Raw genomic sequence first — 53,167 nt, 5'->3', positions numbered from 1 at the left:
GTAGCGCATCCCGCTAACTCTGATGCCTACCGCAAGCAGGCTGCGCCAGGGTCAATCTACGCGGAGTTCGATGTGCCGTGTTCCTGCCTGAAGCCTGCTGGTGAACCCGGGTGGGCTCAGATACCCGGACCGCAGCATCCGATTTACGCGAAACTCAATGCCAAGCGTGGACTTCCGCCGCCGGAAATGCCTTCATTCGAGAACCTCAGGATTGTAGACAGAAAATGAATGAAACTCTGCCCGACCTGCTCAGGGTGAGAATCCATGAGTCTCGTCCGCGGTTGGAAGGAGCAGGAATTGCGCTTGAGGTGTTCGATTCCGCAGAACATACGGAGAAGAAGTCCTTCGGGGTCTATGTGGAGAAAGAGGGGAGGGGGTCCTACCTGACGGTCTGGAATTCAGGCGAGGTTCAGGTGTCGACTATCGACTATGAGGTCGACCCTTCTCCCTGCGAGAAGTACTTGTCCGACGTGCATCCCGACCAGTTGAGGGCAGAGTTCGAGAAGCTGGTTGATTGGGTCTCTGGGAGCAGCGGCCAGAGCTGAATCAGTCCGGTTTCGATCACGGTCGAGCGCGTGATGGCATACGTGAAGCCCCGCCCATCTCGGCGGGGCTTCTGCGTGGTGGTGACGGCAGTAGTTGACGGCAACGTCAGCGGACGCGAGCTACGCAGGGTGGCGGTTCATCGCCGTTGGATCGCGCCGTCTCGGTGTCCTCCTGGCTGCCGAGCGCGGTGCTGAGGGGGTCGATGGCGTCTCGTTGGAGTCGGAGTCGGAGTCGGACGTGGGCGTAGACGGTGGCGGTGACGCCGATGTGTGCGTGGCCGAGGAGCTCCTTGATGACGACGAGTTCGACGCCCTGTTCCAGGAGGAGGGTTGCGGTCGAATGGCGGAGGTCGTGGAAGCGGATGCGGCGGAGGCCGGCCTTACGGAGGAGCGTGGTGAAGGTGCGGGTGAGGTTGGTTGGGTCGATCGGCCTGCCCTGCGGCGTGGTGAACACGTGCCCGGCCGATCACGGCCACTGTCAACCATCAGCTGGGACCGAAGTGTCAAGCATCTACCGGGACCGGACAAATGCAGCACAGGGTGAGCTGTTCAGAGTTTCTTTACTTGATCAAGGGCGTCCCGCTGACGCGGGTCGCCGCGCGGCGGCGGTCGGTGACCGCCGCCCGCTCCTGTCTGCCGCCCCGCTGGCGACGGCCGCCGACCACTCGGCGCGCAGAGCTCGTGAGCGTAAGCCGCACCGCCAATCGGGAGCCCCGGTCCGACCGCTCAGCAGCAGACTGGCTGGGCACCTGAGAGGCTGCCCGGCGGGCTTGCGCCGTCCCGGACGCCCATGGTTGCTGCCTGGCTGAGGGTCGTGACGATGGAGACAACGGGGCTGATGCCGGTGCGGGGTTGAGCGAAACACACGTGGCGGGTGATCGGTCGGCGCGCTCGCCGTCGTGGCTGACTTTCTGTGGCTGAGGCCAAAGCCTCATGACCATGGGCCCGGCACGTACGTGAGGGCCCGTCCCTGCCGGGGCTGACGAGGAGGGGGAGCCTCGATCGGCTGCGCCCGGCAGGGACGGGAGTCGGGTGGGTCAGCGCGGTGCGGCGCTTGGGCGAGCGAGGCGGGTCACGTCTGGCGCAAGGTCCGCCACGGGCGGGTGATGATCTCCCGGTAGGTGTGGTGGGAGGGGTTTTGGCCGCAGTGCCGCAGCACCCAGTCCTGCGGTTCGGCGAAGTCCTCGCTTGTCGGTGAGGTCTCTCCGTCCACGGCGCACTGCATCGCGTACAGGACTGGCTCCGCATCCGGCTCGCGGTCGGGCTGGAGAGTCCAGGTTTCGTAGCGCAGGACCGAGCGAGGGGTCACCGTCCCCACCTCCGGTTGGCCACGGCCACCTTCGCGCTCAACTCCTCCGTCGGAGTCGGCGCACGTACGTCCTCGGGAGGCACGTCCCACTCCCGGCCACCGCGCGGTGGCCGAAGCTGCACGTACGGCCCCACATGCTCCATCACCACGCCCACCTTGCCGTTCCGTCGGTCGACCACCAGGGCGCCGACATCGGGCGAGACGGTGTGCCCGTCGGTATCAGGGGGGCCGTCATCGTGACCACCCCGGCGAGGCGGTGCGCGACCGGGCGTCCAGTCGCAGGGCGGGAACACATGGGGTGGTGCTCTTTCGCACGGTGACGCTCCTAGGCGGCGTGGATGCATGTCCCTGGGCCCGTCGGTCCGCAGGGTCGGCACCGATCCTCACGCCGGTCACCGGGACGAAGGAACCTCCACCAAACCCCACTTAGGGACGTCCCGCACCATGTAGAACGTCCCTGGTGCCGTCCTGAGACGAAGGGGGAGACTCATGCCGAACGAGAGACTACGAGCCGTCATGGCAGCCGGAGGCTGGACCTACGCGGCCCTTGCCCAGGAAGTTGAGATCGATCCCAAGTCGGTCGAGCGCTGGGTGAACCTCGGGCGCACCCCACGCCGTACCACAGCCCTCCAGGCGGCCAAGGCCCTGGGAGAAGACGTGCACGCACTCTGGCCGGCACTCCGCCAAGCACGCCCCGCCCGCGCCATCAGCCCCGAACTGGTCGCGCTCTACGAGCAGCGGGCCGACATCCCCGTCTCGGCGTTCAGCGACCTGATGGCCCAGGCCCGGGAACGGATCGACATCCTCGTCTACGCGGCCGTATTCCTCCACGAGGCTTACCCGCGGCTGAACGAACTCCTCACCGAACGCGCCGCCGAAGGCTGCACCGTCCGCATCGCGATCGGAGACGCTGACAGCGACAACGTCCAAGCCCGCGGCAAGGAGGAGCGGTTCGGCCACGGCATCGAATCCCGCTGCCGCCTCGCACTCATGCACTACAGGCCACTCGTCGGCACCCCCGGCATCGACGTCCGCACCCACGGCACCACGCTCTACAACTCCCTCTACCGCGCCGACGACCAGCAACTCGTCAACGCCCACGTCTGGGGCGTCAACGCCTACGCCGCCCCCGTGTGGCATCTTCACCGACACGAGACAGGCGGCATGTTCGACACCTACGCCGAGAGCTTCGACGCGGTGTGGGCGACGGCAACGCCCGTACGAGAGGAAGGCTGACCGTGGCCCGCACCGAGTACTACGACGACCCCACCGCCCCCAAGCCGAACAGCATGGTCGTCGCCGCATCCGCCGTCGTCACCGACGACCACGGCCGCATCCTCCTCCAGCGCCGCCGCGACAACGACCTATGGGCGCTGCCCGGCGGCGGCATGGACCTCACCGACTCCCTGCCCGGCACAGCCGTCCGCGAAGTCAAGGAAGAGACCGGCCTCGACGTCGAGATCACCGACCTGGTCGGCACCTACACCGACCCGAAACACATCATCGCCTACACCGACGGCGAGGTCCGCCGCCAATTCAACGTCTGCTTCACCGCCCGCATCACCGGCGGCCAACTGGAGATCTCCGACGAGTCCACCGAACTCCGATTCGTGCCGCTGGAAGAAATCGAGCAGTTGCCGATGCACCACACCCAACGACTCAGGCTCCAGCACTTCCTGGAACACCGCGAGAAGCCGTACCTGGGCTGAACCGCCTGACGGCAGTAGCGACGGCAACACCCACGGATTCCCCCGCACAGCCACGGACACCAGCGGAACCCGAAACCGCCGCTGATCTGCGAATACGCAGATAGAGAGGGGTCGCGTAGCACACGTATTATGTGCTGGCGGGGGCTGCGCCGGTCCTGGTCCACGATTGCGGCCCCAGTGGTGACGACCTACACAAGAGTGCAACCGAACCGCTCAATGGCAAAAAGAAGGGCCCCTATGGAGCCGAGCGCACATAAATGAAACCCGCCAGGCCCAAGAAGGAAAACCCACGGCCTGACTCAACGCTTATTGACCTCAGTTCCGGTGCGGACATCAAATACATCTCTCACGCCCTGATCGAGGACCTTCTGACGAACTCTCGTTCGGCCGTTCGATCCTACAATCACTCGGACCACGGCGACGTGATCGAATTTCACCTCCCCGACGCGGGGGCCCGGTGGGGGGGGGGGGCATCCGGAAACTTCATCGGGTTCCTCGACCAACCGAATATGAAGCGCGGAAAGTCATGACTCTAGAGGATCCCGAAGAAACGCTAAGACGCCTCGAAAATGAGGTCGGTGGCATGGTCGAAGTTTGGGTTCTTCGTGCCGATTTCGATGCCTGGAATGCAGCCGTGGAGGCCTTGCAGGCTAAGGGGTATCGCATCGAATTCACCCACGGCGGAGCCTCGGTAGGAGGGCCGCTCACGGCGGAAATGTTTAGCGATGGCGGTGAGCAAGGTGACGCGTATGAGATGTACGTAGACGTTGGCACCGGGCGCTGGTGGACGGGAATTTTCTCCACGGAACTGATTGACTTCCAGGGGCGCCCGGAGTGGATCGCGTCGATGCGTGAACTCGCTGAAATTTCCGATTTCATGCAGATTCTAGCCGACGCAACCAAAAAAGAGACGATCTTCATCCCGGAGTCGTTGGATGGGAATGTGAGACGCTACATGATTCGCAATCCGAAGGATTAGTGACTGAAATGTGGCCTGTCTCGGCGCAAAAGCTGCGCGGTGGTAGTCGAAACCGGATGCCACACGGGCGCTCGATCTCCCGTCTCATCACATCAGCAGGTCCGGCATCACTGCGGGAATAGAGCAGTGCCGACCGTCATAGCTTGAAAGCGTCCCAGCGGCCTCCGGATGTGTTTCTGGAGGGGCCGCTGGGGTGTCTGACGGCAGCAGTTGACGGCAACGCGCACGAATCTGGGTGCCTGGAACGACGGTAGGCCGTCGCTGTCCGGCTTGCCTGTGACACGCGTGACGGACTCCTTTCCGCGGTGCACTGAGGGGAGGGCATCTCCGGGTTTGACCTGCTGGCTTGTGTTCCTTGAAGGCATGGAGGCATTCGGTCGGGAGGGCGATGCGGCGTGCGGATGTTGGGGTTTCGGTGGGCAGGTGGGTGAGGCCGCCGCTTCGGGTGCGCTGAAGCGAGCGCCGGATGCTGGCCGTTCCGGTGGTGAGGCCGAGGTCTTCTCAGTGGAGGCCGAGGAGTTCGCCCTTGTGGAGGTCGGTGACGTTGCGGGCCACGTTCCGGAGGCGGGGGAGTCGGTGGTGACGCCGGCGTGACGGCTCGGGCATTCTTCTCCGGCTGTCACGCTTGGTTACTATGCTCACTTCATGCCGGCGGCTGGAAGTAAGGGCCGCAGTGTCATCGACGGACTGCCGGGGAGACGAGGGGACGAGCGTGTCGGTCGGAACTCCCCGAGTTCTCCCCTGCTTTGAGGTCAACGAGCGACGGGACCTTCGGAAATGTTGAAAGAGGTCGTCGCGACCCGCTACATCACGCCCCTGCGTGAGGGCGGTTCGCTGCCGGGACTCGTCGAGGCCGACGACCTCGGGACGTACGTCCTGAAGTTCACCGGCGCGGGGCAGGGCCGCAAGACGCTCGTCGCCGAGGTGGTCTGCGGCGAACTCGCCCGCCGCCTGGGCTTCCGGGTGCCGCGCCTTGCCACGGTCGACCTCGACCCGGTGCTCGGGCTCGGTGAGCCCGACCAGCAGGTGCAGGAACTGCTCAAGGCGAGCGGCGGCACCAACCTCGGCATGGACTTTCTCTCCGGCGCGCTCGGCTTCGACCCGCTCGCCTTCGAGGTGAGCCCCGAGGAGGCGGGCCGGATCGTCTGGTTCGACGCGCTGGTGAACAACGTCGACCGGTCCTGGCGCAACCCCAACCTGCTGCGCTGGCGGGGCGAGGTGTGGCTCATCGACCACGGCGCGACTATGATCTGGCACCACAACTGGCCGGGTGCCGAGGCCTCGGCCGCCCGGCCGTACGACGCCTCCGACCACGCTCTGGCGCGCTTCGCGCCGGACGTCCGTTCCGCCGCCGCCGCGCTCGCGCCCCTGGTCACCGAGGAACTCCTCGCCGAGGTCACCGCCGCGATCCCGGACGTCTGGCTGCTGGACGAACCCGGCTTCGCCACACCGGACGACCTGCGACGCGCCTACGCCGAGCCTCTGCTCGCGCGGGCCGCCACCATCCACGAACGCGTCGAGGGGAACCGGTGAACGACCGCCACGTCTTCGAGTACGCGCTGCTGCGCGTCGTGCCCCGTGTAGAGCGCGGGGAGTGCGTCAACGCCGGGGTGCTCGTGTACTGCCGGGGCAAGTCCTACGTCGGCGCCCGCACTCACCTCGACGAGACCAGGCTCCTCGCCCTCGATCCGGACGTCGACCTGCCCGGCGTACGCGCCGCACTGCGTGCCGTCGAGGCGGTGTGCACCGGCGGGAGCGCGGCGGGGCAGGCGGCCGGTGACGACCCCGGCCGCCGCTTCCGCTGGCTGATCGCCCCCCGCTCCACGATCGTCCAGCCCGGCCCCGTCCACACCGGTCTCACGACCGACCCGGCGGCCGAGGCCGAACGGCTCCTCGACCTGCTGGTGCGGTAGGGCCTGCCCGGCCGGTCGGGTACGTGCCTGGCGAAATCTGCACTCAGGTGTGCCGGCGGCGCCTGATCACCCAGCCCGCGGCGAGCGTGGCGCCGGTCACGAAACTCAGGCCGATGCCGATGTCCCAGTCGCTCGGCCCGGAGCCCGAGGCGCCACCCAGTCCGCCCTGCGTGCCGAGCGTCGGTGTCACGGCGGGGGAGGTCGCGGGCGCCGGGGCCGGCGTCGTGCTTGCCGGACGGCTCAAGGAGGTGGCGGAGATCGTCGGGACCTGCGCCCGCCGCGGTGGCGCCGCGCCTGCCGTGCCGTCGTCCGCGCCGTCGTCCGCCTCCCGCATCCCACCGATCCCGCCCTGGTCGCCCTGGTCGAAATGCCCCTGGTCAAAACGCCCCTGATCGAAACGCTCTTGCTCGGAATGCCCCTGGTAGTCGGATTGGCCCGGGTCGAATCGCCCCTGGTCGAATTGGCCCTGCTCGGGCCCGCCCTGGTCGAATCGCCCCTGGTCGGGCCCCTCCTGGTCGAACTGGCCCTGCTCGGGCCGGCCCTGATCGGGGCGTTCCTGCTCGGGTCGGCCCTCGTCGGGTCGGCCCTCGTCGGGTCGGCCCTGGTCGGACTGCTGCTGGTCCAGTCCGTCCTCGATGGGTGGGCCGTCGTCGAATCGGCCCTCGTCGCGTGGGTCTTCCTGGAGTGCCTCCGGGCAGTACGGGTCCGGGTCGCCCGGCTCGCTGTCCAGTCCGGCCTGGACCGTTTCCTGGTAGGTGTAGCTCCGGCAGTCCAGGTCCGAGTCCAGGTCCTGAGCATGTGCGGGGATGGCCAGCGGCACGATCGCGGCGATCGCGACGGCTATGCCTGCTGCACCGGTGTGACGGCGCATGGACGCCTCCTTTCCGGCCACGAGTGGCTCGCGCTTCGACGCTAGGGCTCCGGCGGTGCGGGGGCCCGCAGCGGTGGGCCGATCGGGCGACCGGAACGGGGGCGTCGGCTCCGGGAGCCAGGTAATGGATCACACCGGCCCGGTGTCCCGTTGACACCGGGTGTCAGGGCTTCTAGCGTCACGTCTGCGGAAGGTACTAAGCGGTCGCTCACCCAGAGCACGCCGCGACGCTCCGCACGGGCCGCATCCCCAGGACGAGGAGAAGCAGCAATGTCCACCACTGAGCAGCGGGTCGCCGTAGTCACCGGAGCCGCGCGCGGCATCGGTGCCGCCACCGCCGTACGACTGGCGGCCGAGGGCCGCGCCGTCGCCGTCCTCGACCTCGACGAGGCCGCCTGCAAGGACACCGTCGAGAAGATCACCGCGGCCGGCGGCACGGCGATCGCGGTCGGTTGCGACGTCTCCGACGAGGCGCAGGTCGAGGCGGCCGTGGCGCGGATCGCGGAGGAGCTGGGCGCGCCGGTGATCCTCGTCAACAACGCGGGCGTGCTGCGCGACAACCTGCTGTTCAAGATGAGTGCCTCCGACTGGGACACCGTCATGAACGTGCACCTGCGCGGCGCCTTCCTGATGTCCAAGGCCTGCCAGAAGCACATGGTGGACGCCGGCTTCGGCCGTATCGTCAACCTGTCCTCCTCCTCCGCGCTCGGCAACCGCGGGCAGGTCAACTACTCCGCTGCCAAGGCCGGTCTGCAGGGCTTCACCAAGACGCTCGCCAAGGAGCTCGGCAAGTTCGGCGTCACCGCCAACTCCGTCGCCCCCGGCTTCATCGCCACCGAGATGACCAAGGCCACCGCCGACCGCGTCGGCATGGGCTTCGACGACTTCAAGGCCGCCGCCGCCACCCAGATCCCGGTGGCGCGCGTCGGCGAGCCCGAGGACATCGCCAACGCCATCGCCTTCTTCACCGGCGAGGCGGCGGGCTTCGTCTCCGGCCAGGTGCTGTACGTGGCCGGCGGACCGCTCGACTAGGGAACACGGAGACCACGGAACACGGAGACTAGGGAACACTGGGACTAGGGATCACTGACATGACTGAACTCCCCGGACTCTCCGGCAAGGTCGCGCTCATCACGGGCGCCAGCCGCGGTATCGGATACGGCGTCGCCGAGGCGCTCGTCGCGCGCGGCGACCGGGTCTGCATCACCGGCCGCAACGAGGACGCCCTGAAGGAGGCCGTCGACAAGCTCGGCCCGGACCGGGTCATCGGCGTCGCCGGAAAGGCGCACGACGAGGCCCACCAGGCCGTCGCCGTCGAGCGCACGATGGAGGCCTTCGGCCGCGTCGACTTCCTGGTCAACAACGCCGGCACCAACCCGGTGTTCGGCCCGATCGCCGACCTCGACCTGAACGTCGCGCGCAAGGTCTTCGAGACCAACGTGATCTCGGCGCTCGGCTTCGCCCAGCGCACCTGGCACGCCTGGCAGAAGGACAACGGCGGCGCGATCGTCAACATCGCCTCCGTCGCGGGCCTGTCGCCCTCGCCCTTCATCGCCGCGTACGGCGTCAGCAAGGCCGCGCTGATCAACCTCACCGCGCAGCTGGCGCACGAGTTCGCGCCCGGGGTGCGGGTCAACGCCATCGCCCCGGCCGTCGTGAAGACCAAGTTCGCCGCCGCCCTGTACGAGGGCCGCGAGGAGGAGGCCGCCGCGGGCTACCCGCTGGGCCGGCTCGGCGTGCCCTCCGACATCGGGGGCGCCGCCGCGTTCCTCACCTCGGAGCAGTCCGGCTGGGTCACCGGTCAGACGCTCGTGGTCGACGGCGGCATCTTCCTGAACGCCGGCGTGGCCTGATACCGGCCGTCGCCGACCCCTCGAGATCGATCCCGGACACGGGCGCCGCTGACGGAAACGGCGCCCGTGTCCGCGTTTCGAGACCACGGGGCGGTGACAACGTAGTCATCGCCAGATGATCAAAACCCCTGTTCAGAAGGGGGTTCAGGTGGCGTGGCGCTGCGGTATGGTCTGCCGACCCTTGGTACGGCGGATCGAGGAGCGTGCGCGTGTTCAACCGGAACCGAGGCCTGCGCCGAGTGGCGGCCATCGTGTCCATGTCGGCGCTGGTCACCGGATGCGGCATCCTGTCGTCCGACAGTTCCGAGGACGAGGGACCGATCGTCGTGGGGACGACCAGTGCCCCCAGCACGCTGGATCCGGCCGCCTCCTGGGACGGTTCGTGGGAGCTGTTCCGCAACATCTACCAGACGCTGCTCAGCTACCCCAACGGTGCGACCGCGCCCGAGCCCGACGCCGCCGAGGAGTGCGCCTTCACCGACTCCACGAACCAGGTGTACCGCTGTGAGCTGCGCGAGGGCCTGACCTTCTCCAACGGGGACCGGCTGGACGCCCGGGCCGTCAAGCACTCGATCGACCGGATCAAGGACATCGACGTCAACGGCGGTCCCGCCGGTCTGCTGGGCAGCCTCGAACGGGTCCAGGCGCCGAGCGAGCGGGAAGTGGTCTTCCACCTCAACAAGCCCGACGCCACCTTCCCGTTCGTGCTCGCCACCCCCGCCATGTCGATCGTCGAACCCGGCGGCTACCCGGCCGACGCCCTGCGCGAGGACGGCAAGGTCGTCGGCTCCGGCCCGTACACACTCGAGTCGTACGAGGAGGGCGAGCGGGCCGAACTCGTCCGCAACGACCGCTACAAGGGGTTCGCCGAGCGCCACAACGACGCGGTGACCGTCCGCTACTTCAAGGACTCCGACGGCATGGTGGAGGCGCTGCGCGGAGGGGAGATCCAGGTCACCTACCGCGGTCTCGCGGCCGACGACGTCATCACGCTGCAGGGCGGGACCGGCAAGGAGGAGGACCTCCAGCTGGTCGAGGGCAGCGGTACGGAGATCCGTTACCTCGTCTTCAACCCCGAGGACCCGTGGGCGGGCCGGAAGGAAGTGCGCCGGGCCGTCGCCCAGGTGATCGACCGGGCGGCCATCGCCCACACGATCTACCAGGACACCGTCGATCCGCTGTACTCGATGGTCCCCAAGGGCCTCACCGGCCACACCACGGGCTTCTTCGACGACTACGGCGACCCCAGCGTCGCCAAGGCCCGGAAGATGCTCACCGACGCCGGCATCACCGAGCCCGTGCCGCTCACCCTCTGGTACACCAGTGACCGCTACGGCTCCGAGACGGCACGGGAGTTCAAGGAGATCAAGCGCCAGCTCGACGCCTCCGGCCTGTTCACGGTCACCCTCGAGAGCCGCCCGTGGAAGACGTACGTCGCGGGCTACCAGGAGGGCCAGTACCCGGTGTTCGGCCGCGGCTGGTCCCCCGACTTCCCGGACGCGGAGAACTTCATCGCGCCCTTCGTCGGCAAGCAGAACGCGCTCGGCACGCCCTATGCCGCACCGGAGATCACCGGTGAGCTGCTGCCGCGCTCACGCCGGGAGAGCGACCGTGCCAACGTGGAGAAGGACTTCGAGCGGGCCCAGCAGATACTCGTGGACGACGCGCGGCTGCTGCCGCTGTGGCAGGGCAAGCAGTACGTGGCCGTCAGCACGGACATCTCGGGCGCGGAGCGGGCCATGGACCCCTCGACGATCATGATGATGTGGCAGCTGCACCGGAAGACGAGCTGGTAGACGCTGGTCGGCGCGCCCGTTGTCAGTGGTCGCCGGTAGGTTCTGGGGAGTGGAAGCGACCGCACAGTGTAAGGAAGTCGACGTGACCGACATCGCCATGCTGCCCGAGTCCTGGCGCGAGGTGCTGGGCGGCGAACTGCAGAAGCCCTACTTCAAGGAGCTGACGGAGTTCGTCGAGGAGGAGCGGGCGAACGGCCCCGTCTACCCCCCGCGCGAGGAGGTCTTCGCAGCGCTGGAGGCCACGCCGTACGACCAGGTGAAGGTGCTGGTCCTCGGGCAGGACCCGTACCACGGCGAGGGCCAGGGCCACGGGCTGTGCTTCTCGGTCCGGCCGGGCGTGAAGGTGCCGCCGTCCCTGCGGAACATCTACAAGGAGATGCACGCGGAGCTGGACACCCCGATCCCGGACAACGGCTACCTGATGCCGTGGGCGAAGCAGGGCGTCCTGCTGCTCAACGCGGTGCTCACGGTCCGGGCCGGCGAGGCGAACTCGCACAAGGCCCGGGGCTGGGAGCTGTTCACCGACGCGGTGATCCGCGCGGTGGCCGGCCGGACCGACCCGGCGGTGTTCGTGCTGTGGGGCAACTACGCGCAGAAGAAGCTGCCGCTGATCGACGAGACGCGGCACGTGGTCGTCAAGGGTGCGCACCCCTCGCCGCTGTCGGCGAAGAAGTTCTTCGGCTCCCGCCCGTTCACGCAGATCAACGAGGCGGTCGCGGGGCAGGGCCACGAGCCCATCGACTGGACCATCCCCGATCTGGGCTGACCCCGCCGGGCGGGCCGGTCCGCCCGCCGGTCCGCCCGCGCGCGTCACGGGCAGCCTGACCGGGAATCGCGGCAGGTGCCGTTAGCGTCGTCGGGGACAGCCGACGACGGGCACGGAGGAAGCGGTGGCCAAGGGACAGGAGCAGGCGGCGCCGGACGCCGTGCTGACGCGGATCGGGCAGGTCGCCATGCTGCACCACGCGGGCGACCGTGAGGAGGCCCGGCACCGCTTCCTCGGCCTGTGGGCGGAGATCGGCGAGCACGGTGATCCGTTGCACCGCTGCACCCTGGCCCACTACCTGGCCGACACCCAGGACGACCCGGGTGACGAACTGGCCTGGGATCTGCGCGCGTTGTCCGCCGCCGAGGAACTGACGGAGAACCGGCTCACCGGCCGGCACCACGACACGCTCGCCGCGCGTGCCCTCTACCCGTCCCTGCACCTGAACCTGGCCGCCGACTACGACCGGCTCGGCCACCGCGAGGCCGCCCGCGTGCACCTGCGACGTGCCCGCGGCGCGGCCGAGTCCCTCGCCCCCGACGGCTACGGCGACGGCGTGCGCGCGGCGATCGACCGGCTGGAGCGACGACTGGACGAGGACGGGCCCACGCCCGATGGGCCCGAACGGCCCGGCGGGCGGTGGGGGCCACCGCGGCAGCGGCCGTAGCCCGCCCCGGCCCGGGCGATCCCCGTGGTCGGGCTCAGTGGCCGTACGCCTGGTCGCAGATGACCGTCTCGGGGCTGCCCGGCCGCCAGCCGCCGTACTGTTTGCCGAGGGAGCAGACGTCCGCGTTCCTGCCGACCGGCGGCGGAACGCCGGGGACCAGGACGCGAGGTCGCTCGGCCCCGTGCGCGCGCTCCGGTGCCTTGGAACGGGCGGGCCGCGGCTGCTGTTCCGGGTGGGCACGGGCGGTCGGCGGTTTGCGCTGCGGCGGGGCCGGCGGGGGCGCCGTGCGGCGGGGTTCGCCGGAGGCGTGGCCGGAGGGCCGGGAAGGGGCCCGGGAGGGGCCGATCATCTCCAGTGCCTCGCGGGCCGGGGCCTGCACGACCCTCGGCTCGGCCGGGCCGTCCGGGTGCGGCGCGGACGAGCGGGCGCCGGCCGCCGACGGGTCGGCCGCGGGCGGGCCCTGGACCGTCGTACAGGCGGTCAGGGCCGAGACAGCCACGGTCACGAGGAGCGTTGCGGTGGTCGTCGTTCGATGCACCCGCGCCACTCTGCTGGGTCGGGCCCCGTCCATGGCGCCGGACAAGCGGAGGATGCCCCGCACGGGTGATGTCCGGCCCCGTACGGAGGCTCCGGGCCCGGTGAAGGTGACGTCATTCGCCCGTGGCGCCGTCGAGGCGCTCGCGGAGCAGGTCGGCGTGCCCGTTGTGGCGGGCGTACTCCTCGATCATGTGGGTGTGGATCCAGCGCAGGGTGTACCGCTCACCGGTGCGCCGGTGCCTGCCGCGGGTCGGTTCGTCGAGGCGGGCACCGGCCGCGTTGCGCCGGGCCGCCTCGATCTCGGCCTGCCAGGTGGCGTGGGCGTCCTGCCAGGTGTCCGCCTCGGTCAGCCGGAACTCGCCGTCCGGGTTCTCGTCGCTGTAGTAGATCGGGTCCGCGTCCTCGTCCGCCAGCACCCTGCGGTACCAGCTCCGCTCCACCTCCGCCATGTGCCGCACCAGCCCCATCAGGGACAACGTCGACGGGGCCACGGCGGGGGTCCTGAGCTGGGCGTCGGTGAGGCCCTCGCACTTCCACGCGAGGGTCTGCCGGTGGTACTCCAGCCAGCCCTCCAGCATGGTGCGTTCGTCGGCGTCGGCGGCGGGTTCACGGCGTTCGGTCGTCATGTCGGCATCCTCGCCGATGAAGACCTACGCCCACCAGGTGTTTTCAGCGGCCCAGCATGCCGTCCAGCACCTCGCGCAGGCTCGCCCGCACCTCCCCGAGGCTCGGAACCTCGGAGTGGAACGTCCCTGCCACGCAGCTGAGCATCAGCCCGTCCGCCCAGGCGACCAGCGACAGCACATGGCGTGCCGGGTCGGCCGAGCCCATCGCCGTGACGAGTGCGCCGAGCTGCTCCCGGAAGCGGACGCCGGCCGCGTCGAAGTGGGCCCGCAGTTCGGGACGGCGCGTGGCCTCCAGGGCCAGTTCGTACCGGGCCAGCGTCAGGTCGCGGTTGCGGGTCAGCGCGCGGTGCGTCGCCAGCGCCAGCGCGTCCACCAGCGGGTCCAGGCCGTGGCGCGGGTCGGGTATCTCGTTCAGCGCCAGCACCCGCGCCTCCCGGTCCGCCAGGCGCCGCACCGCCAGTTCCAGGAGCGCCTGCCGGGTCCGGGCGAGGTTGGACGTGGAGCCCTGGGGGAGTCCGGCCGCCTCGTCGACCGCACGGTGTGTGAGTCCGCGCATGCCGCGCTCGGCGAGCAGGGCGAGAGCGGTGTCGGCGACGAGGCCGGCCCGGGAGGTGCCGGCGGGGGGCACGGGGGATGCGGTGCGTGCGGACATGGAGACCAACCTACCCGCCTCACTACGCCTGTAGTACAGTCGAGGCGGTGGGCGCACTACATCTGTAGTGAGCGTCGGTGAGTCCGAGGAGGAGCCATGACACGGACAAGGCGGGCCGTCGTGATCGGCGGCGGAATCGGCGGTCTGACCGCGGCGGCGGCCCTGCACCGGGCCGGCCTGCGGGTCACCGTCCTGGAGCGCACCCCCTCGCTCCAGCCGATCGGCGCGGCCATCTCCCTGTCGCCCAACGCCCTGCGCGCCCTGGACGTCATCGGCCTCGGCGACGAGATCCGCGGCCTCGCCGCCTGGCAGGGCGACGGAGGCCTGCGCACCCCGGGCGGGCGCTGGCTCTCCCGCTCCAGCGCCGAGGCCGCGGCGGCCCGGTTCGGGGGGCCGCTCGTGCTGCTGCACCGGTCCACCCTCATCGACCGCCTGGCCGCGCAGTTGCCGCCCGGTGCCGTTCGCACCGCCGCCGACGCGGTGCTCGCCGACCCCGGCGACAGCGACCGCCCGGCCCGGGTGCGCACCCCCGACGGCGAGCTGGAGGCCGACCTGGTCGTCGGAGCCGACGGTATCCGCTCCGCCGTACGCGGCGCACTGTTCCCGCACCACCCCGGCCCCGTCTACTCCGGCTTCACCACCTGGCGGGTGGTGATCCCGGTACCCGGCGTCGCGTTCGCTTCGCACGAGACCTGGGGACGAGGCCGCATCTGGGGCACGCATCCGCTCCAGGACGGCCGGGTCTACGCCTACGCCGCCGCCGTCGTCCCGGCCGGCGGCCACGCGGCCGACGAGAAGGCCGAACTGCTGCACCGGTACGGCGACTGGCACGACCCGATCCCCGCCGTCCTCGCCGCCGCCCGGCCCGAGGACGTCCTGCGCCACGACGTCCACCACCTCGCCGAGCCCCTGCCCGCCCACCACCGGGGCAGGACCGCCCTTGTCGGGGACGCCGCGCACGCCATGCCGCCGACCCTCGGCCAAGGCGGCAACCAGGCCATCGAGGACGCGATCGTGCTCGCCCACCACCACGACGACCTCGCCGCCTACACCGCCGCCCGGCTGCCCCGTACGACCGCCGTCGCCCGCCGGGCCGTCAAGGCCGCACGGCTCAACCTGATGACCCACCGCGCCGGGATCGCCGTACGCGACATCACGATCGCCGCGCTGTCCAAGGCCGGACCGGCCCTCTTCCTGCGCGGCTTCGACGGCATCGCCGACTGGCGGCCCCCGCGGCAGCCGTATGCTTCCCCGCAGACCCAGGTCGGCGAGCGTTAGAGGAGTACACCCCGTGAAGGTCGGCGTCATCGGACTCGGCGACATCGCGCAGAAGGCCTATCTGCCGGTGCTCGCCACCCTGCCCGGGGTCGAGTTGCACCTGCAGACCCGCACCCCGGCGACGCTCACCCGGGTCGCCGACGGGCTGCGCCTCCCGGACGGGCAGCGCCACGCCGGCCTCGACGCGCTCCTCGCCGAGGGCCTCGACGCCGCCTTCGTGCACGCGCCGACGACCGTCCACCCGGAGATCGTGACCCGGCTGCTGGAAGCCGGCGTCCCGACCTACGTCGACAAGCCGCTCGCCTACGAACTCGCCGACTCCGAGCGGCTGGTGGCCCTCGCCGAGGAACGGAACACCGGCCTCGCCGTCGGCTTCAACCGGCGCCACGCCCCCGGGTACGCGCAGTGCGCCGAGCACCCGCGCGAGCTGATCCTCATGCAGAAGAACCGCACAGGCCTGCCCGAGGAACCGCGCACCATGATCCTCGACGACTTCATACACGTCGTCGACACGCTGCGCTTCCTGGCGCCGGGGCCTGTCGACGACGTGACCGTCCGCGCCCGCGTCCAGGACGGCCTGCTCCACCACGTCGTGCTCCAGCTCGCCGGGGACGGCTTCACCGCGCTCGGCGTCATGAACCGGCTCAGCGGCTCGGCGGAGGAGATCCTCGAGGTGTCCGGCCAGGACACCAAGCGCCAGGTGGTCAACCTCGCCGAGGTGATCGACCACAAGGGCCGGCCGAGCGTGCAGCGGCGCGGCGACTGGGTCCCGGTGGCCCGCCAGCGCGGCATCGAGCAGGCGGTCCTCACCTTCCTCGACGCCGTGCGCGCCGGACAGGTGCTCAGTGCCCGGGACGCGCTGGAGACCCATGAGCTGTGCGAGCGGGTGGTGCGGGCGGTGGCGGAGCGCTCCGCCTGAGCCGCACCGTCCGTACGCCCTCGGCGGCGGCCCAGACCGCGAGGACCAGCAGCGCGCCCCGCACCGTCCAGTCGCCGTACCGGACGTACGGTGTGCTGCCGTGCGTGACCGGGACCTCGTACACCCGCGACGCGCTCGCGTCGGTGCCGAGCCACGACCCGATCCGCGAGCCGTTCGCGTCGTAGACGGCGGAGACGCCGGTCAGGGTCGCGTGCACCATCGGGCGGCCGGTCTCGGCGGCGCGCAGCGCGGCGAGCGAGGCGTGCTGCGCGGGCGCCCAGGTGTGCTGGAACGTCGACGTCGACGACTGGGCGAGCAGCACGTCCGCGCCGTCGGCGGCGAGCCGGCGGCTCATGTCGGGAAACGCGCTCTCGAAGCACACCATCGGCCCGATCCGCAGCCCGTCCCCGACGTCCATCACCACCTGCTCGGTTCCCCGCCGGCGGTCCTCGCCCGCCGCCTCGCCGACGGAGGTGGCCCAGCCGAGCAGGGAGCGGGCCGGGACGTACTCCCCGAACGGGACGAGCCGCATCTTGTCGTACCGGTCGCCGGTCGGGCCGTCGGGGCCGACGAGCACCGAGCTCTTGTAGATGCCCGGCTTGTCGGAGCGCCGCGCGTCCACGTTGACCAGGATGTCCGCGCCGGTCTCCCGCGACAGCGCCGCGAGCCGGCGCGCCAGGTCGGGCCGGTCGTCCAGGTCGAAGCCGACGCTGCTCTCGCCCCAGACGATCAGGTCGAGGTCCCGGTCGGCGAGCCGGCGGGTCAGCTCCTCCTCGCGGTCGAAGCGCCGGTCGGCACTGTCCCGGCCGGCGACGATGCCGGGCTGTACGACGGCGATCGCGACGCGGTTGTCGGCGTCGGGGCGCGGGGACCAGACCAAGGCCGCGGAGGTCGCGGCGGCGGTGGCGACGAGCCCGGCCAGGGCCGGCACCCGGGCCCGGCGGACGGCGACGAGCACGGCGACGGCGACATTGACGGCCACCACCAGGAAGCTCAGCAGCCACACCCCGCCCACCGAGGCGAGCCGCAGCGCCGGCGCCACCTGCCACTGACTCGCGCCGAGGACACCCCAGGGGCCGCCGAGCCCCTCCCAGGAACGGACCAGTTCCACCGCCAGCCAGCCCGACGGCAACACCACGAGCGCCGCCGCTGCCCGGCCGGCCGAGGGCGCCCCGCCCAGCAGCCGGCGCACCTGCCAGCCCCAGGGCGCCCACAGGGCGCCGAGCAGCGCGGCGATGACGAACGTGAACACGTGCAGGTTGGGCATCAGCCAGTGGTGCATGGCCAGCATGAATCCGAACCCGCCGCACCACCCGTCGTACGCCGCCCGCTTCCCGGTCGGCGCCGTCCGGGCCAGCAGCAGCCAGGGCACCAGCGCGACCCAGGCCCACCACCACAGGGCCGGACCCGGGAAGGCGAGCACGGGCAGCGCCCCGGCGACCGCGGCGGTACCCGAGCGCCGCCACGGAGAGGCGAGCCAGTGGTCGAGCGTCTTCATAGGCGCCTCCCTACCCCGTGGTCCCTTCAGTGTGCGCTCTCGGCGAGGCGGATTCAGTTGATCACATCGGACGTCCCGCGCCGGGGACGCCGACCAGTGGTTCATGAGCCGGGCGTCGGCACCTGTGCGGGCGGAGGGATCTCCTCTAGGATGATCGATGATCGATCAAAATTCGGACCTTTCGGTCTCGCGATCTGCTCACTCGACCTTCTGTCTCTTCCTTCTCTTCCCTCTCGGTCTCTTCCCTCTCGGTCTTCTTGTCCGATCTTCTGCTGGAGGTACTCATGAAGCGTCCCGTCACGGTGGTCACCGGTGGCAGCCGGGGAATCGGCGCCGCCGCCTGTCTGCGGCTCGCGGCGGACGGGCACGACGTCGTCGTGGGCTATGTGCGGGACTCGGCGGCCGCGGAGGGAGTCGTGGCGGGGGTGCGAGCGGCGGGGGGCCGCGGTGTCGCGGTACGGGTGGACACGTCGGTCGAGGCCGACGTCGACCGGCTCTTCGAGGTGGCGGAGGAGCGGCTCGGCCCGGTGACGGGACTGGTGAACAACGCGGCGGTGACCGGGCCGCTGGGACGGCTCGCCGACAGCGACACCGCCGACCTGCGCCGGGTCCTCGACGTCAACCTGCTGGGCGTGTTGCTGTGCGCCCGCCGCGCAGCGCGGCTGATGACCGAGCGGGGGAGCGGCGTGATCGTGAACGTGTCGTCGGGCGCCGCGACCATCGGCAGCCCGGGGGAGTACGTCCACTACGCCGCGACCAAGGCGGGCGTCGACGCCCTGACCCTGGGACTGGCCAAGGAACTCGGACCGGACGGTGTCCGCGTCAACGCCGTCGCGCCCGGGGTCGTGGACACCGAGATGCACGCGTCGATGGGCGACCCCGACCGGGCGCGGCGGATGGGGTCGGCCGTGCCGCTGGGCCGGGCGGGCCGGGCGGAGGAGATCGCCGCGGCGGTCTCCTGGCTGATGTCGCCGGACGCGTCGTACACCACGGGGACGGTACTGCGGGTGGCGGGCGGGCGCTGACGCCCAGGCGGTGCTGTGGACGGCCCGGCGGACGCCGGGCCGAGCGGACGGGCGCCCCGCGGGGCCCGCGGCGCATGTGCGGCGGTGGGCCCCTCGGGGCGCCGCGCGGCCACGGCCCTCAGGCCGCCTCGATGACCTCGCCGCGGATCGCGGTCGCCCACTCGACCACCAACAACTCGTACTCCACACGCTCCTGAGCCGACAGGGACCCGCCCGCGCGCCGCCACAGGGCACGGATCTCGTCGTTCAGCTCCGCGGCGGACCGCACGGAACCAGGGGTCACGGATTCGGGGGACATGCGGACAAGCCTAGGGGCAAGCACTGACAGAGCGCTACCGGACGGCTACACGAGCGGGCGCGGTCAGCCGGACGACTCCGCGGCGTGCGGGCTGAGTACACCCGTCGCGACCAGGGCGATGATGACGATCCCGAGCGCGATGCGGTACCAGACGAACGGCATGAAGCTCTTGGTCGAGATGAACTTCATGAACCGGTTCATGCGTCGAGGTCCTGAGCGGCTTTGACCTGCTGTTTTCCGCCACTCTTCAAGATCGAATAGGGGGCGGTGGGAGATGGCACTTTCCAGTGCTCTCCCTCGCTGGCCGCGAAACGCAGCCACCGGGTTTGCAGCGGGAATCAATCATGGAGATGCAGCACGCGCTTGAAGGCAGCATGGCGGCGAACGAGCTGCCCGCCCGGGGTCAGGATGAGTGAGCAATTCCGGGCAGCGGCAACGGAATCCGCATTGCACCTCCGTGCCCACATTGCGCGACTCGAAGACCGCGAACTGGCCGCCAGCGTGTTGGAGTGGCTGGAGCCACACCGAAGCGCGGTAGCAGCCCGGACGGCGCTCGACACCCTTCAGGACCGCCTGAGCCGCCATCTCCGAGGGCTCTACGCGGATCGGTAGGCAGTACCATTGCCACGATCAGACAAGCAACAAGCGCCCGTAGTCGGTGAGTACTTCGCGCACCTCGGGCACGTCCTCCGTGCGATCAGGGGAGAGGTCCCCGGATGCGGCGATGACGTTCCTGGTCAGGGGCGATGCGTTCTCAGGCTGTGAGTCGGAGCATGGCGGTAGCGTGATGAGGTCGTGACCGATAGTGATCAGCTGCGGCGGCGATGTTGGTCCAGCCTGCTTGGCGCATGAGTCCGATGGTGAGGTTGCGCAGGGTGGCCATGGCGCGGGGTGCGGTGCCGGTGCGTACTCGCGAGGCGTCCTCGCCGAACGTCACGTCTCTGACGTGGTGAAGGGCCTCAACTGACCAGTGATTCTGGATAAGTTCGGCGAATTGCGTCGGGCTGGCCTGTTCTGGTGGGCGACTGGTGATCGCGTAGACGGTTTTCGTCTCGGTCTTGCCGGTCTTGCGGTTGGTGCGGCGGCGCTTGATCTCCAGGACCTGGACGGCGTGCGGGAAGAGCAGGCCGGGGCGGACGGTGCAGACTTTCAGGCGGCGGACCGCGCGGCGGCCGTGCCCGGCTCCAGTGGTGCGGGCCTGCAGCGGGATCTGCTTCCAGGGCAGGTGCCGCAGCTGCTTGCGCAACTTCTTCTGGTTCCCGTTGACCACGAGGAGGTAGCGGCCGCCGGCGGCGATGATGTGCTCGGCGTGGGCGCGCTGGGTGTGCATCGCGTCGGCGGTGACGACGACGCCGCGCAGGTCGATCCGGGCCAGCAGTGGGGCGAAGGCGGGTATTTCGTTGCTCTTCGCGGCGATCTGACGCTGGGCGATCACGGTCTGGCAGGCGTGGAGCGCGGCGGCGAGCAGGTAGACGGCCTGGCCGTCGGTGCGGGATCCGCGCACGGTCTTGCCATCGACGGCCAGACCGACCAGCGTGTCGCCGGGTTCGTCGACCGGGTCAGCGGCGTACCGGGCGAGCCAGGCGCCCACGGCGTCGTCCAGGGCGTCGCCGTCCAGGCGGGCGAGGACTCGTCCCAGGGTGGAGGCGTTTGGCGTGCTGGCGGGCAGTCCAAGTTGTTCACGCAGCTCGGAGTCGGTGTCGGCGGCGAAGCGGGCGATGGCGGCCAGGGACGTGGCTCCGCCGAGGACGGCGACCAGGCACAGCGCGAGCAGGGAGCCCAGGCGGTAGCGGCGGCCCCGGGTCCGGCGCGGATCGGGTAGCCGGCCCAACACGTCCGCCAGGCAGGCGAGCTGTGATGGTTCCGGTTCCGGGCATGCGGAGTCGATGTCCGCGCAGTGGTACTGCAGGACACCGATCAGGGAGGATGACACGCGAACGCGACCCCTGTTCATGATCGAAGGCTTCGACAAGCTTGATCATCAGGGGTCGCGTCTCTCGTTGCAGAACTGGGTTGACGGTCCACGCCTGCGCGTACTTCTCCCGTCATACTCAGCGTGTTGAGCCGCGCCGGCCAGCGTCTCGGTCGCGCCGAAGGCGGGGCCCGCACCGGGCTCTCGGAGAGGAACCCACCGGGTTTTGGCTCTGCGCATCGGACGTGGCCATCTTCGCAGGCCATGTGTTACCGACCTTGTGGGCCGGTGCGGTGACCAACCAAGAAGGGGGCGGTACCGCTTGCTGTGGCGTCGAGAGGTCAGACGTGGAGCAGGTCGGTCGAGACCGTCCAGAGGCGCTTGGCGGTGGCGGGATCGAGCGCCCACTCCTTGACACCGTGCGGGTGCTGCGCGAGGTCGGCGTCGTTCGTCACGGTGTAGGCCTCTTGTGCATCGTCGAGGTAGTGGCCTCCGGAGTGCGCGAACTCCGGGGCGACGGCTGCGACGATGCTGGTGGCAGCGCCCTGCTCGACCGTTTTGTACGTGAAGACTCCTGCGGCTTCGGCCGCGTCGAGCGACTCCTTCTGTTGCGTTGTGAAGTTCCGCTGCAGTCCCGTCGCGACACCGCCGGGGTTCACCGCATTGGCGATGATGCCGTCGGATGCCCAGAGGCGACTTGCCTCGACGGCGAAGAGTGAGTTCGCTGTCTTCGACTGGGCGTAGGCAATCTGCGGATCGTAGCTGCGACGCTCGAAGTGGAGGTCGTCGAAGTCGATGCCAGCACGCATGTGCGCCGTCGAACTGACCGAGACGATCCGTGCTCCGTCACGGTCGGCCGCTCCCAGGGCCAAGGCGTCATGAAGGCCGATGGCGAGGGCGACGTGGCCAAGATGGTTCGTCGCGAATTGCAGCTCCCAGCCTTCACGTGTGCGTTCGAGGCCCCCGGTGACCACGCCCGCGTTGTTGATCAGCAGGTGCAGCGGGCCGTCCCACACGTCAACGAACCGCGTGACGGTGGTCCTGTCGGCAAGGTCCAGCCGGAGGGCTCGGGGTCGTATTCCCCTGGTCGACTTCTCGATCGTCTCAGCGACGGCACCCCCCGCCGTCGTGTTCCGGACAGCGAGCGTCACCTCGGCCCCGGCAGCGGTCAACGCGCGAGCCGTCTCGATCCCGATTCCGGAGGAAGCTCCCGTCACGATCGCGCGGACCCCGGTGAGGTCGACACCCCGCAATACCTCGTCCGCGGTGCTGGAGGCGGTGAAGGGCGTGGAGATGGGTTCGCGAGTAGCCATGGCAGTGACTATACGCACTAGCCTTGATTCGTATAGTACGACTCTCACTCGTATGCTCGGTCCATGAACAGGCTCACCCCCAGCCCCCCGCCGTCGACGGTCGCTGACACCGACCGTCGGACCATGGTTCTGGACTCCGCCATGGTCACGTTCGCGCGATTCGGTTACCGGAAGACCTCGATGGAGGAGGTGGCGCGGGCGGCGGACATCTCCCGGCCCGGGCTGTACTTCCTCTTCTCCTCGAAGGAGAGCCTGTTCCGCGCCGCCGTCACCCAGGCATTGGAGCGCGACCTCGCAGCGGTCGAACACGTCCTGGCCGACACCGGCCGACCCCTTGCGGAGCGCCTCCTCGATGCGTTCGACCAGTGGGCGGGCCGCTACATCGGCCCGCTGACACGGGATGTGGCGGTGGTCATCGAGGACAACCCCGGCCTCCTGGGGGAGATCGTCGAGACCACGCCGCAACGTTTCGAGCAACTGATCACAAACGCGATCGCCGTCGAGGCAGAACAAGCGGCGGCCCGCCAAGTCGCCCAGACGATGATCAGCGCATCGACCGGCCTCAAGCACCAGGCCGCATCGCGGGACTTCTACCTCGAACGACTGGAGGTCGCCATCAATCTCCTGGTGCGCTGAAGACGCTCACCGAAGCCGCGGGAGAGAGCCCGGCCGAACAGCCAGGTCCACCCGCCCGGCCAGATCTGGCACCGACCCCCCGCCACCGGACGATCCTCTGGCGCCCGGAACGTACGCCAACCCGGCAGGCTTCCACCCTGTTCGGCCTGCTTCAACACGTCTAACCAACAGGGAAGATGACGTACGCGATCAGCTCATCTCGCTGGCTGAGAACGCATCAGCCTTGCGTTCCTGGTCTCTTCGGCGGCCTGCTCGGGCTCGTTCGTGTCGGCCAGGGCCAACCGCGAGCCGCGACCGGTACGGAGCGACCTTCCGGGCGTGCGTGGCGCCGTAGCGTCCCAGCACGTCCGCGCTTGAGGTGAAGGACGCCTGGCTGAAGAAGGACGAAGACTCTAGTGACGGCGCTGAGGCACCGGATGAGGAACCGCTCGCTCCGGAAGAGGGCCAGGGGTAGTACCGAGTATGGGGAAGCAGACGCTCTGGGGCGTCCGCCGGGAGGCGGACGACCCAGAGTCACTCAGGGGTTAGGTGTTTCTCACGGAGCGAGGTCGAGCACCCGGACGCCGACCCCGTCCCAGGCCTTGGGCTGGACAGTGGCGACGCGTGCCCCATCCAGGCGCTCGGGGCCGGGCATGGCCACATGGTGGGTGTGGCACCAGCCCAGAGACCGCTCGTGGCCCGAGACGGCCAAGACGGCGGCGAGATCGAGCGGATGAAAAACCACCTGGTCGAGCATTCCGAGGTGGCCGGCGAGCCCGGTGCGTACCCGGTCCGCTTCGGCGAGTGTGGCCAGCGCGACGTGGACGCGCCAGGCCCCGGTCTCGGCGGCCTGATACAGAAGGCGGGAGGCCAGGGCATTGCCTGAGCCCAGAGCGAGCAGCGCGCTGTCGTCGAGGACTACATCGACAGGGGCGACAGGATTCACGTGGCGCTGCCGAGCCGGCGCGTGAGCTCATCGTCCGCTGCGCGGTCCTGCTCGGGATCCGGGGCGTAGCCGGAGAGCGCGTGCAGGACTTCGAGGGTCTTCGCGACCTGCTCGTCCCGCTCGCTCTGCGTGAGGGTGTGCGTGGCGAATTCGCCGACGAGCCCCGCGATCGTTGTGTCCTTCTCAGCGGCCAGGATCGCCAGCCGGTCCCGGACACTGCTCTCGACCTTGATCGTTGTGTGTGCCATGCCTGACAGAATACATCGGGTATACCCACCCGGGGAGGCGATTGAGGTAGCTGCTTGCGCCTCCCTCGGCCAGGGGCCGAGGGAGGCTCGGTAGGTGTGATTTCGCAAGCGAGAGCTCTACCGCATGCTCTGGCGGAACCGGCGCGAACGGGCTGAGGGAATCGAGATTCTCCGCAAGCACGAGGCGTCCGTGCTATGCGTCAAGGGCCCCGAGTTGGACCTCAGGACGGCCGCTGGCCGCCTCCTCGCCGGCCTCCTCGGCGAGGTCGAGCAGATGCCGAAGCGGGAGCGGCGGGAGATGCGCCAGCGCGTCGAGCGCGGTCTGCCGCCGGCCGGGCCGCGCTGCTTCGGTTACACCGCAGACGGCGCGGAGCTCATCGAAGACGAGGCCGCCGAGGTCAAGGACTGCTTTCACGCGCTGCTCGCCGGAGCGACCCTCTCCGGCATGGGCGCCGACCCCAACGCGCGCGGTGCCATCCTCGACCGCAACGGCAGCTGCAGCTTGGCCCGCGCTTCGAGCACGGCGGGGTAGAGGCTGCCGGTGGTCGACATGCCGAGATGATGTCGTCAAAGTCGCTGCTGGCGTCTGCCGTAGTGGTGGGGTTCGTTTTGGGCCTTGGGTCAATGCCCCAGCACCACCCGCCCCGGGCAGTGGAACCCGGTGCCCAGCCGACGCGACAGCCGGGCCGCCGGCCTGCCCGCCGTCAGCTCCGGAAGTGAAAAGGCCCACCGCCTCCGTCAGCGGACCCTCGCGAAAGATCGAGGCTAATAAGAGCCTTCGCCGTTCAAGGCGGCGACCGTCCCGTACCTCGCCGGTCGACAGGAGCGCGGCCCATGAATGGTCTCGACCATGAACCGTGACCACTCACAGTCCAAGATCTACTTTCCCACAGGGCCTAAAAGACGTCGCGCAGGGTCTCCAGGAGGCAGGCTATGTTCTCTTCGTCGCGGCGGTAGTAGGTCCACTTGCCTCGCCGGGTGGCGACCACCAGCCCGGCCTGCCGCAGCGTCGTGAGGTACTGCGAGGTGGTCGGCTGACTGAGACCGGCGCGCCGCTGGATGTCGCTCACACAAACACCGATCTCGACATCGCCGGGCTTCTGGCCAGGGAAGCTCATCGGCTCCTTGAGCCACACCAGCATCTGGCGGCGGGCTGGATTGGACAGGGCCCGGAACACAGCCAACAACTCCGCCTCCGAGAACACGCACTCATCCTAACGCAGAAATGCAATGTATTGCCGATTTGCAATGTGTCGATTTATATTGGCCGCATGTCTACTTCGATGCGTGTGATGGAACTCGTCAGCTTCGGTGGCGCGGACACCGCGTTCGCCGCCCGAGAGCTGCCGCGGCCTGCTCCGGGACCCGGTCAGGTACTGGTGCAGGTGATGGCCACGTCCGTGAATCCCCTTGATCTGCAGACCCGGCGCGGCGACTACCGCGACCAGGTCGCGTTGCCCGCGGTGATCGGCAACGACGTGTCCGGAGTGGTGGTCGAGACCGGCCCCGGGGCGGACGATTTCCAGCCGGGTGACGAGGTCTGGTACCTGGCGCCGGTGTTCGCGGGGCAGGGAACCTATGCCGAGTTCCACGTGGTAGACCAGGCACTGGTCGCCCGCAAGCCCACGCGCCTCTCGCACGTCGAGGCCGCCGGTCTCGTGCTCGTGGGCGTGACGATGTGGGAAGCGCTGGTCGAACGCGCCGCGGTGCGGGCCGGGGAAAGGGTCCTGGTGCACGGCGGAGCGGGCGGGGTCGGTTCGGTCGCCATTCAGATCGCCAAGGCGCTCGGAGCCGAGGTGGTCACCACCGCGCGGGCCAGGGACCACGAGTTCGTCACCGAACTGGGCGCAGACACCGCGATCGACTTCTCGGCCGGTGACTACGCGCCGCAGGTCCGCGCGATGGGCGGGGCGGACGTCGTCCTGGACACCGTAGGCCGGGACACCCTCACCCGCAGCCCGGAGATCCTCGCCGACCGTGGCCGTGTGGTGTCCATCGTGGACACCCCCGAACCCCAGAACCTGCTCGCCGCGTGGGGCGTGAACGCGACCTACCACTTCATCTTCGTCAGCCCCGGCCGGGCGAAGCTCGAGGCCCTCGGCCGACTGGTCGACCAGGGCAAACTCCGACCGGTGATCGGTGCTGTGCACCCGCTGGCCGACATCGCGCAGGCACACGCACTGCTGGAAGGCGGCTCTACCGCCGAGGGCCGTAGCCGCCCCCGCGGCAAGATCGCCATCGCCGTGCACCCCCTGACTTAGCACTCAAGCCGTTGACCAGCGGTAATGGAGAAGTCCGGCTGGAGTACTAGTAGTCCACAAACTTGGCCCCGGCCTCTACGCCGCCACTGCATGGGCCCTAACACCCCCTGCGTGACCTGCGAAAACGTTAACTACCCGGCCTTGGGTCAGGGCCCGTCGCCGGTCGGCCGAGGGTGCTGGATCGCCAGGCGCTGCGCGGGATCCTGTTTGTGCTGCATACCGGGATCCAGTGGGAGCACCTGCCGCAGGAGCTGGGCTTCGGTTCGGGCATGACGTGCTGGCGCCGACTAGCAGCTTGGAACGAGGCCGGCGTCTGGAACCGGCTCCGCCGCGTGCTGCTGGCAAGGCTGCGAGCGGCGAAACAGCTCGACTGGTCGCGGGCGGTGATCGACTCCTCCCACGTTCGGGCCGCTCGGCGCGGCCCAGAAGCGGGCCCAGCCCGGTCGACTGCGCACGGCCGGGCAGAAAGCACCACATCCTCGTCGACGGGCAGGGCATCCCGAAGGACTGGTCAAGCTCCTGTCCCACGGCTCCACGGATGAGATCCTTGCCGATGCTGGCTACCGAGGGCTCGGAGCGCAGACCAGCGGACGCGTTGTGCCGCCCCACGCCGTAAGTCTCAGAAAGAACGCCCCTGGATTGGTACAAGGAGACGCGAGCGCGAGTGCAAGGTCCTCTGTCCCGGGGTATTCGGGTCGAGCACGGCATCGGCCATCGAAGAGCTGGCGGGAACGGGTATGCCGTCCTGGCCGCCGAGAGCGCATGCACGACACCATTCAAGCTGGGGCCGGCCTACGTTCCAGGAGCCGCACGACCTGTCTAATAGTTGCTCTTGTGTTGGGTTGTGATGAGCTGCTACTACAACGGAGCGTCCATCTGATGGCACCCGGGGTCGAGAAGGCGGCGAACGCTGTGTCCAGCAGCTTACCTGGGTCCTCTTGGCCGTCGCTGGCACTCCATTGCCCAAGGACGATCCACAATATTTCGAGCGCCGCCGCCCGGCGGAGGACCTCGTTCTCCTGCTCCAGCAGCTTGATCCGCTGACGTGCTTCCCGCAGTTCCGTACTTTCCTGGCTGGTTATCCCGGGCTTGGCCTCGTCGTCGATGTCCGCCCGCCTCATCCATTTCCACAACGTCATCGGATGGACTCCGAAGTCCTTGGCCACCTGCTCGACCGTCACCCCCGGGCCGCGGTTCCTCGCGACCCGCACGACGTCTTCACGGAACTCTTCGGGATAAGGCTTGGGCACAGCGACATTCTTCCCACCCGCCCCACAGGGCAGGCCAGTTCAGATGTCACCCGATCGTCAGCAGCCCCTCAGCGACTGGTGCGCGCTGCCCGCACCCCACCACGGCGAAGCCGCCAACACCGCCACCTCGCAGCCCGCCGCGCGGCGCTCGCCCCATTCGTCACCCGCTACCTCGCCGCCGCCGACAGCCTCGTCGGCGCACGCACCTTCGAAGAGCGTCACCTCGCCGGCTTCGCCGCCCTGCGCACCACCGACCTGTCCGCCCTGGCCCGTACAGAGGTACGCCCCACCGGCGAGCGGCTTCTCCGTCTGGTCAGGTCCATCCCACAGGACCCCGCCCAGCTGACCGCCTGGTACGAACACCACCTCGACCAGGCCTGAACCCCACCGTCCCCGGAAGAAGGAGCAACCGCACGATGAGCGATCAACTGCCCGACCCGACAGCGTTCATAGACCCAATCGGACGCGGGAAGGCGCCCCTGCCGGCCGACGCCCACGGCGACCAGTACGCGGCCGTGCTGAGACGCGCCCTGCACACCGTCGAATGCCGCGAGCTCGGCCCGGAGGCCGCCGACCAGAAGTTCGGACCGTTCGCGGACACCGCGGACAGCCGTGTGAACGTGCTCGTGGACGAGGACCAGATCCGGGCCCGCCACCCCGGCTACGACGAGCTCCACCACCTGGCGCACGCGGTCCGTGAACGAGGACCGGCGGTGGACGTCGTCATGGTGGCACGCAGGCCGACCATGCTGTTCATGGACGAGATGACCCACGTCGTCAGTAAGGCCGCCGAGCCTGCCTCCGGCCCGGCGCACCCGATGGGTGTACGAGCCGAGTCGGCCACTGCGACCGGTCTGGTGGTCCCCGAGAGGTGAGCGTGAAGCGGCGGACGAGCGGTGACGGTTCGGGCCCGGAGGCGGTGGGCGCCGCATTCGCATCGTCGGACGTGGCGCGGGCGAGCGTGCCAGGAGCGGCGGGCGATCGGGAGCGAGGGGTCTCGACATGGGAATGCGGCCCGAAGGGGTCGCCCTCTTCAGCGACGAGGCGTCCGCGGTGGCGAGAGCCGTGCCCGGCGCGGCCCGGAACCTGCCGCGGCCACTGGACACCCTGACCTGGCAGGAGCCCTCCGTCCTGGAGGACGTGGACGACGACGCGCGGTGACCGCATGGCCCGGGCGACGTCGCCTCTCGCCGCTCGGCTGATCAGCCCAGACGCCCCACCACGATCACCGGTTGTGCCAAGCAGAGTGGTCCTCGTTCCACTGTTCCCGGGCCCGGGCCCTCTCCACTTCGGCGTCCAGACGTTCGATGCGCGTTCCGTCCTCGATGTGGATATCGGCGTGCGACGAACCAGCGTGGTACCGGTGGCGCTGGCTGACCATGACCACGGTCCGGGCGATAACCGCCTGGTTCGGCAATGCCATCGCCGTCGACACGAAAGACCCCGCCGGGCCGCCCGGCACCGAGATCCAGTCGTCCTCGCCGGCCTGGCAGGGGAAGATCAGGTCTCCGACCTTCGGCGGCGTTCGGTCGCCCCGTCGGCTTACCGAGGCGTATTGCCGAAGCTTGCCCATCTTCCCGGCGCCTGCCCGGCCCGTGCGCCCCACCCTCATGACCATCTTTCGGGCGGCCTCCCGGCTCGAAGAACCGTGAGCCCGCCTGAACGCCCCGAGGACCAAGCCTAGTTGACGCGTCAATCACCGACCTCTAGTGTAGATGACGCGTCAACCAAATGGTGGGGGTCGCCGGCCCGGCCATCCGTATCTGCCTCACTGCGGGGCATCGAGATGCCGGGAGCCGCCGGAGACCCGCGGACGCAAGGCTTCAGAAGGGGAATCCCGTGAGTTCTGAGAACAAGGCCGGACTCGGCGCGCTGCTGACGCCCGAGGACAGCGTGCTCGCCCTCATCGACCATCAGCCGTTCCAGTTCGCCAACCTGCACAGCCATGAACCGACGATGGTCATCAACAACGTCGTCGGGCTCGCCAAGGCAGCCAAGGTGTTCGACGTTCCGACCATTCTGACAACCGTCGTGGAGGAGCGCGGCGGCCTTCTTCTCCAGGGTCTGCAGGATGTGTTCCCGGAGCAGAAGCCGATCAACAGGACCCTCATCAACACCTGGCAGGACGAGCGTGTCGTGGATGCCGTCAAGGCGACCGGGCGCAAGAAGCTGATCATTGCCGGCCTCTATACGGAGATCTGTGTGGCCATGCCGGCGATACAGGCGGCGGGCGAGGGCTTCGAGGTCTACGTCGTCACCGACGCGTCGGGCGGTGTGTCGAAGGAGGCCCACGACGTGGCGGTGCAGCGCATGATCCAGGCGGGCGTGGTCCCGGTCACCTGGACGGCCGTGCTGGGCGAGTGGCAGCGGGACTGGGCCCGCGAGGAGACCGTGCAGGGTGTCGCCGAGGTCCAGGCACAGCACGGCGGTGCCAGCGCTGTGGCCTACGCCTGGGAGATGCAGTTGCTGGCCACGCCCACGGGAGAAGAGGCCTGACATCGCCGCCGCCCCGGCACTGATCCGTTTCGGCTACCGCCTGTCGTTGACCCGCTTCTCGCGGACACCACCCGGCCGGCCCCTTTGGCCCATGAAAACCGGTGCCAGGACGCCGACAGCCGCCCCGGGGGTTCGTCCGGTACGACGACGCGTACGACGTGGATCTCACCGCCGGGCGACGGCGGCCCATAGCGGCCTGCCGAGAACGGGCCGCCGGATGGTCCGGCGGCCCGTGTCCGTCAACCCGGGGACGGGCATCAACCGAGGGGGAGTCGGCGCGGTCCGGAATACTCGCGCCGAGTGACACCGTCGTTCGCGTGGGCACCGGCCGTACGCGTTGCCGGAGAGCCGCATCGGGAGGACGGAGCACCGGCGTGGACATCTTCCTCGTGGGCATCACCGGTGGTATCGGGGCTCTGCTGGCGGAACGGCTTCGATCGCGAGGCGACACGGTGCACGGGTTGACCCGTCGAGACGATCAGCAGGCCGACCAGACAACACGAAGCTTTCACGCGCGAGTCGGCGAATTGGCCGACATGACGGTGGAACAACTGGCAGCGGCCTTCGGCAAGGTCGACGCCCTTGTCTTCAGTGCCGGATCGAACGGCGGCAGCAGGGACGTCACGACGGCCGTCGCCGGTGATGGAGTCGTCAAAGCGATCAAGGCGGCACGCCTTGCCGATGTGGAGCGCTTCGTGCTGGTGTCGGTGCTTCCGGAATCATGGCGGGAGCGCGACCTCGGGGACGAAGTCGAATACTACTTCGCCGTGAAGAAGAGCGCGGAGGTCGCACTCAGCCGCAGCGGACTGAATTGGCTGATTGTCCGTCCCTCGCTCCTCCTCGACGATCCGGGAACCGGCACCGTGTCGCTCGGCCCGGCGGAACTCCATGGGGAGATCGCTCGCGAAGACGTCGCCGCCACCCTCGCCGAACTCCTCCACGAGCCCCGGATCGGTCGGCAGATCCTCGAACTCGACACGGGGTCCACACCCATCGAGGAGGCGGTCCGTGCAAACGTCCGTTCCTGACGACACGCTCACGAGTCACGAGTGGCGACGAGCGCAGTCACCGAACGGGACTCAGCGGCTGTCTTGAGACACTCACTGATGCGACGACGCCACGGCGGTTGTGCTGATGACGCTGTTGACGATGACCGCGGCCATGGTGCGTGCGACCGCCTCGCCGGCGGCTCCGGCACCCCAGTTGCCGCGTTCCAGCTCCCGGGCCCGGTCGATCACCACCGAGGTCCAGGGGATCTGCGGATCGAACTGGGGGAGCGTACCGCTGGCCCAGATCAGAGCCGCCAGTGCGGCGATGCGAGCCGTTGGCTCCGCACGGTCGACGAGGACGTCGCGGACTTCTTCGAGGAGACCGGCCCGACGCCCGTTCCGGCTGTCCTTGAGGACGGTCGTCCTGAAGAAGCCGAACACCTTGCGGCTGTCCCTGCGAATGTCGCCGCGGGCGATGAGGCGTTCCAGCACAGGGTGGCGGAGTCCCGGGCCGATCGCGGGGAGCACCGTCTGCACGCCGCGTGGTCTGTCCGACACATACTCCCAGGCGGAGAGGAGGATCTCGTCCGACGGCGGCGGCTTGTCCCGGACGGCTTCCACGGTGACGGCCCCGGCCCGGGTTGTCGTCACGGCTACGGATTCGTGAAGGGCGAGGTCCGCGAGCGCGGCTCCGGCGAGCACGTGGAAGAGAGTGGTCTCTCCGGCGACGACTCCGGACTCGGGTTGAAAGAGCAGAAGCAGGAGGTCCTCGGGCAGGGTGGGGGAGTCCGGACCAGTCGCGGTCCCGGGTGTCTCTGTCCTTGCCTCGGTGGATGGTTCGTCAGCTTGTTCAGTCATGTGTAGGGTTCCTTCCCTTACCGCCCGGAGCGCGTACGGTCAAGGGCGTGTCACCGGAGGCGGGCCGGAGACCGTGCCCGTTCTGATCGGTGTGCGCCGCGGTGCGGATTCCTCCCTGCGTGATCAACCGCCCTGACCTCCTCCCGCGAACGTGGCGTGCAGGTCGGCGCGGTCCACATGGTCCACATGGTCCACGAGCATGACTCGGCCGTCATCGCCGGGATAGGGATCGGGCATGACCGATTCCGGGTCGACCAGGTAGACCTCGTGACCATCCAGCGTCAGCCGGCGCGCGACCTCCAGCAGCACGCGCCGCGCCACGTCGTCGATCGAGTAGACCCGTGTCAGGTCCAGAGCCACCCTGACGTCCGCAGGGGGAATGTCCATGGCTTCCTGAACGACTCGCTCGGCTCCGGCGAAGCCGATGCCACCTTGCAGTTGCAGGATCCGGAGCGCGTTCGGTCCGCTGCCAACGACATGGTGGGACCGCACGACGGCACGTGCGGCGGCGGGGACCTCCATCACATGCAGACCCATGTCGGAAGAAAAGCGTTCGAACAGTGACACCCCGCGAACGCTGTTCCCGTGACCATCCAGCCGTGGTGAGAACGTGGCTATGCCGATCTGTCCCGGGAGCGCGCCGATCAGGCCTCCGGCCACCCCGCTCTTCGCCGGGATGCCGACCTGGGTCGCCCAGTCACCAGCGGCGTCGTACATTCCACAGCTGAACATGACGCTCAGCACCTGACGCACCACCGGTTCCGGCACCACCTGCTCGCCCGAGAGCGGGTTCTTCCCACGGTTGGCCAACGTCGCGGCCATCATGGCGAGATCCCGCGTGGTGACGAGCACCGAACACTGGCGGGTGTAGCCGTCCACGATGACCCTCGGGTCCTCGGTGAGGACGTTGTGGTTGCGGAGCATATGGGCAATGGCGAGGTTGCGGTGCGCGTGCTCCATTTCTGACACACACACCGCCTCATCCATCTTCAGCCGCCGACCCGCAAACGCCGAGAGACCGTGGAGCACGCGTTCCACACGCTCCCTCGGTTTCAGGCCCTCTGTGCCGGCCAGCGAGTGCACGGTGATCGCGCCGGCGTTGATCATGGGATTGAGAGGGCGCCCCGTATCGCTCTCGAGCGAGATTTCGTTGAACGCCTCTCCGGACGGCTCGACACCGACTTTGGCGAGCACGGGGTCGAATCCACGGTCGGACAGCGCCAACGCGTAGACGAACGGCTTGGAGATCGATTGAATGGTGAACTCGGTATCGATGTCACCGGCACCGTAGACCTCTCCGTCAATCATGGCGAAGGCCGCACCGAGGCGCTCGGGGTCCGCTGCCGCGAGCTCAGGGATGTATCCCGCCGGCTCCCCGGACGTGTCCGGCTCCACGTCTCTCAATGCCTCGGCCAGATAGTCGGGAATGATGGGCCGCATTCGTCCTCCATGCATCATGGCAGTCCTCACGCTGCGAGAACCGCGTTCCGTCCGCCCTGGGACCGGGTTGCACCTGGCGGCGTGTCACTGCGTCACAGTGTCGATGTACTCCACGGGGATGACCTGACGCCCCGCCGGGCCCGGCGCGCGTGATCACTCCTGTGTCCTCGGTGCGCCCCGTCAGAACACCCCGACGTCAGCGGTGAATTGGCCTCCCTGTCCCCGTCGGCGCGGAGATGTGCAAGAGCTGATCGAGCCGGCGATGTGGAGGGCGACCGTTGCGGATATACACCGGTGCCCCGCTACGAGTGCTCAAGAAGTTCTGTCGGAGCAGGGGCGGCGGTGAGTACGCGAAGCCGGTCGGCGTCGACATGTGCTCCGAAGGCGGGGTTTCCGGGCTCGAGCCGGACGCCCGCTGCGAGCTCGCCGATGACGAGTGGGTCGAATCCGAGGGTGTCGACCAGCGCGGACACGATGGTGAGATCCTCGGGCGAGTCACCGGCGATCGCGATGGCCTTGCGTCCGAGGCCACCGGCTGGACGAGCCCCGTCCTCGAGGTCGTGGTAACCCATGTGGTTGAGGGCCTTCACGACACGCGCGCCCGTCAGGAACCGCTGAACGACTTCGCTCGACGACGTGTCGGGCGGGAGGAGCGCGTCGCGGGCACCATCGACCTCCCACCAGTGGTTCATCGCGTCGATGACCAGCTTGCCTTCGAGCTTCGCAACCGGGAGGTCGCGGTGTTTGCCGAGCGGGAGCGCCAGGATCACCACGTCGGCGGCATCCGTGGCCTGGGCCGACCACACGGCGGTTGCCCCGGGGGTGAGAATTCTGGCGGTGAGCGCGATCCTGGAGGGGTCACCGGACCCGGAGATCAGGACTCGATAGCCGGCGGCGGCCGCCAGGCGCGCCAGGACGGTGCCGACCTTACCGGCTCCCAGGATCCCGATGGTGGTGACCGGGTTGGTCATCGCGTCGCTCCCGCCGTGGCCGTCGGCTGCTCGGCCAGAAGCTCGCGGATCCGAGGGATGACCTGGGTGCCGTACAGCTCGACCGAACGCAGACGGGCGGAGGCTGAAACGGTGCCGGCGGCGGAGTAGATCATGTCGAACCGGCCCGCGTTCAATACCCTGATGGCGCGGGCGATCTTGACCGCGACCGTCTCGACCGAGCCGACGTACAGCGACCCGCGGTCCACCTCGGCGTCGAATTCCTCCCGGCGGAGCGGCGGCCAGCCGCGCTGCCCCCCGATCCGGTCGCGGATCTCCTTGTACCCGGGGTAGAACAGCTCCTTGGCCTCTTCGTCGGTGGAGGCGACGAAGCCGGGCGAATGCGTCCCGATCGGCTGTGCGGTCGTGCCGAACTCCTGGCTGGCACGCCGGTACAGGTCCACGTAGGGAGCGAACCGGTCGGGCGCGCCGCCGATGATGGCCAGCATGAGCCGGAAGCCGTACTGAGCGGTGCGGATCACGGACTGCGGTGTCCCGCCCACCCCTACCCATGTGCTGAGACGTCCCGAATCCGTCTTCGGGTACACGTCCGCATCGTGCAGGGCGGCGCGAGTAGTGCCTTCCCAGGTGACCGGCTTCTCGTCGAGGAGTCGATGGAAGAGGTCGATCTTCTCCTCGAACAGCACCTCGTAGTCCGTGAGGTCGTACCCGAACAGGGGGAACGACTCGGTGAAGGAACCACGTCCCAGAATCACCTCGGCGCGGCCGTTGGAGAGCGCGTCGACCGTGGCGAACCGCTGGAACACGCGCACCGGGTCGTCCGAGGACAGCACCGTCACGCCCGAGGCGAGCCGGATCCGCTTCGTGGCTGTCGCGATGCCCGCCAGCACGGTCTCAGGGCTGGAGATCGCGTACTCGGGACGGTGGTGCTCGCCCAACGCGACCACGTCGATACCGACCTGGTCGGCAAGGACCGCTTCGGTCACCGCCGCGCGGATCGCCTGGGCATGCGAGACGATCTCGCCTCGGTCGTTCCGGGGGCGGTCTCCGAAGCTGTCGATACCGAACTCGATCTGCGGCACGTCCATCGTGTTCACTTCGCTCAGCGCTTTCGTCGTGGCGGGGCGTGGCGGGGGCGTGTGGAGCGACGGCCTGACGGAACGGCCGTCCAGGGCGGCTGCGCGAGTTTTCCGCCCGTCAGGCTCCGGGCCAGGTCACTCCCACCGATCTAGTTGACATGTAAACCATGACACCTTATGGTTTACATGTCAACTAGATCGCGGTGTGATGCCGGCAATCCAGGCGTACGCCGATCCGCGGAGCTCGGCCGCCGGGGCGTTCGGTGATTCGTGGGTGCCGGCCGGCCGCAGGTTGAACTCAACTCGCCATCGAAGATGTGATCCTCTGTCGGAAGGGCGTCTCATGACCAGGCAGCTGACCGGCCGCAGCTACCGCTTCGACCTCGGCGACCTGAAGGTGCGCTTCACCTTCGACTCGCCGACCCAGGGCAGCTTCGTGGTGGTGCACGGCGCGGGTCTCGCCCTCGACGGTCACGCCGAAACGGTGGCTCTGAACCTGCGGGAAATCCGCGAAGGGGTCTACCTGAACTCCTGGACCGAGGCGAGCGGGGCCACGGTGACGCACCTGGAGGACTTCGAGAACGGGACGCTGTATTCGAACGTGACCGTCGACGGCAAGCTCCACCACTTCACCGGAACGATCGAGGAGGCCTGACCATGGCCCAGTACGCCGCAGCGCAGGACGATCAGGCACAAAGCAACGTCGACATCGTCCTCACCGCCATGCGGGAGTTGTTCGCCGACAAGGACCTCACCGCGATAGACCGATACTGGGCCGAGCCCTACATTCAGCACAGCCCGCAGATGCCCAATGGGCTCGACACCCTGCGCCAGGTCGTTCCGAACCTGGAGGGCTTCTCCTGGGAGCCGCAGCGGATCGCCGCCCAGGGCGATCTGGTCTTCACCCACAGCATCGTCCACGGCTGGGCCCCGGACCCCGTGGTCATCGTCGACATCTTCCGGCTGGACGACGGACGCATCGTGGAGCACTGGGACGTCGTCCAGGAGATCGTCCCTCCGGAAGAATCAGCCAACGGCAACGCCATGGTCTAGTCAGGCTGCTTCTCCATGTGGTCCAGGACGCGCTGGGAGATTCGGCCGAGTGTGCTGAGCTGGTTTGGGGTCAGGGCATCGATGAACAGGTGGCGGACGTGCTCGACGTGCAGGGGTGCGGCCTCTTCGATCGCCTTGTAGCCGGCCGGGGTGGCGACGATGAACGCTCCGCGTCCGTCGTCGGGACACTCCTCCCTCGCTACGAGCCCGCGTTTCGCCATCCGTGTGACCTGGTGGGACATCCGGCTCTTCTCCCACTCCACGAGTTTGGCGAGATCCAGGAAGCGCATCCGGCCATTACCTCTCTCGGTGAGGCTGACGAGCACGATGTAGTCGGCCGCCGACATCCCGGAGTCGGCCTGGACGCGTCGGGACAGCCGTCCGATGAGCTTCTCCTGCATGCGGATGAAGCTGTCCCAGGCGGCCTTCTGCTCCGGGTCGAGCCAGCGCGGTTGTGCGTCCATGAGGCCAGTCTACGAAATCGTTGACAGCTCATCTACCGGAGGTGCCGGTGTGAGCCGTGTTTCCCGCAGGTCCGGAGTCCGGCATCCCGCGCTGCACCGCGGACGTCCCGCGGAGGTTTCAGTTGATGCGTCAACATCGTAGGGCTAGGCTGATGTCCTGGCTGACGGGATTCTGCCGAGCCGGGCGGGATCAGGCGCACGAGGAGGACACATGACGGTAGAAGTGAGAGACGTGCCCGAGGCGAAGCGCTACGAGGCCCGTGTCGATGGAGAGTCCAAGGTGGCGGGCGTCGCGGAGTACATCCGTACGGCGGAACTCGTGGCGTTCGTGCACACCGAGGTCGAGGCGGAGTACGAGGGCGCGGGAGTCGGGTCCGCGCTGGCCCGCACGGCCCTCGACGAGGCGCGCGCCGCGAACCTGCGGGTGCTGGCCACCTGTCCCTTCATCGCGGGCTGGATCAGCAGGCACCCCGAGTACCAGGACCTGCTGTACCAGTCCCGCAGCAAGGTCACCGACTGACAAGCCGAGCACGACGGGAGCGGGAGGCGGGCATGAGCGGCGAAGCCGAACAGAAGGCATATCAAACGGAATCGATCACGGTGACCTTCGAGGCGAGGCGCTGCCTCCACGCCGCCGAATGCGTCCAGGGGCTGCCCGAGGTGTTCGACCCGACGAGGCGACCGTGGATCCAGCCGGACAGGACCACGGCCGAGCGCCTGGCGGAGGTCGTCCGGCGCTGTCCCTCGGGCGCGCTCCAGTACGAACTCGTGGAGGGCGGGGCGGAAGCCCCCGAACAGCCCACCACGATCACCCGAAGCGCCGCCGGGCAACTGGCCGTGCGCGGGCAGCTGAACGTGGACACGCCGCACGGCGCACGCGCCGAGACCAGGGTCATCCTGTGCGGCTGCGGTCAGAGCGGTCTCCAGCCGTACTGTGACCACGCGGGGCCCTGCGGTCGGTGAGGCGGCCGTGCCCGCCTCCCGCGGGTGACCCCAGGGCCTGGGAGCCGAGCCCATCTCCCCGGCCGTGCGGTGCTCCGGCTGCGACCTGTGACGTGCTGCCGCTACGAAGCGGCAGTGCTGGTCGCAGCCGTCGACCCAATGGCTGCGACCAGCACGGTCGGCACCCCCTCGTCCGGCGAGCGTCAGTTCCAGGGTCCCGGCAGGGGTTCTCACCCAGCAGCTCCGCCGCGGCCGCACAGAGATCTTCGCCGAAGAGCTGGTTGCTGCCCCATGGGGAGCCCCACAGATCGGACGCGGCCCGTGCCGCAGCGCGCCAGAACAGTCCTCGTCGCAGCGCCACCTGCGGATCTGAGCAGCCATCTCCGGTGTGATCGTCGCCGGGGCACCAGTGTTGTGCGTCATCCCGGCGACCCCAGGGACGCTGCGGAGAAGGCGTGGCCACCGGATTTCACCTTCGCCTGCCCGGCGGATCCGCCAGGGCTCGGCCCTCAGAAATCGACCGGCGCACCACTTCGGGGACTTCCCGGACGCCGGAGCCGGGAGCGCCATCCGGTGACCGCCACGATCCGAAAGAGTGGCCCTAGCGGTCGCGACGCGGCGGTACGGGGTGCTTGCTCATGATCGACACGCGATTGAACGCGTTGATGGTGACCGCCACCCAGATCGCGGCCGAGATCTGGTCCGCGGAGAGGACCTGTCGGGCGGCCTCGTATGCGGACGTCTGCATCGAGGCGTTCGCCGGATCGGTGGTGGCCTCGGCCAGTGCGAGGACGGCGCGCTCCGGGGGAGTGAACAGGCCGGTGTCCCGCCATGCGCTCAGGACTCCGAGTCTCTGCGGTGATTCGCCGGCCCGCAGGGCCGCTCGGGTGTGCACGTCGAGGCAGTAGGCGCAGCCGTTGAGCTGGGACACGCGGAGGTTGATCAGTTCCACGGTGGTGCGGTCGAGTCCGGCCTCGGAGGCTGTCGTTCGCACCATTTCCGAGACCTGCGCCAAGGCGCGGAAGGCCTGGGGGCTCTGTTTGTCGATGAAGACCCTTCGGGCCGGGGAGTTGTGGGTGTGGTCGCTCACGACGGGGCTCCTTCGGGTCGTGCGGTGGCCTGTGTCCGGGTGCTGTGGCCATCGGCCTGCCTCCGTGGCATCCTAGTTGATGTGACAACCAGAATGACCAGGAGGTGCTCCCGATGAGCAACGCGGAAACCGATGCCGCGGCTCTGCGCTGCGGAGAGTTCGCCGAACGCGACCGGCCGACCGGATCCCCCCGGGTTGATGTCCTGTCGGCTCGAGAGGTCCCCCTCGGCGGTCCGCGCGCGATACGCGTGCGGCGGACGCTGCCCCAGCGGGAGCGCACGCTCATCGGCGCCTGGTGCTTCGCCGATCACTACGGTCCGCACGATGTCGCCGCGTCGGGTGGCATGGACCTGCCCCCGCATCCGCACACCGGTCTGCAGACGGTGAGCTGGCTGTTCAGCGGAGAGGTCGAACATCGCGACACCCTCGGCAGCCATGCGCTGATCCGGCCCGGCGAGATGAACCTCATGACCGGCGGATACGGCATCGCCCACTCAGAGGTCTCCACCCCGCACACCACCGTCCTCCACGGCGTCCAGTTGTGGATCGCGCTTCCCGGAGAACACCGTGACACCGCCCGCGACTTCCAGCACTACGTGCCCGACCTCGCGCAGGTCGACGGGGCCGGGATCAGGGTCTTTCTGGGCTCGCTCGCCGGGCGGACCTCCCCGGTCCGGGCGTTCACGCCGCTGCTCGGCGCCGAGATCGTCATCGAACCCCGTGCGGCGATCACTCTCGCCGTGGACGCGACCTTCGAGCACGGCCTCCTCGTGGACAGCGGGCACGTCCGCCTGATCGACACCGTGCTGCGGCGTGCCGAACTCGGCTACGTCCCGCGCGGCGTGGACACCCTGACGATGGTGAACGAGTCCGATGCCCCGGCCCGGACCGTCCTCCTCGGAGGACCTCCTTTCGGAGAGGAGATCGTCATGTGGTGGAACTTCATCGGCCGCAGCCACGAGGACATCGTGAAAGCCCGCGAGGACTGGGAAGCCTCCTCCGACCGCTTCGGCGTCATCGACGACTTTCCAGGCGGCCGTCTTCCCGCCCCGGCCCTGCCACACGCCGTCATCACACCGCGCCGGAACCCGCCGGCCCGCTGACCCCCCTTGCGAAAGGCACACCATGAGCGAGTCCTCCACCCCTGCGGTCGTCGAGCGTGTGGACGCCGATCACCGGTACGAGATTCTGGTCGACGGCCAGCGTGCGGGTCTGACCGCGTACCGCGACCTGGGCGCGCAGCGGGTCTTCTTCCATACGGAGATCGACGAGGCGTTCGCCGGCCAAGGGCTGGCCCCACAGCTGGTCCAGCAGGCACTCACCGACGTGCGCGCGGCCGGAATGCGCATCGTCCCGGTCTGCCCCTACGTCGCGAAGTTCCTGAAACGGCACGACGAGTTCGCGGACATCACCGACCCGGTCACACGAGACGTCCTGCGGTGGCTGAAGGCACAGCTCGACTGAGCGGTCCCCACGGAGCCCGTGCGACAGGGGCGCCAACCGGTCGCACTCCGTCGACGGCCTCTCGCGAAAGACAAGGGTCGCGGCGAGGGCGCTTCTCACGGCGGCGGACCGCCCTCCGAACCCGCGGCGCGGGTGTATCGGGCGGCGAGGTCGGCGAAGGCGGCGGCCAGCTGCGGTGGACCGACGATGGTGACGTCGGTGTCGAAGTGCCCGAAGGCGGAGGCGAGTCCGCTCCAGGACCAGGAGCCGAGGGTGAGCCGGCAGTGGTGGGGGCCGAAGTTCCTCGACGACGGCGTCCTGGGCGAAGGGGGTGACGTCGGCGGCCGTGAGAGGGAGGATGACGTCGCCTCGGCAGGGCCAGTCGGTGGTGGTGCCGTCGTTGCCGCGGAAGCGGCTGGCGATGAACGTGGAGACGTCGCCGCCGGGGAGTTCGCGCGTGGTGAAGCGGGGGCCGGGGGTGTGCGGGGCCGGATGCGGTCGACGCGGAAGGTGCGCCAGTCGTCGCGGTCGAGGTCGAAGGCCACGAGGTACCAGCGATGGCGCCAGGTGACCAGGTGGTGGTGCTCTGCGCGGCGCGAAGCGCCGGAGGCGGCGCCCGGGCCCGGGGTGTGGTCGAAGCGCAGTTCCTGGCGGGCGTGGATGGCCCGGCTGAGCTCCATCAGAACCTGAGAATCCACCTCGGCGGTGTCGCCGGCAGCGGGCGGCGACGCGCAGCAGGTCGATGCGGTGACGCAGGTGGGGTGGCATGACCTGGCGGAGGGTGGCCAGTGCGCGGGCGGCGTCTTCGGCGACGGTGGTGCCGGCGGCCGCGGTCTGCACTGGACTCCTACCGGTCCGTCTTCAGCGGACGCACCGTCGCGGTCACCTACAAGGACGCGGGCGCCGTACAGAACGAGAGCGAGGCGGACTGGGTGATGTGGGGCGAGGTGGCCGGCGACGACGGCTTCCACGCCATGGCCTACGACGTGCCCTCGCAGCTGCCCTGGAAACCAGGGCGAAAACCTGTGGGGCCGGCCGGGAGGCGCTGCTGGGCGGCGGGATCGGCCTGGGCTTCGTCCTCGTCTCCGCCCTCCTGGTCACGGCGTTCGGGGGCTACGAGTTCTCCTGGGCGGGCGACGGCTTCATGTCGGTCGTCTGGTCCGCGGTCGCGGTGCAGATCGGCGCGGCGGTCACCGAGGAGTTGCTGTTCCGCGGTCTCGCTCTGCAGGCCCTGGAGAAGTTGCGGGGCAGCGGGGTCGCCATCGTGTTCACCTCACTGTTCTTCGGTGTCGCCCACCTGGGAGCCCCGGGTGCGAACGCGTGGAGCGGAGTGGCGATCGCCCTGGAGGCGGGCGTCCTGCTCGGAGCCGCGTTCTTGTGGCGGCGTAACACCTGGTTCGTCGTGGGGCTGCACTTCGCCTGGAACACCGTGCAGGAGCTGCTGGGCATCCCGGTCTCCGGACACACCTCCGAGGGTCTGTTCAGCGTCGACGTCCACGGCTCCGCCCTCCTGAACGGCGGCGACTTCGGTCTGGAGGCATCGATCGTGCCCGTTCTCATCGGCGTGGCTCTCGCCGTCCCCATGCTCGTCCTCGCCCGCCGCGACGGGGGCATCAAGGCCCGTCGATCCGCGAGCCGTTGAGACAGGTCGACTGGCGGAAACTGAAGTGATGCCCCGTCAGGCGCCCTGGAGTATTCCCCTGCTCCGGGCGTCGCGCGACCGGTGCCCTGGGCGCAGATCGTGAATCGGGAACGTCGGAGGTGAGGGGTGCGTCTCCCATCCCTCTTCCTGCAGTTCCTCTGGCCGCAGCGCCCAGGCGATGGCCTCGCCCGGGCCGGTGTACGAGGGGACGAGGTGGAACGTGGTCCTCGTTCCGTGCAGCCTGGGCGCGGGGCGCTCCTCCCAGGGACCGGCGGGGACGGCCCCGGCCAGCTCCTGGCGGTATCCCCGGCCGTCCAGCCAGACCTCGATGACCATGCGGACGCTGAGCGCGGCTGCTGCTGCAGGGGCCCACCGGTCCTTGTCGAGCAGTGATCCATAGAACCCGGGCAGGGGCCTTCCCCGCTCGTCGGCGCTGTGCGGTCGCTCGTCCTCCACCGTGAAGCTGAGGTTGGATGTGATCTCGACGCTGATCTGCCCATGCGTGCCGTCACGGTGGTGCATCGCGTCCCACACCACCCGCTGAAGCACCTCCGTCGACAGCTCCCCGCTGTTCCGCTCGACACGGCACTCGTTCACGTCACACTCCATGCCGTCCACTCACCGAAGGCCGTGACGCTCTGTCATGAATCACAATAAGTGGACCAGAGTCAGAACTCACCGACATCCCAGGCACCACCGACGAGCTGATGGTCTCCAGACTCGGCTACAGGCGTTCCTCGTCCTCACCTACGTAGCCAGTTGGAGAACGGCCAGTCAGGATGGACGCCTTCTCGACTTGGCCTACCCGGAGCCTAGCGAGGCGTAGAACTGCCGGCGGAGGAACTCAGCGACGGCGCGGTCAGGGTTCGGCGCGCAGCGGACGGCCCTCGTAGGGAAGAAGGAACTGCTTGAGTGCTTGATCGTGTTGCGCCGCCGGTCGGTCTCCCGGTCGAACCCTGGCAGTCGGCCGCCGGGGCCACCGCGCCTCAGCCGGGTTCCATCGCTGGTCGGTCTTCTCGGGGATGGTGCGGGCGATGCCGCGTTCTCCCAGGTAGGCGCGAGAGCCGCGGGAGCCGCGGGAGCTGTAACCCTTGTTTGCGATGACTTGGTCGAGTCAGCACGGCCGGCCGGGGCCTGGGCGGGGAACACGGGTCCGCTCCAACAGAGGGCGTGTGCAGACACTGTCGTGGTGTTGGCCGGGCGTCACCGGGATCGCGAGCGGGCGACCCTCGCCGTCGCAGGCGAGGTGGATCTCGGTGGTCAGCCCGCCCGAGTCGATCCGGACCAGCCAGTCGATGTCGTCGGCCGTATCGGCGTGGGCCTGGATCTACGGCCCCTACAACCAGTCGTGTGTCCACGCATAGCGGGCCGCCTCGTGGCGGGTGCGGGTCTGGGTCTTCTGCATCGCGTTCGACAGGTAGTTGCGGACAGTCCCCTCCGCCAGGTGCAGACGGGCGGCGATGTCGGCGACGGAGTAGCCGTCGCGGGTGGCGCGCAGGACATCGATCTCGCGATCGGTGAGGGGAGAGTCGGCCACCACGGCGCGCGCGGAGACATCGGGGTCGATCCACCGTTTTCCGGCGTGCAGGGTGGCAATCACGGACGTGATGTGCGCGGGCTCCGACGACTTGCTGACGAAGCCCTGAACACCTAGTTTCAGGGCTTTGCGCAGGACCCCGGGGCGGGCGTGGCGAGTCAGCATGAGGATCACCTGATCTGGGCTGGTACGGCGGATCTCGGCGACCGCTTCCAGGCCGTCGACCCCGGGCATCTCCAGGTCGATGACGAGCACGTCAGGCAAGTGTTCCAGTGTTTCTCGGACCGCGGACTCGCCGTCATGTGCTTCGGCGAGCACCGTGATACCGCCTTCCAGGGCGAGCAGCGTCGCCAGCGCTTTGCGCAGCAGTGCCTCGTCGTCGGCCAGTACCACGGTCGTCATCTGTCGTTCCTCCCGTCAGGGAACTGCGCGCGCGTGAGGAAGCGCCCGTCACCCTTCTCCACGATCAGCTCACCTCCGTTGTCGGCCACGCGCTCTCTGAGCGTGGCCAGTCCGCTGAGACCGGACAGGGGCGCGGGACCCGCGCCGTCGTTGAGAACGGCGATGCCCGCCTCCGAGAGGGTGATCCTCACGTAGGTGGCCTGCGCGTGGCGCAGGATGTTGGTCGTCGTCTCGCGCAGCACCTGGCCGAGCAGCTCGCCGACCCGCGCGGCGACTTCCGTTTCCCGCTTCACCCGGACGTAGATACCGGCGGCCTCGAAGAGGTTCTTGGCGTTCTCCAGCTCGGCGTAGAAGTTGAGCCGCCGTTGTCCGTAGGCGAGTTCCTTGGTTTGGTTGATCGTGTCGCCGACGAGGGCGCGCACCTCCCTCAGCTCCTCTCCGGCGCGTCCGATGTCGGTTCCCAGCAGCCTCTCGGCCAGCGTGATCTTGAGTTTGACCACGTGCAGGGTGTGCCCCTGGATGTCGTGCAGATCGCTGGCGAACCGCATTCTTTCCTGGACGACGGCCAGTTCCGCCTCTCGTTCCCTCGAGTCCTCCAGTTCCTCGACGAGGTCGTAGAAGACCTGGCCGGCGAACGTGGTGCTGGTCACCACTACCGTGACTCCTGCCGGGACCAAGACGTACAGGAGCAGCACATCCGTCGTGTCGTCCGGCGCGACCAGCGCTCCTGCCGCGCCCACGAGGGCGACGAAGGCGACCAGACAGATGGTTGCCAGGACGCGATGGCGCGGCAACTTGGGGGCGTAGAGCGAGCCGACGACGGTAATGCCGTAGAACGCGGTGTGTGCGTCCAGCGCCAGCGAGCCAACGATCCACACCGTGGCTGTGACGATCAGGCAAGGGAGGACGACGCGCGGGATGCCGACGGCGGTCCACCGTATGGCGGCGACGAAGGCGGCGATCACGCCGGTGCTCAGAACGACCGTGCCCAACCAGGTCCGGGCATCGACCGCGACCACGAGGGTGCCCACCGAGAGGGTGACGACTGCCATCGTGAGAGCGTTGAGCCGACGCAAACGTTCGCGTGTCTCCCCACGACGCCCGATCGTCACGGCGCTGCTGCTCTGCGGCCTCACCGCAGGCTCCACGGGCTGAGCACGGAGCTCGCCAAGGCGCCTGGCACGAGGGTGCCCGCAGCCGCTCACCTGAGCCACTGGTGAGCGTCGGTCCATGACTCCATGGCATCAGGGTAAAGGCCGGTGCCGAGGTGACGGAGGGCAAGGGCGACGCGGGCCGTGGCGATGACGGCGATATCGGCCGCCGGCAGGACGTGCAGGGACATGGCGGTCTCTCTGGAATCGAGTGTTCGAGTGCGGACAGCGGGTGATGTCCGGGTCGGCAAGGTGATGCGCTTAAAAGCGTCAGCCTGTTTCCACCGATGCCACCAGTGACATCACGTCATGGCCTCACCCTCGGAAATGTCACGGAATGGACGTGACACCACGCCACTGACGTCCTGTCGCGGCATGGAGTGCAATCGGAACATGACCTCGACACCCGTCATCGATGTTGACCGACTCAACCTCACGTACGGTGGGTTCCATGCCGTGAAAGACCTGTCCTTCCAGGTGGAAAAGGGAGAGGTCTACGCGCTGCTCGGCACCAACGGGGCCGGCAAGACTTCCACCCTGGAGACGGTGGAAGGCCACCGCTCGGCCGACTCGGGTACCGTGCGCGTCTTCGGGCGCAGTCCGCGGGACCGGCGGGCCGTTCGCTCCCGGATGGGCATCATGCTGCAGGAGAGCGGGTTCTCCCCGGACCTGACGGTGAACGAGTCCGTACAGCTGATCGGCAAGCTCTCCCGGCGCATCGACACGGTCGAGCGTGTGCTCGATATTGTCGACCTGAAGCGCAAGGCCGACACCAAAGTGTCTCAGCTGTCCGGCGGCGAGAAGCGGCGCCTGGACTTCGCCACCGCCGTCTACGGCCGGCCCGAGCTGCTCTTCCTCGACGAGCCCACCACCGGACTCGACATCCAGTCCCGCGACGCTCTGTGGCGAGCCGTGGACAAACTGCGCGAGGACGGCTCCACCATCGTGCTGACCACGCACTATCTGGAGGAAGCCCAGCAGCACGCCGATCGCATCGGAGTCATGCACAAGGGCACCTTCCACCAGGAAGGCACCGTCTCCGAGCTGACCCGAACCCTGCCGGCCACCATCCGCTTCTCCCTGGCAACCCCCACCCCCGGGCCGCTGCCGTTGCTGGTCACGAGCGACGACGGGGGAAGGTTCCTGATCGAGACTTTCGACCTCCCGCAAGACCTCTACATCCTGCTCGGCTGGGCGCACGCCCACGGCGCCGTACTGCGCGACCTCGAAGCCGGACCGACCCGACTTGACGACGTCTTCCGCGCGATCAGCAGCGACTGATGTCTCAGGGGTCTGGCCGGCCACCGGAAGCGGCCGCACCTCGCCCCCCATATGCCGGAACCTCAGAGGAATCAATCATCTCGATGCTCTCCATCGCTCTCAGCGAGCTGATCCAGATTTTCCGCAACAGGCTGGTGCTGCTGACCAGTTTTGTCCTCCCGATTGCGCCGTGCGCGTTCTTCATCTACCGGCACGAGATCTTCGCCGAACTGGGCAGCCTCGGATACATCGCCGCGGTGGTGATGTTCACCGTGGGAGCCTTCGGGCTCTACACGACCACGGTGACCACGCTCGCCTCGCGACGCCAGAACCTCTTCCTCAAGCGGCTGCGCAGCACCCCGGCGAGTGACGTCGCGATCCTCATCGGGCTGATGCTCCCGGTCACCGTCCTCGCGATCGTGCAGGTGGTCGTCATCCTCGCCGTACTGGCCGCGGTCACCGGAGCTCCGGACAGCCTCCCGCTGCTGGGAGCGGCCGTCGGTTCCACAGTGGCCATGATGCTCGCCCTGGGCCTGGCCACGGCGGGACTGACGAACTCCCCTGAGCACGCCCAGGTGACCACACTGCCCGTCAGCCTCGGCGCCATCGGTGTCTCCACCTGGGTGGGGATCACCGGCACCCAGGAGCTTACCCAGCTCAAACGGCTCCTCCCGGGCGGCTCGGCCACCGAACTCGTCCTCAACGCATGGAACGGCGGCGTATCTGTGGCGGACTCCCTGCCGCTGCTGCTGCCGACGCTGCTCTGGGTCGTCGTCGCCGTCCTGCTCGCTTCCCGCATGTTCCGCTGGGAACCACGTCGCTGACCGCACTTTCTCGTCGGCATTCTCGGTCCAGATGAAGGGCCGTGGGTTCGCGTTCTTTCATGGAGGTGTGGATGCCGCGGCGGATGAGTTTGTCGGTCAGCAGGTTGAGGGCGGCGAACAGGCTGGTGATGCCGTGCCAGTGTCTGGCTCGCTCAACCGGTACGCCCTCCGCACCATGGGGCCCGCCCGTCAGCAGTCGAAGCGCAACAGGAAGTGGAACTTCGCCTCAAGAGGCGCTTTCCCCGCCAGCCTGCCGTTATCGACATGCTGCCGTCCGAAAATCTCATCCTGCTTTCGTCGGCAGGCAGTCGCATCTGCTCAGCCGGTCGGCGACCTGGGACAGATGCTCGGCCGGAGCTGGCGCTGGCACCCGTGATCATGCTGATCGGCTTTCTGCTGTCGGCATCCGTCGGCCGGACCAGCGCGTCGTCGCTCTCACTCATGTGGGAGTTGAAACGAGCCAAAGACACCGAAACACGACTTGCGATGGCCGAGGAACGACTGCGGTTCAGACGCGATCTACACGATGTGATGGGAAGGAATCTCGCGGTGATAGCGCTCAAGAGCGAGCTGGCCGTGCAGATGGCACGGCGGGGCCGGCCGGAGGCCGTTGACCAGATGGTCGAGGTGCAGCGTCTTGCGCAGGATGCACAGGGCGAAGCACACGGGGCCGTCCGTGGAAACCGGAAGGTCGATCTACGGATCGAACTCCTGGGTGCGGCGGGTGTGCTCGAGGCTGCGGGAGTGCGCTGCTCCATCACCGGGGCGGACCAACTGGAGCTGCCGAGTGCCGTCCAGTCGGCCTTGGGCTGGGTGGTGCGCGAGGCAACGACCAACGTGCTGCGGCACGGGAACGCCCAGTGGTGCGCGATCACGCTGGCGGTCACCCCAACGGCAGCCGGGCAACGGGTAGTGCTTACCGTCGAGAGCGACGACACCCCTATAGAGCCGCCGGGCACCACCCGCTCCGGGCTCCCAGGCCTGCGCGAACGCCTGGGAGCCCTGGACAGCACGCTGCAGGCGGAGCTCGGCGAGCAAGGTACGTTCCGGCTGACGGCAGAGGTACCGCTGGAAGAGGTGACAGTGTGAGCAGCGAAGACGAGGCTCGGCCGGACGTACAGGCCGCGGGCGCACCGCTGCTGTTGCTCACGGATGACGAGCACCCTATCCACAGCATGATGGCCGCCATGCTGTCCCTCGAGGACGACCTGACACTCGTCGCCAGCCTGAACGAACGGATGGCCACCCTGGCCCGCACCCCGGAGGCGGAACACGGCGAGCGGGCGCATTCGGGCTGACGCCATCGGTACCGGTGGGGGAGGTGGACATGTGAACGGCGGCCGCACCGTCACAGGGCATGGTGCGGAACTACCTCGCCGGCGGCCAACAAACCCGGGGCGGAGTACCGACACTCCTCGGTGCGTGTCGCGGGACAACACGGCTGGCTGTGGGAAACCCGGCACCGCGGGGGACCGGTCGCCATCGCCTGCCGCAGTACATTCCCACGATTGTTCGCGCCCCTCTGCGCACCCTCCGGGCTTGTCAGGAAGGGCAGCCCGGTCAGCGAACGGCACGATGTGGACTCCGTCAGGCCCGGCTGTGGACTACCCGCCGACTCGCTGACCTGTATCTACGCCACCGCCCGTGGCGCGCGCCTTTGGTGAAACGTAAATAATAGGATGGTCAAAGTTGATGCGTCAACTGATCTGGAGGTGCTGGGGGTGGTCGAGGGGACTGAGAAGGGCAGTTTGCTGTTCGGGGTGAACACGTCCGCGACGTGGCCACCTCCGGCGGGCGGGTGCTGGGAGGCGATGGAGAGTTCCCGGAGTACGCACTCGACCCCCAGGTGCGGGTGCTCGTCGACGAGCGCCGTCACCTGGGCCGGGTCGGGTCGAGCTGCGCCGCGAAAGGCGCCGAAGCCGTCCGCAGGACCTCGTTCGCCCGCTTGAGCTGGGCGTTCTCCTTGTGCAGCGCGGCAAGTTCAGCGCGTTCATCGGTGGTCAGCCGGTCATCCCGCTCACCGGAGTCCGCCTCGGCCTGGCGGATCCAGCCGCGCAGGGCCTCGGGGTGGACGCCGAGGTCGACGGCCAGCTTCTTGATCTGCGGCTTCGGCTCGGAGGTCCGGTACATCCGTACCGCACGCTCACGCAACTCCAGCGAGTACTTTCTGGGAGCAGCCATGGTCGATGTTCCTCTCATGAAACCCATCTGGCCCTCTGTCAACGCACTCCGCATCCCGGGGGAACCTCAGGGCCCGCGAGAGGGCCGTGCCTGGCGTTGCCGAGGTCTGCCTTCGGTACGGCGCCTCCACGGGCATCCCATCAGGTGGGAAGAGCAGCTGCCCGTACAACGCGCGGTCGGAAGCGAGTCCTGACATGGGCAGGGCGCGCAGCCGCGTGTGCAGCGCGCACACGCGCCGTAAGCCCGTTTCTTTGATGACGGTTTCGGGCGTTCGTGAGGTGTCGCAGACCCGGTTCCCGGGAGTCCCCGGCCCCGGAATCGGCCGACTCCGGGGCCGGGCGCAGCACCTCGGCATGTCGTCGGAGAGGTTACCCTTCGGAAGGGTTGCGTGTACCGGTTTGCATCCTTTCTTTGCATTCTGTACTGCTGTGCACTTGTCGTCACACTGCCGTCCCGCAAACGAGCCCGACTTACGGGCGCGACGGCACGCGGAACACTCGAAAGGATCACCCTCGGTGAACGTACCCGGCCATGCGAAGCCCGATTTCTCGGGTCTGAGCGCTATGTACATCAACTGCACCCTGAAGCGCTCTCCTGACCGCAGCCACACTCAAGGCGTGATCGACCGCAGCGTGGCGATCATGCAGGCGAACGGCGTGAGCGTGGACCAGATCCGCGCCGTCGACCACGACATCGCCACCGGCGTCCGCCCGGACATGACCGAGCACGGATGGGACACCGACGAGTGGCCCGCACTGCTCACCCGAATCCTCGCCGCCGACATCCTGGTCATCGGCGGACCGATCTGGCTCGGTGACAACAGCTCGGTGACCCGCCGGGTGATCGAACGGCTCTACGGGTATTCAGGCGTGCTCAATGAGGAGGGGCAGTACGCCTACTACGGACGCGTCGGCGGCTGCCTGATCACGGGCAACGAGGACGGCCTCAAGCACTGTGCGATGAGCATCCTCTACAGCCTGCAGCACATCGGCTTCACGGTACCGCCCCAGGCCGACGCGGGATGGCTGGGCGAGGTCGGTCCCGGCCCGTCCTACCTTGACGAGGATTCTGGCGGCCCGGACAACGACTTCGCCAACCGCAACATCTCGTTCATGACGTACAACTTGCTCCACCTCGCGTCGATGATCCGTCACACCGGCGGCATCCCCGCCTACGGCAACCAGCGCTCGGCCTGGGACGCCGGCTGCCGCCCCGACAACGCCAATCCCGAACACCGCTGAGCCCCTCGAAGCGATTCCAAGGACGTGGGAAGTGATGACCGCACCAGCCACGAGCAACTGGCCGAGCCTCCGGGTCCCAGACTGGACCGCCACCCGCGACACTCTGCACATGTGGACCCAGATCGTGGGCAAGATCCGAATGGCCCACGCGCCGTTGGTCAACCACTGGTGGCAGGTCACGCTCTACGTCAGTCCCCGCGGGTTGACGACCTCGGCCGTCCCGTACCTCACCGGGGCCTTCGAGATCGAATTCGACTTTGTCGGCCACCGGCTCGAAGTCCGCAGCAGTGACGGTGGCGTGCGGGGCTTTCCGCTCCGGCCCATGCCGGTCGCCGAGTTCTACGCCCAGATTTTGCACGCGCTCGACGCGCTTGGGATCGAGGCCCCGATCCATCTGCACCCGAACGAGGTGGAGCCGGCGATCCCCTTCGCCGAGGATCACGACCACGCCTCCTATGACGGTGAAGCGGCTGCCCTGTTCTGGCGACAGCTGCTGCAGGCGAACCGGGTCATGGGCGAGTTCCGGTCGCACTTCATCGGCAAGGTCAGCCCGGTGCATTTCTTCTGGGGAGCGATGGACCTCGCCTGCACCCGCTTCTCCGGGCGGGAGGCTCCTCCGCACCCCGGTGGCGCTCCCAACTGTGGGGACTGGGTCATGGTCGAAGGCTACTCCCGAGAGCTGTCGAGCTGCGGGTTCTGGCCTGGTGGGGGAGAGGAAGGCGCTTTCTACGCCTATGCCTATCCTGCCCCGGACGGATTCGCCGACTACCCGGTCGGACCCGAAGGCGCCCACTTCAGTTCCGAGTTCAAGCAGTTCCTCCTTCCCTACGAGGCCGTCCGCTCTGTCCCCGACCCCGATCGCGCGGTCGCCGAGTTCTTCCACACCACGTACGAAGCCGCCGCCGTGCTGGGAGAGTGGGACCGCTCCGCACTCGAGGACGACCCCTTCCGGTGGGACGGAACCGCTACACCGCGCTGGGTTCCCCAGTGATCCGCACCGCCGCTTTGTCCGCCGGGCGTGCCTGACCCGTTTCGAGCAGCGACTTAGACCGTGTCCTACGTGGTGAGGCGGAGAAGTCGTTTGTAGCAGCAGAGGGCGGCGGCGAGGCCGAGAAAGGCCGGGTAGCTGCGGGGAATCGCGCTCGCAGCGGGGGCTGAGTCGGCGGTAGCCAGACAGCCACGACATCGTGCGCTCGATGACCCAGCGGCGGCGGCCCAATCGTTCGCTGGACTCGATGCCTTTGCGCGCGATCCGTACTCCGATGCGTTTGCCACGTAACCATTTGCGCAGGTCGGCGCGGTCGTAGGCTTTGTCCGCGTGGAGGCGCTGGGGCTTGAAGTGGCGGCCGCAGTGGGGGTCGTGTCTCGATTGGTGACCCTCGACTATGGGCTTCAGCCCTTCGCTGTCGTGGGTGTTGCCGGCGGAGACGCCGACAAGGAGGGGCAGGCCGTTCGCGTCCGACAGGACGTGCATCTTGGAACCCGGCTTGCCCCGGTCCACGGGGCTCGGACCTGTGTGTTCGCCCCTTTTTAGCCCGGACGTGGGCAGTGTCCAGGACGACGCGGGTGACGTCGGCGAGGTCGGCGTCGTCGAGCCGGTGCAGCACGGCCTCATGCAGCCGCCCCCAGAGTCCGGCTCTCGAGGGCTGCCAGGCAGGCCACCGGGTCGCCTTCGGCACTGCCGCCCAGTGGGGCACCTGCCTCGCCGAAGCCCCTCAACAGAGTGTCTGAGTGACGAGTTGACCCGGCTGGGACGGAACCCGCTGATCATGGTCGACGAAGTGGGTTACGCCCCCTTCGAGCCCGAGGCCGCGAACCTGTTCTTCCAGTTGTCTCGGGCCGCTACGAACGCGCGCCTCGGTGATCGTGATCAGCAACAAGCCCCCTTGGGCGCTGGGGTGAGGTCTTCGGCGACGACACCGTCGCCGCCGCAATGATCGACCGACTCGTCCAGGCACCGTTTGCGGGAGCCGTCGGCGTCCCAGCGGCTGTGGGAGAGCAGGGGCTGCAGGCCGTGCGGGGTGGCGTGACCGGCGTAACCGAGAACCGGGCCCTGTCCGCAGCCCGGGCACCCGGCGAACGAGGCATGGCACGGCTGAAGTCCTGGCAGATCTTCCGCAGATCCCGCATCAGTCCCAACCGCATGAGCGTCATCACCAAAGCCGTCCTCACCCTGGAGAGGCACCACTCAGGTGTGGTCTCCACCCTCTGTACGGAAGGGCCCGCACGGCAAGCTGTGCGGGCCCTTCCGCGTCATCCCCTACTTTGCGGACGCCACGTCCTAGTGGGCGTATCCCGCCTCCCCGGTGGGAGACAAGTGGGAGACGAGTGGGAGATGA

Annotated in this window: 63 protein-coding genes and 6 pseudogenes (1 of these 69 cut by a window edge); 39 read left to right on the top strand and 30 right to left on the bottom strand. The window is 68.6% G+C overall.

Features of this window, described 5'->3' with window-relative positions; genetic code table 11:
• Positions 1-228, top strand: the end of a protein-coding gene (locus tag ACP4J0_RS11960) for a polymorphic toxin-type HINT domain-containing protein (RefSeq protein WP_426598614.1). 6,741 nt of this gene lie to the left of the window's left edge; 228 of the gene's 6,969 nt are visible here — the last part of the coding sequence; the start codon falls outside the window, past its left edge; the stop codon is at positions 226-228.
• Positions 225-545 (top strand): hypothetical protein, encoded by a 321-nt coding sequence (locus tag ACP4J0_RS11955; protein WP_426598613.1) that lies wholly within the window; start codon positions 225-227, stop codon positions 543-545. The genes ACP4J0_RS11960 and ACP4J0_RS11955 overlap by 4 nt, the downstream gene beginning before the upstream one ends.
• Positions 546-651: 106 nt before the next feature.
• Here the strand turns inward: ACP4J0_RS11955 and ACP4J0_RS11950 are convergent.
• The 3 genes and pseudogenes from ACP4J0_RS11950 to ACP4J0_RS11940 all read right to left on the bottom strand — a co-directional run.
• Positions 652-1,008, bottom strand: a pseudogene (locus ACP4J0_RS11950) (tyrosine-type recombinase/integrase); the annotation flags it as partial.
• 609 nt (positions 1,009-1,617) lie between these two features.
• A complete protein-coding gene (locus ACP4J0_RS11945) occupies positions 1,618-1,863 on the bottom strand; it encodes a hypothetical protein (protein ID WP_426598612.1) in 246 nt (81 codons plus the stop codon).
• Positions 1,851-2,036 (bottom strand): hypothetical protein, encoded by a 186-nt coding sequence (locus tag ACP4J0_RS11940; protein ID WP_426598658.1) that lies wholly within the window; start codon positions 2,034-2,036, stop codon positions 1,851-1,853. The genes ACP4J0_RS11945 and ACP4J0_RS11940 overlap by 13 nt, the downstream gene beginning before the upstream one ends.
• 307 nt (positions 2,037-2,343) lie before the next feature.
• Here ACP4J0_RS11940 and ACP4J0_RS11935 point away from each other — a divergent pair, with 307 nt between their 5' ends.
• The 5 genes from ACP4J0_RS11935 to ACP4J0_RS11915 all read left to right on the top strand — a co-directional run bounded on the left by ACP4J0_RS11935 (position 2,344) and on the right by ACP4J0_RS11915 (position 6,455).
• Positions 2,344-3,090, top strand: a complete 747-nt coding sequence (locus ACP4J0_RS11935; RefSeq protein WP_426598611.1) for a helix-turn-helix transcriptional regulator — start codon at positions 2,344-2,346, stop codon at positions 3,088-3,090.
• Between the two features lie 2 nt (positions 3,091-3,092).
• Complete coding sequence (locus ACP4J0_RS11930; RefSeq protein WP_426598610.1) at positions 3,093-3,563, top strand: NUDIX domain-containing protein; 471 nt, start codon at positions 3,093-3,095, stop codon at positions 3,561-3,563.
• A gap of 526 nt (positions 3,564-4,089) precedes the next feature.
• Positions 4,090-4,542 (top strand): hypothetical protein, encoded by a 453-nt coding sequence (locus tag ACP4J0_RS11925; RefSeq protein WP_426598609.1) that lies wholly within the window; start codon positions 4,090-4,092, stop codon positions 4,540-4,542.
• A 777-nt stretch (positions 4,543-5,319) separates the two neighbouring features.
• A complete protein-coding gene (locus ACP4J0_RS11920; protein WP_426598608.1) occupies positions 5,320-6,075 on the top strand; it encodes a HipA family kinase in 756 nt (251 codons plus the stop codon).
• Positions 6,072-6,455, top strand: coding sequence for a DUF3037 domain-containing protein (locus ACP4J0_RS11915; protein ID WP_426598607.1), 384 nt, complete (start codon positions 6,072-6,074; stop codon positions 6,453-6,455). Before ACP4J0_RS11920 ends, ACP4J0_RS11915 begins: the two co-directional genes overlap by 4 nt.
• Before the next feature lie 43 nt (positions 6,456-6,498).
• Here the strand turns inward: ACP4J0_RS11915 and ACP4J0_RS11910 are convergent, their stop codons facing one another.
• Positions 6,499-7,326 (bottom strand): hypothetical protein, encoded by an 828-nt coding sequence (locus tag ACP4J0_RS11910; RefSeq protein WP_426598606.1) that lies wholly within the window; start codon positions 7,324-7,326, stop codon positions 6,499-6,501.
• A 270-nt stretch (positions 7,327-7,596) separates the two neighbouring features.
• Here ACP4J0_RS11910 and fabG point away from each other — a divergent pair, with 270 nt between their 5' ends.
• The 5 genes from fabG (at position 7,597) to ACP4J0_RS11885 (ending at position 12,408) form a co-directional block, all read left to right on the top strand.
• Positions 7,597-8,358 (top strand): 3-oxoacyl-ACP reductase FabG, encoded by a 762-nt coding sequence (fabG, locus tag ACP4J0_RS11905; RefSeq protein WP_426598605.1) that lies wholly within the window; start codon positions 7,597-7,599, stop codon positions 8,356-8,358.
• 59 nt (positions 8,359-8,417) lie between these two features.
• Positions 8,418-9,179: an SDR family oxidoreductase gene (locus ACP4J0_RS11900; protein ID WP_426598604.1), complete on the top strand. Its 762-nt coding sequence runs from the start codon at positions 8,418-8,420 to the stop codon at positions 9,177-9,179.
• Between the two features lie 209 nt (positions 9,180-9,388).
• On the top strand, positions 9,389-10,975 hold the full coding sequence (locus tag ACP4J0_RS11895; RefSeq protein WP_426598603.1) for an ABC transporter substrate-binding protein: 1,587 nt from the start codon (positions 9,389-9,391) through the stop codon (positions 10,973-10,975).
• 82 nt (positions 10,976-11,057) lie between these two features.
• Positions 11,058-11,741: a uracil-DNA glycosylase gene (ung, locus tag ACP4J0_RS11890; protein WP_426598602.1), complete on the top strand. Its 684-nt coding sequence runs from the start codon at positions 11,058-11,060 to the stop codon at positions 11,739-11,741.
• A 124-nt stretch (positions 11,742-11,865) separates the two neighbouring features.
• The gene (locus ACP4J0_RS11885; RefSeq protein ID WP_426598601.1) at positions 11,866-12,408 is read left to right on the top strand and encodes a hypothetical protein; all 543 of its coding nucleotides are present in this window, start codon (positions 11,866-11,868) and stop codon (positions 12,406-12,408) included.
• Positions 12,409-12,442: 34 nt separating this feature from the next.
• Here the strand turns inward: ACP4J0_RS11885 and ACP4J0_RS11880 are convergent, their stop codons facing one another.
• The 3 genes from ACP4J0_RS11880 to ACP4J0_RS11870 all read right to left on the bottom strand — a co-directional run bounded on the left by ACP4J0_RS11880 (position 12,443) and on the right by ACP4J0_RS11870 (position 14,223).
• Positions 12,443-12,907: a hypothetical protein gene (locus ACP4J0_RS11880; RefSeq protein WP_426598600.1), complete on the bottom strand. Its 465-nt coding sequence runs from the start codon at positions 12,905-12,907 to the stop codon at positions 12,443-12,445.
• A 151-nt stretch (positions 12,908-13,058) separates the two neighbouring features.
• On the bottom strand, positions 13,059-13,571 hold the full coding sequence (locus ACP4J0_RS11875) for a DinB family protein (RefSeq protein WP_426598599.1): 513 nt from the start codon (positions 13,569-13,571) through the stop codon (positions 13,059-13,061).
• 43 nt (positions 13,572-13,614) lie between these two features.
• A complete protein-coding gene (locus ACP4J0_RS11870; RefSeq protein ID WP_426598598.1) occupies positions 13,615-14,223 on the bottom strand; it encodes a TetR/AcrR family transcriptional regulator in 609 nt (202 codons plus the stop codon).
• A gap of 96 nt (positions 14,224-14,319) precedes the next feature.
• On the opposite strand from ACP4J0_RS11870, the gene ACP4J0_RS11865 reads away from it, so the two are divergent.
• Positions 14,320-15,501 carry an FAD-dependent monooxygenase gene (locus ACP4J0_RS11865; RefSeq protein ID WP_426598597.1) on the top strand — a complete coding sequence of 394 codons (1,182 nt, stop codon included), beginning with the start codon at positions 14,320-14,322 and terminating at the stop codon, positions 15,499-15,501.
• Between the two features lie 13 nt (positions 15,502-15,514).
• A complete protein-coding gene (locus tag ACP4J0_RS11860; protein WP_426598596.1) occupies positions 15,515-16,420 on the top strand; it encodes a Gfo/Idh/MocA family protein in 906 nt (301 codons plus the stop codon).
• Here the strand turns inward: ACP4J0_RS11860 and lnt are convergent.
• Positions 16,344-17,918, bottom strand: a complete 1,575-nt coding sequence (lnt, locus tag ACP4J0_RS11855; RefSeq protein WP_426598595.1) for an apolipoprotein N-acyltransferase — start codon at positions 17,916-17,918, stop codon at positions 16,344-16,346. The two genes, ACP4J0_RS11860 and lnt, sit on opposite strands and share 77 nt — an antisense overlap.
• A gap of 284 nt (positions 17,919-18,202) precedes the next feature.
• Here lnt and ACP4J0_RS11850 point away from each other — a divergent pair, with 284 nt between their 5' ends.
• Complete coding sequence (locus tag ACP4J0_RS11850) at positions 18,203-18,943, top strand: SDR family NAD(P)-dependent oxidoreductase (protein WP_426598594.1); 741 nt, start codon at positions 18,203-18,205, stop codon at positions 18,941-18,943.
• A 118-nt stretch (positions 18,944-19,061) separates the two neighbouring features.
• On the opposite strand, the gene ACP4J0_RS11845 is transcribed toward ACP4J0_RS11850, so the two are convergent.
• The 4 genes and pseudogenes from ACP4J0_RS11845 to ACP4J0_RS11830 all read right to left on the bottom strand — a co-directional run bounded on the left by ACP4J0_RS11845 (position 19,062) and on the right by ACP4J0_RS11830 (position 22,466).
• Positions 19,062-19,241 (bottom strand): hypothetical protein, encoded by a 180-nt coding sequence (locus ACP4J0_RS11845; RefSeq protein ID WP_426598593.1) that lies wholly within the window; start codon positions 19,239-19,241, stop codon positions 19,062-19,064.
• A gap of 63 nt (positions 19,242-19,304) precedes the next feature.
• Positions 19,305-19,433 (bottom strand): annotated as a pseudogene (locus ACP4J0_RS11840) (undecaprenyl-diphosphatase); the annotation flags it as partial.
• A gap of 562 nt (positions 19,434-19,995) precedes the next feature.
• Positions 19,996-21,174, bottom strand: a complete 1,179-nt coding sequence (locus ACP4J0_RS11835) for an ISAs1 family transposase (protein ID WP_426598592.1) — start codon at positions 21,172-21,174, stop codon at positions 19,996-19,998.
• 320 nt (positions 21,175-21,494) lie between these two features.
• On the bottom strand, positions 21,495-22,466 hold the full coding sequence (locus ACP4J0_RS11830) for an SDR family NAD(P)-dependent oxidoreductase (RefSeq protein ID WP_426598591.1): 972 nt from the start codon (positions 22,464-22,466) through the stop codon (positions 21,495-21,497).
• Positions 22,467-22,589: 123 nt separating this feature from the next.
• On the opposite strand from ACP4J0_RS11830, the gene ACP4J0_RS11825 reads away from it, so the two are divergent.
• Positions 22,590-23,102 (top strand): TetR/AcrR family transcriptional regulator, encoded by a 513-nt coding sequence (locus ACP4J0_RS11825; protein WP_426598590.1) that lies wholly within the window; start codon positions 22,590-22,592, stop codon positions 23,100-23,102.
• 535 nt (positions 23,103-23,637) lie between these two features.
• Here ACP4J0_RS11825 and ACP4J0_RS11820 read toward each other — a convergent pair.
• Positions 23,638-24,027: a hypothetical protein gene (locus ACP4J0_RS11820; protein ID WP_426598589.1), complete on the bottom strand. Its 390-nt coding sequence runs from the start codon at positions 24,025-24,027 to the stop codon at positions 23,638-23,640.
• Positions 24,024-24,275: a hypothetical protein gene (locus ACP4J0_RS11815; RefSeq protein WP_426598588.1), complete on the bottom strand. Its 252-nt coding sequence runs from the start codon at positions 24,273-24,275 to the stop codon at positions 24,024-24,026. Before ACP4J0_RS11815 ends, ACP4J0_RS11820 begins: the two co-directional genes overlap by 4 nt.
• Before the next feature lie 124 nt (positions 24,276-24,399).
• Here ACP4J0_RS11815 and ACP4J0_RS11810 point away from each other — a divergent pair, with 124 nt between their 5' ends.
• Positions 24,400-24,807 (top strand): hypothetical protein, encoded by a 408-nt coding sequence (locus ACP4J0_RS11810; RefSeq protein WP_426598587.1) that lies wholly within the window; start codon positions 24,400-24,402, stop codon positions 24,805-24,807.
• Between the two features lie 364 nt (positions 24,808-25,171).
• Here ACP4J0_RS11810 and ACP4J0_RS11805 read toward each other — a convergent pair whose 3' ends face one another.
• Positions 25,172-25,480, bottom strand: coding sequence for an ArsR/SmtB family transcription factor (locus ACP4J0_RS11805; protein ID WP_345588357.1), 309 nt, complete (start codon positions 25,478-25,480; stop codon positions 25,172-25,174).
• 66 nt (positions 25,481-25,546) lie between these two features.
• Here ACP4J0_RS11805 and ACP4J0_RS11800 point away from each other — a divergent pair, with 66 nt between their 5' ends.
• Entirely contained in the window at positions 25,547-26,536 is a 990-nt protein-coding gene (locus ACP4J0_RS11800) for a zinc-binding dehydrogenase (protein WP_426598586.1), read from the top strand.
• A gap of 161 nt (positions 26,537-26,697) precedes the next feature.
• Positions 26,698-27,038: pseudogene (locus ACP4J0_RS11795) on the top strand (transposase); the annotation flags it as partial.
• Between the two features lie 274 nt (positions 27,039-27,312).
• On the opposite strand, the gene ACP4J0_RS11790 reads toward ACP4J0_RS11795, so the two are convergent.
• Positions 27,313-27,786, bottom strand: a complete 474-nt coding sequence (locus tag ACP4J0_RS11790) for a transposase (protein ID WP_426598585.1) — start codon at positions 27,784-27,786, stop codon at positions 27,313-27,315.
• Between the two features lie 78 nt (positions 27,787-27,864).
• Here ACP4J0_RS11790 and ACP4J0_RS11785 point away from each other — a divergent pair, with 78 nt between their 5' ends.
• From ACP4J0_RS11785 to ACP4J0_RS11775, 3 genes are all read left to right on the top strand, one after another.
• The gene (locus ACP4J0_RS11785) at positions 27,865-28,167 is read left to right on the top strand and encodes a hypothetical protein (RefSeq protein ID WP_426598584.1); all 303 of its coding nucleotides are present in this window, start codon (positions 27,865-27,867) and stop codon (positions 28,165-28,167) included.
• Positions 28,168-28,202: 35 nt separating this feature from the next.
• Positions 28,203-28,661 (top strand): hypothetical protein, encoded by a 459-nt coding sequence (locus ACP4J0_RS11780; protein ID WP_426598583.1) that lies wholly within the window; start codon positions 28,203-28,205, stop codon positions 28,659-28,661.
• A 127-nt stretch (positions 28,662-28,788) separates the two neighbouring features.
• Entirely contained in the window at positions 28,789-28,947 is a 159-nt protein-coding gene (locus ACP4J0_RS11775; RefSeq protein ID WP_426598582.1) for a hypothetical protein, read from the top strand.
• A gap of 64 nt (positions 28,948-29,011) precedes the next feature.
• Here the strand turns inward: ACP4J0_RS11775 and ACP4J0_RS11770 are convergent, their stop codons facing one another.
• Entirely contained in the window at positions 29,012-29,359 is a 348-nt protein-coding gene (locus tag ACP4J0_RS11770; protein WP_426598581.1) for a hypothetical protein, read from the bottom strand.
• Positions 29,360-29,625: 266 nt separating this feature from the next.
• Here ACP4J0_RS11770 and ACP4J0_RS11765 point away from each other — a divergent pair, with 266 nt between their 5' ends.
• Both ACP4J0_RS11765 and ACP4J0_RS11760 read left to right on the top strand, forming a co-directional pair.
• Complete coding sequence (locus tag ACP4J0_RS11765; RefSeq protein WP_426598580.1) at positions 29,626-30,282, top strand: hydrolase; 657 nt, start codon at positions 29,626-29,628, stop codon at positions 30,280-30,282.
• Between the two features lie 374 nt (positions 30,283-30,656).
• Positions 30,657-31,310, top strand: a complete 654-nt coding sequence (locus tag ACP4J0_RS11760) for an NAD(P)H-binding protein (protein ID WP_426598579.1) — start codon at positions 30,657-30,659, stop codon at positions 31,308-31,310.
• A 72-nt stretch (positions 31,311-31,382) separates the two neighbouring features.
• On the opposite strand, the gene ACP4J0_RS11755 is transcribed toward ACP4J0_RS11760, so the two are convergent.
• The 4 genes from ACP4J0_RS11755 to ACP4J0_RS11740 form a co-directional block, all read right to left on the bottom strand.
• Complete coding sequence (locus ACP4J0_RS11755; protein WP_426598578.1) at positions 31,383-32,129, bottom strand: GOLPH3/VPS74 family protein; 747 nt, start codon at positions 32,127-32,129, stop codon at positions 31,383-31,385.
• A gap of 123 nt (positions 32,130-32,252) precedes the next feature.
• Positions 32,253-33,569, bottom strand: coding sequence for a glutaminase (locus ACP4J0_RS11750; protein WP_426598577.1), 1,317 nt, complete (start codon positions 33,567-33,569; stop codon positions 32,253-32,255).
• 302 nt (positions 33,570-33,871) lie between these two features.
• On the bottom strand, positions 33,872-34,540 hold the full coding sequence (locus ACP4J0_RS11745; RefSeq protein WP_426598576.1) for an NADPH-dependent F420 reductase: 669 nt from the start codon (positions 34,538-34,540) through the stop codon (positions 33,872-33,874).
• Positions 34,537-35,607, bottom strand: coding sequence for an LLM class flavin-dependent oxidoreductase (locus ACP4J0_RS11740; protein WP_426598575.1), 1,071 nt, complete (start codon positions 35,605-35,607; stop codon positions 34,537-34,539). The genes ACP4J0_RS11745 and ACP4J0_RS11740 overlap by 4 nt, the downstream gene beginning before the upstream one ends.
• A 334-nt stretch (positions 35,608-35,941) precedes the next feature.
• On the opposite strand from ACP4J0_RS11740, the gene ACP4J0_RS11735 reads away from it, so the two are divergent.
• Together ACP4J0_RS11735 and ACP4J0_RS11730 are read left to right on the top strand one after the other, a co-directional pair.
• Positions 35,942-36,253 carry a MoaF-related domain-containing protein gene (locus ACP4J0_RS11735; RefSeq protein WP_426598574.1) on the top strand — a complete coding sequence of 104 codons (312 nt, stop codon included), beginning with the start codon at positions 35,942-35,944 and terminating at the stop codon, positions 36,251-36,253.
• A 2-nt stretch (positions 36,254-36,255) separates the two neighbouring features.
• Positions 36,256-36,651: a nuclear transport factor 2 family protein gene (locus ACP4J0_RS11730; RefSeq protein ID WP_426598573.1), complete on the top strand. Its 396-nt coding sequence runs from the start codon at positions 36,256-36,258 to the stop codon at positions 36,649-36,651.
• On the opposite strand, the gene ACP4J0_RS11725 is transcribed toward ACP4J0_RS11730, so the two are convergent.
• Positions 36,648-37,115 (bottom strand): MarR family winged helix-turn-helix transcriptional regulator, encoded by a 468-nt coding sequence (locus ACP4J0_RS11725; protein ID WP_426598572.1) that lies wholly within the window; start codon positions 37,113-37,115, stop codon positions 36,648-36,650. The two genes, ACP4J0_RS11730 and ACP4J0_RS11725, sit on opposite strands and share 4 nt — an antisense overlap.
• A gap of 211 nt (positions 37,116-37,326) precedes the next feature.
• On the opposite strand from ACP4J0_RS11725, the gene ACP4J0_RS11720 reads away from it, so the two are divergent.
• A complete protein-coding gene (locus ACP4J0_RS11720; RefSeq protein WP_215204229.1) occupies positions 37,327-37,635 on the top strand; it encodes a GNAT family N-acetyltransferase in 309 nt (102 codons plus the stop codon).
• 32 nt (positions 37,636-37,667) lie between these two features.
• A complete protein-coding gene (locus tag ACP4J0_RS11715) occupies positions 37,668-38,078 on the top strand; it encodes a (4Fe-4S)-binding protein (protein WP_426598571.1) in 411 nt (136 codons plus the stop codon).
• Between the two features lie 580 nt (positions 38,079-38,658).
• Here the strand turns inward: ACP4J0_RS11715 and ACP4J0_RS11710 are convergent.
• The gene (locus ACP4J0_RS11710) at positions 38,659-39,147 is read right to left on the bottom strand and encodes a carboxymuconolactone decarboxylase family protein (RefSeq protein WP_426598570.1); all 489 of its coding nucleotides are present in this window, start codon (positions 39,145-39,147) and stop codon (positions 38,659-38,661) included.
• A gap of 113 nt (positions 39,148-39,260) precedes the next feature.
• On the opposite strand from ACP4J0_RS11710, the gene ACP4J0_RS11705 reads away from it, so the two are divergent.
• Positions 39,261-40,250, top strand: coding sequence for a pirin family protein (locus tag ACP4J0_RS11705; RefSeq protein ID WP_426598569.1), 990 nt, complete (start codon positions 39,261-39,263; stop codon positions 40,248-40,250).
• Positions 40,251-40,272: 22 nt separating this feature from the next.
• Entirely contained in the window at positions 40,273-40,611 is a 339-nt protein-coding gene (locus ACP4J0_RS11700; RefSeq protein WP_426598568.1) for a GNAT family N-acetyltransferase, read from the top strand.
• A 95-nt stretch (positions 40,612-40,706) separates the two neighbouring features.
• On the opposite strand, the gene ACP4J0_RS11695 is transcribed toward ACP4J0_RS11700, so the two are convergent.
• Complete coding sequence (locus ACP4J0_RS11695) at positions 40,707-41,288, bottom strand: helix-turn-helix transcriptional regulator (RefSeq protein WP_426598567.1); 582 nt, start codon at positions 41,286-41,288, stop codon at positions 40,707-40,709.
• 90 nt (positions 41,289-41,378) lie between these two features.
• Here ACP4J0_RS11695 and ACP4J0_RS11690 point away from each other — a divergent pair.
• A pseudogene (locus ACP4J0_RS11690) lies at positions 41,379-41,615 on the top strand (hypothetical protein); the annotation flags it as partial.
• On the top strand, positions 41,528-42,232 hold the full coding sequence (locus ACP4J0_RS11685) for a CPBP family intramembrane glutamic endopeptidase (RefSeq protein WP_426598566.1): 705 nt from the start codon (positions 41,528-41,530) through the stop codon (positions 42,230-42,232). The pseudogene ACP4J0_RS11690 and the gene ACP4J0_RS11685, both read left to right, overlap by 88 nt.
• Positions 42,233-42,268: 36 nt before the next feature.
• Here the strand turns inward: ACP4J0_RS11685 and ACP4J0_RS11680 are convergent, their stop codons facing one another.
• The 4 genes from ACP4J0_RS11680 to ACP4J0_RS11665 form a co-directional block, all read right to left on the bottom strand.
• Complete coding sequence (locus ACP4J0_RS11680; RefSeq protein WP_426598565.1) at positions 42,269-42,829, bottom strand: hypothetical protein; 561 nt, start codon at positions 42,827-42,829, stop codon at positions 42,269-42,271.
• A 739-nt stretch (positions 42,830-43,568) separates the two neighbouring features.
• Positions 43,569-44,171, bottom strand: a complete 603-nt coding sequence (locus ACP4J0_RS11675) for a response regulator transcription factor (protein WP_426598564.1) — start codon at positions 44,169-44,171, stop codon at positions 43,569-43,571.
• The gene (locus ACP4J0_RS11670; protein WP_426598563.1) at positions 44,168-45,223 is read right to left on the bottom strand and encodes a sensor histidine kinase; all 1,056 of its coding nucleotides are present in this window, start codon (positions 45,221-45,223) and stop codon (positions 44,168-44,170) included. The genes ACP4J0_RS11675 and ACP4J0_RS11670 overlap by 4 nt, the downstream gene beginning before the upstream one ends.
• Before the next feature lie 149 nt (positions 45,224-45,372).
• Complete coding sequence (locus ACP4J0_RS11665) at positions 45,373-45,513, bottom strand: hypothetical protein (RefSeq protein ID WP_426598562.1); 141 nt, start codon at positions 45,511-45,513, stop codon at positions 45,373-45,375.
• Between the two features lie 202 nt (positions 45,514-45,715).
• On the opposite strand from ACP4J0_RS11665, the gene ACP4J0_RS11660 reads away from it, so the two are divergent.
• From ACP4J0_RS11660 to ACP4J0_RS11645, 4 genes are all read left to right on the top strand, one after another.
• Entirely contained in the window at positions 45,716-46,603 is an 888-nt protein-coding gene (locus ACP4J0_RS11660) for an ABC transporter ATP-binding protein (protein ID WP_426598561.1), read from the top strand.
• An 83-nt stretch (positions 46,604-46,686) separates the two neighbouring features.
• Complete coding sequence (locus ACP4J0_RS11655) at positions 46,687-47,406, top strand: ABC transporter permease (protein WP_426598560.1); 720 nt, start codon at positions 46,687-46,689, stop codon at positions 47,404-47,406.
• Between the two features lie 378 nt (positions 47,407-47,784).
• A complete protein-coding gene (locus ACP4J0_RS11650) occupies positions 47,785-48,495 on the top strand; it encodes a sensor histidine kinase (RefSeq protein ID WP_426598657.1) in 711 nt (236 codons plus the stop codon).
• Positions 48,492-48,704, top strand: a complete 213-nt coding sequence (locus tag ACP4J0_RS11645; protein WP_426598559.1) for a hypothetical protein — start codon at positions 48,492-48,494, stop codon at positions 48,702-48,704. The genes ACP4J0_RS11650 and ACP4J0_RS11645 overlap by 4 nt, the downstream gene beginning before the upstream one ends.
• A 574-nt stretch (positions 48,705-49,278) precedes the next feature.
• Here ACP4J0_RS11645 and ACP4J0_RS11640 read toward each other — a convergent pair.
• A complete protein-coding gene (locus tag ACP4J0_RS11640) occupies positions 49,279-49,587 on the bottom strand; it encodes a transposase (protein WP_426598558.1) in 309 nt (102 codons plus the stop codon).
• 563 nt (positions 49,588-50,150) lie between these two features.
• Between ACP4J0_RS11640 and ACP4J0_RS11635 the strand changes: the two genes are divergently transcribed.
• Complete coding sequence (locus ACP4J0_RS11635) at positions 50,151-50,828, top strand: flavodoxin family protein (RefSeq protein WP_426598656.1); 678 nt, start codon at positions 50,151-50,153, stop codon at positions 50,826-50,828.
• Between the two features lie 34 nt (positions 50,829-50,862).
• Positions 50,863-51,819: a DUF5996 family protein gene (locus ACP4J0_RS11630; RefSeq protein ID WP_426598557.1), complete on the top strand. Its 957-nt coding sequence runs from the start codon at positions 50,863-50,865 to the stop codon at positions 51,817-51,819.
• 65 nt (positions 51,820-51,884) lie between these two features.
• On the opposite strand, the pseudogene ACP4J0_RS11625 reads toward ACP4J0_RS11630, so the two are convergent.
• Positions 51,885-52,543, bottom strand: a pseudogene (locus ACP4J0_RS11625) (IS5 family transposase); the annotation flags it as partial.
• Positions 52,544-52,863: 320 nt separating this feature from the next.
• Here ACP4J0_RS11625 and ACP4J0_RS11620 point away from each other — a divergent pair.
• Positions 52,864-53,010: pseudogene (locus ACP4J0_RS11620) on the top strand (IS5/IS1182 family transposase); the annotation flags it as partial.
• Between the last annotated feature and the right edge of the window lie 157 nt (positions 53,011-53,167).

The sequence above is a fragment of the Streptomyces sp. WG7 genome, assembly GCF_049975785.1.
GTDB lineage: Bacteria > Actinomycetota > Actinomycetes > Streptomycetales > Streptomycetaceae > Streptomyces.
This window is presented reverse-complemented; position numbering and strand designations above follow the sequence as displayed.

Coding starts and splice junctions, on each gene's coding strand:
- lnt (WP_426598595.1), bottom strand. CDS start 17,918: ATGAAGACGCTCGACCACTGGCTCGCCTCTCCGTGGCGGCGCTCGGGT.
- ACP4J0_RS11955 (WP_426598613.1), top strand. CDS start 225: ATGAATGAAACTCTGCCCGACCTGCTCAGGGTGAGAATCCATGAGTCT.
- ACP4J0_RS11830 (WP_426598591.1), bottom strand. CDS start 22,466: ATGGCTACTCGCGAACCCATCTCCACGCCCTTCACCGCCTCCAGCACC.
- ACP4J0_RS11730 (WP_426598573.1), top strand. CDS start 36,256: ATGGCCCAGTACGCCGCAGCGCAGGACGATCAGGCACAAAGCAACGTC.
- ACP4J0_RS11815 (WP_426598588.1), bottom strand. CDS start 24,275: ATGGCACACACAACGATCAAGGTCGAGAGCAGTGTCCGGGACCGGCTG.
- ACP4J0_RS11650 (WP_426598657.1), top strand. CDS start 47,785: ATGCTGATCGGCTTTCTGCTGTCGGCATCCGTCGGCCGGACCAGCGCG.
- ACP4J0_RS11800 (WP_426598586.1), top strand. CDS start 25,547: ATGTCTACTTCGATGCGTGTGATGGAACTCGTCAGCTTCGGTGGCGCG.
- ACP4J0_RS11850 (WP_426598594.1), top strand. CDS start 18,203: ATGAAGCGTCCCGTCACGGTGGTCACCGGTGGCAGCCGGGGAATCGGC.
- ACP4J0_RS11675 (WP_426598564.1), bottom strand. CDS start 44,171: ATGACGACCGTGGTACTGGCCGACGACGAGGCACTGCTGCGCAAAGCG.
- ACP4J0_RS11670 (WP_426598563.1), bottom strand. CDS start 45,223: ATGGCAGTCGTCACCCTCTCGGTGGGCACCCTCGTGGTCGCGGTCGAT.
- ACP4J0_RS11660 (WP_426598561.1), top strand. CDS start 45,716: ATGACCTCGACACCCGTCATCGATGTTGACCGACTCAACCTCACGTAC.
- ACP4J0_RS11845 (WP_426598593.1), bottom strand. CDS start 19,241: ATGTCCCCCGAATCCGTGACCCCTGGTTCCGTGCGGTCCGCCGCGGAG.
- ACP4J0_RS11825 (WP_426598590.1), top strand. CDS start 22,590: ATGGTTCTGGACTCCGCCATGGTCACGTTCGCGCGATTCGGTTACCGG.
- ACP4J0_RS11775 (WP_426598582.1), top strand. CDS start 28,789: ATGGGAATGCGGCCCGAAGGGGTCGCCCTCTTCAGCGACGAGGCGTCC.
- ACP4J0_RS11780 (WP_426598583.1), top strand. CDS start 28,203: ATGAGCGATCAACTGCCCGACCCGACAGCGTTCATAGACCCAATCGGA.
- ACP4J0_RS11655 (WP_426598560.1), top strand. CDS start 46,687: ATGCTCTCCATCGCTCTCAGCGAGCTGATCCAGATTTTCCGCAACAGG.
- ACP4J0_RS11865 (WP_426598597.1), top strand. CDS start 14,320: ATGACACGGACAAGGCGGGCCGTCGTGATCGGCGGCGGAATCGGCGGT.
- ACP4J0_RS11935 (WP_426598611.1), top strand. CDS start 2,344: ATGCCGAACGAGAGACTACGAGCCGTCATGGCAGCCGGAGGCTGGACC.
- ACP4J0_RS11720 (WP_215204229.1), top strand. CDS start 37,327: ATGACGGTAGAAGTGAGAGACGTGCCCGAGGCGAAGCGCTACGAGGCC.
- ACP4J0_RS11705 (WP_426598569.1), top strand. CDS start 39,261: ATGAGCAACGCGGAAACCGATGCCGCGGCTCTGCGCTGCGGAGAGTTC.
- ACP4J0_RS11640 (WP_426598558.1), bottom strand. CDS start 49,587: ATGGCTGCTCCCAGAAAGTACTCGCTGGAGTTGCGTGAGCGTGCGGTA.
- ACP4J0_RS11750 (WP_426598577.1), bottom strand. CDS start 33,569: ATGCGGCCCATCATTCCCGACTATCTGGCCGAGGCATTGAGAGACGTG.
- ACP4J0_RS11755 (WP_426598578.1), bottom strand. CDS start 32,129: ATGACTGAACAAGCTGACGAACCATCCACCGAGGCAAGGACAGAGACA.
- ACP4J0_RS11920 (WP_426598608.1), top strand. CDS start 5,320: ATGTTGAAAGAGGTCGTCGCGACCCGCTACATCACGCCCCTGCGTGAG.
- ACP4J0_RS11715 (WP_426598571.1), top strand. CDS start 37,668: ATGAGCGGCGAAGCCGAACAGAAGGCATATCAAACGGAATCGATCACG.
- ACP4J0_RS11725 (WP_426598572.1), bottom strand. CDS start 37,115: ATGGACGCACAACCGCGCTGGCTCGACCCGGAGCAGAAGGCCGCCTGG.
- ACP4J0_RS11630 (WP_426598557.1), top strand. CDS start 50,863: ATGACCGCACCAGCCACGAGCAACTGGCCGAGCCTCCGGGTCCCAGAC.
- fabG (WP_426598605.1), top strand. CDS start 7,597: ATGTCCACCACTGAGCAGCGGGTCGCCGTAGTCACCGGAGCCGCGCGC.
- ACP4J0_RS11810 (WP_426598587.1), top strand. CDS start 24,400: ATGCTCTGGCGGAACCGGCGCGAACGGGCTGAGGGAATCGAGATTCTC.
- ACP4J0_RS11735 (WP_426598574.1), top strand. CDS start 35,942: ATGACCAGGCAGCTGACCGGCCGCAGCTACCGCTTCGACCTCGGCGAC.
- ACP4J0_RS11925 (WP_426598609.1), top strand. CDS start 4,090: ATGACTCTAGAGGATCCCGAAGAAACGCTAAGACGCCTCGAAAATGAG.
- ACP4J0_RS11875 (WP_426598599.1), bottom strand. CDS start 13,571: ATGACGACCGAACGCCGTGAACCCGCCGCCGACGCCGACGAACGCACC.
- ACP4J0_RS11665 (WP_426598562.1), bottom strand. CDS start 45,513: ATGTCCCTGCACGTCCTGCCGGCGGCCGATATCGCCGTCATCGCCACG.
- ACP4J0_RS11740 (WP_426598575.1), bottom strand. CDS start 35,607: ATGGACGTGCCGCAGATCGAGTTCGGTATCGACAGCTTCGGAGACCGC.
- ACP4J0_RS11870 (WP_426598598.1), bottom strand. CDS start 14,223: ATGTCCGCACGCACCGCATCCCCCGTGCCCCCCGCCGGCACCTCCCGG.
- ACP4J0_RS11910 (WP_426598606.1), bottom strand. CDS start 7,326: ATGCGCCGTCACACCGGTGCAGCAGGCATAGCCGTCGCGATCGCCGCG.
- ACP4J0_RS11635 (WP_426598656.1), top strand. CDS start 50,151: ATGTACATCAACTGCACCCTGAAGCGCTCTCCTGACCGCAGCCACACT.
- ACP4J0_RS11700 (WP_426598568.1), top strand. CDS start 40,273: ATGAGCGAGTCCTCCACCCCTGCGGTCGTCGAGCGTGTGGACGCCGAT.
- ACP4J0_RS11745 (WP_426598576.1), bottom strand. CDS start 34,540: ATGACCAACCCGGTCACCACCATCGGGATCCTGGGAGCCGGTAAGGTC.
- ACP4J0_RS11770 (WP_426598581.1), bottom strand. CDS start 29,359: ATGGGCAAGCTTCGGCAATACGCCTCGGTAAGCCGACGGGGCGACCGA.
- ACP4J0_RS11900 (WP_426598604.1), top strand. CDS start 8,418: ATGACTGAACTCCCCGGACTCTCCGGCAAGGTCGCGCTCATCACGGGC.